Origin of the sequence: Kitasatospora sp. NPDC057692, from assembly GCF_042799475.1 — a bacterium.
Classification (GTDB): Bacteria; Actinomycetota; Actinomycetes; order Streptomycetales; family Streptomycetaceae; genus Kitasatospora.
The window spans coordinates 1-51,948 of the sequence record NZ_JBHVIV010000065.1 but is presented as its reverse complement, the minus strand read 5'-3'; the positions used below and the strand labels follow the sequence as shown (position 1 = coordinate 51,948).

49 protein-coding genes, 1 pseudogene and 2 riboswitches are annotated in these 51,948 nt (G+C 73.5%); of the genes and pseudogenes, 27 read left to right on the top strand and 23 right to left on the bottom strand.

The window, feature by feature from the left end; translation table 11 throughout:
• From ACFVFS_RS29695 to cobU, 6 genes and pseudogenes are all read right to left on the bottom strand, one after another.
• Nucleotides 1-372, bottom strand: a 372-nt coding sequence (locus ACFVFS_RS29695) for a biotin/lipoyl-containing protein (protein ID WP_380627879.1), incomplete at its 3' end; no start/stop codon positions are given.
• A 57-nt stretch (nucleotides 373-429) separates the two neighbouring features.
• Nucleotides 430-1,836, bottom strand: a complete 1,407-nt coding sequence (lpdA, locus tag ACFVFS_RS29690) for a dihydrolipoyl dehydrogenase (RefSeq protein ID WP_376084191.1) — start codon at nucleotides 1,834-1,836, stop codon at nucleotides 430-432.
• Between the two features lie 402 nt (nucleotides 1,837-2,238).
• Nucleotides 2,239-3,747 (bottom strand): leucyl aminopeptidase, encoded by a 1,509-nt coding sequence (locus tag ACFVFS_RS29685; protein WP_380627877.1) that lies wholly within the window; start codon nucleotides 3,745-3,747, stop codon nucleotides 2,239-2,241.
• Nucleotides 3,748-4,046: 299 nt separating this feature from the next.
• On the bottom strand, nucleotides 4,047-4,901 hold the full coding sequence (locus ACFVFS_RS29680; protein WP_380627876.1) for an adenosylcobinamide-GDP ribazoletransferase: 855 nt from the start codon (nucleotides 4,899-4,901) through the stop codon (nucleotides 4,047-4,049).
• Nucleotides 4,902-4,909: 8 nt separating this feature from the next.
• Nucleotides 4,910-6,025, bottom strand: a complete 1,116-nt coding sequence (locus ACFVFS_RS29675) for a nicotinate-nucleotide--dimethylbenzimidazole phosphoribosyltransferase (protein WP_380627874.1) — start codon at nucleotides 6,023-6,025, stop codon at nucleotides 4,910-4,912.
• Nucleotides 6,026-6,105: 80 nt separating this feature from the next.
• Nucleotides 6,106-6,654 (bottom strand): annotated as a pseudogene (gene cobU / locus ACFVFS_RS29670) (bifunctional adenosylcobinamide kinase/adenosylcobinamide-phosphate guanylyltransferase); the annotation flags it as partial.
• Nucleotides 6,655-6,784: 130 nt separating this feature from the next.
• Between cobU and ACFVFS_RS29665 the strand changes: the two are divergent.
• A complete protein-coding gene (locus tag ACFVFS_RS29665) occupies nucleotides 6,785-6,988 on the top strand; it encodes a hypothetical protein (protein WP_380627873.1) in 204 nt (67 codons plus the stop codon).
• Nucleotides 6,989-7,028: 40 nt separating this feature from the next.
• On the opposite strand, the gene ACFVFS_RS29660 is transcribed toward ACFVFS_RS29665, so the two are convergent.
• Together ACFVFS_RS29660 and ACFVFS_RS29655 are read right to left on the bottom strand one after the other, a co-directional pair.
• The gene (locus ACFVFS_RS29660; protein WP_380627884.1) at nucleotides 7,029-7,724 is read right to left on the bottom strand and encodes a class I SAM-dependent methyltransferase; all 696 of its coding nucleotides are present in this window, start codon (nucleotides 7,722-7,724) and stop codon (nucleotides 7,029-7,031) included.
• A 227-nt stretch (nucleotides 7,725-7,951) separates the two neighbouring features.
• Entirely contained in the window at nucleotides 7,952-8,551 is a 600-nt protein-coding gene (locus tag ACFVFS_RS29655) for a DUF3043 domain-containing protein (protein WP_380627871.1), read from the bottom strand.
• A gap of 299 nt (nucleotides 8,552-8,850) precedes the next feature.
• Here ACFVFS_RS29655 and ACFVFS_RS29650 point away from each other — a divergent pair, with 299 nt between their 5' ends.
• Nucleotides 8,851-9,660, top strand: a complete 810-nt coding sequence (locus ACFVFS_RS29650; protein ID WP_380627870.1) for a PspA/IM30 family protein — start codon at nucleotides 8,851-8,853, stop codon at nucleotides 9,658-9,660.
• Between the two features lie 58 nt (nucleotides 9,661-9,718).
• Complete coding sequence (locus ACFVFS_RS29645; protein ID WP_380627869.1) at nucleotides 9,719-10,012, top strand: hypothetical protein; 294 nt, start codon at nucleotides 9,719-9,721, stop codon at nucleotides 10,010-10,012.
• Nucleotides 10,013-10,105: 93 nt separating this feature from the next.
• Here ACFVFS_RS29645 and nadA read toward each other — a convergent pair whose 3' ends face one another.
• Entirely contained in the window at nucleotides 10,106-11,290 is a 1,185-nt protein-coding gene (gene nadA, locus ACFVFS_RS29640) for a quinolinate synthase NadA (RefSeq protein WP_380627867.1), read from the bottom strand.
• A gap of 201 nt (nucleotides 11,291-11,491) precedes the next feature.
• On the opposite strand from nadA, the gene ACFVFS_RS29635 reads away from it, so the two are divergent.
• The 3 genes from ACFVFS_RS29635 to ACFVFS_RS29625 all read left to right on the top strand — a co-directional run bounded on the left by ACFVFS_RS29635 (nucleotide 11,492) and on the right by ACFVFS_RS29625 (nucleotide 14,642).
• A complete protein-coding gene (locus ACFVFS_RS29635) occupies nucleotides 11,492-12,415 on the top strand; it encodes an NADP-dependent oxidoreductase (RefSeq protein WP_380627866.1) in 924 nt (307 codons plus the stop codon).
• A gap of 207 nt (nucleotides 12,416-12,622) precedes the next feature.
• Entirely contained in the window at nucleotides 12,623-13,087 is a 465-nt protein-coding gene (locus tag ACFVFS_RS29630; protein WP_344345500.1) for an Lrp/AsnC family transcriptional regulator, read from the top strand.
• Nucleotides 13,088-13,274: 187 nt separating this feature from the next.
• The gene (locus tag ACFVFS_RS29625; RefSeq protein ID WP_380627865.1) at nucleotides 13,275-14,642 is read left to right on the top strand and encodes a pyridoxal phosphate-dependent decarboxylase family protein; all 1,368 of its coding nucleotides are present in this window, start codon (nucleotides 13,275-13,277) and stop codon (nucleotides 14,640-14,642) included.
• 66 nt (nucleotides 14,643-14,708) lie between these two features.
• Here ACFVFS_RS29625 and ACFVFS_RS29620 read toward each other — a convergent pair whose 3' ends face one another.
• A complete protein-coding gene (locus tag ACFVFS_RS29620) occupies nucleotides 14,709-15,560 on the bottom strand; it encodes a GNAT family N-acetyltransferase (protein ID WP_380627863.1) in 852 nt (283 codons plus the stop codon).
• Nucleotides 15,561-15,804: 244 nt separating this feature from the next.
• Here ACFVFS_RS29620 and ACFVFS_RS29615 point away from each other — a divergent pair, with 244 nt between their 5' ends.
• Nucleotides 15,805-16,158, top strand: coding sequence for a HesB/IscA family protein (locus ACFVFS_RS29615; RefSeq protein ID WP_380437663.1), 354 nt, complete (start codon nucleotides 15,805-15,807; stop codon nucleotides 16,156-16,158).
• Between the two features lie 69 nt (nucleotides 16,159-16,227).
• Here ACFVFS_RS29615 and ACFVFS_RS29610 read toward each other — a convergent pair whose 3' ends face one another.
• Both ACFVFS_RS29610 and ACFVFS_RS29605 read right to left on the bottom strand, forming a co-directional pair.
• Complete coding sequence (locus ACFVFS_RS29610; RefSeq protein ID WP_380627862.1) at nucleotides 16,228-16,950, bottom strand: hypothetical protein; 723 nt, start codon at nucleotides 16,948-16,950, stop codon at nucleotides 16,228-16,230.
• A 127-nt stretch (nucleotides 16,951-17,077) separates the two neighbouring features.
• Nucleotides 17,078-17,296: a hypothetical protein gene (locus ACFVFS_RS29605; RefSeq protein ID WP_380627861.1), complete on the bottom strand. Its 219-nt coding sequence runs from the start codon at nucleotides 17,294-17,296 to the stop codon at nucleotides 17,078-17,080.
• A 262-nt stretch (nucleotides 17,297-17,558) separates the two neighbouring features.
• Between ACFVFS_RS29605 and ACFVFS_RS29600 the strand changes: the two genes are divergently transcribed.
• Nucleotides 17,559-18,536 (top strand): carbohydrate kinase family protein, encoded by a 978-nt coding sequence (locus tag ACFVFS_RS29600; RefSeq protein ID WP_380627860.1) that lies wholly within the window; start codon nucleotides 17,559-17,561, stop codon nucleotides 18,534-18,536.
• On the opposite strand, the gene ACFVFS_RS29595 is transcribed toward ACFVFS_RS29600, so the two are convergent.
• Nucleotides 18,529-19,980: a cysteine desulfurase/sulfurtransferase TusA family protein gene (locus tag ACFVFS_RS29595; protein WP_380627882.1), complete on the bottom strand. Its 1,452-nt coding sequence runs from the start codon at nucleotides 19,978-19,980 to the stop codon at nucleotides 18,529-18,531. The genes ACFVFS_RS29600 and ACFVFS_RS29595 overlap by 8 nt on opposite strands.
• Before the next feature lie 335 nt (nucleotides 19,981-20,315).
• On the opposite strand from ACFVFS_RS29595, the gene coxB reads away from it, so the two are divergent.
• The 4 genes from coxB (at nucleotide 20,316) to ACFVFS_RS29575 (ending at nucleotide 24,792) form a co-directional block, all read left to right on the top strand.
• The gene (gene coxB / locus ACFVFS_RS29590) at nucleotides 20,316-21,170 is read left to right on the top strand and encodes a cytochrome c oxidase subunit II (protein WP_380627858.1); all 855 of its coding nucleotides are present in this window, start codon (nucleotides 20,316-20,318) and stop codon (nucleotides 21,168-21,170) included.
• Nucleotides 21,167-22,942 (top strand): cytochrome c oxidase subunit I, encoded by a 1,776-nt coding sequence (ctaD, locus tag ACFVFS_RS29585; RefSeq protein WP_380627856.1) that lies wholly within the window; start codon nucleotides 21,167-21,169, stop codon nucleotides 22,940-22,942. The genes coxB and ctaD overlap by 4 nt, the downstream gene beginning before the upstream one ends.
• Nucleotides 22,942-23,358: a cytochrome c oxidase subunit 4 gene (locus ACFVFS_RS29580; RefSeq protein WP_380627855.1), complete on the top strand. Its 417-nt coding sequence runs from the start codon at nucleotides 22,942-22,944 to the stop codon at nucleotides 23,356-23,358. The genes ctaD and ACFVFS_RS29580 overlap by 1 nt, the downstream gene beginning before the upstream one ends.
• A gap of 171 nt (nucleotides 23,359-23,529) precedes the next feature.
• Nucleotides 23,530-24,792, top strand: coding sequence for an Ig-like domain-containing protein (locus tag ACFVFS_RS29575; RefSeq protein WP_380627854.1), 1,263 nt, complete (start codon nucleotides 23,530-23,532; stop codon nucleotides 24,790-24,792).
• 21 nt (nucleotides 24,793-24,813) lie between these two features.
• Here ACFVFS_RS29575 and ACFVFS_RS29570 read toward each other — a convergent pair whose 3' ends face one another.
• The 5 genes from ACFVFS_RS29570 to ACFVFS_RS29550 all read right to left on the bottom strand — a co-directional run bounded on the left by ACFVFS_RS29570 (nucleotide 24,814) and on the right by ACFVFS_RS29550 (nucleotide 29,668).
• Entirely contained in the window at nucleotides 24,814-25,209 is a 396-nt protein-coding gene (locus ACFVFS_RS29570; protein ID WP_380627853.1) for a GntR family transcriptional regulator, read from the bottom strand.
• Nucleotides 25,210-25,328: 119 nt separating this feature from the next.
• On the bottom strand, nucleotides 25,329-26,987 hold the full coding sequence (locus tag ACFVFS_RS29565; protein WP_380627851.1) for a cytochrome bc complex cytochrome b subunit: 1,659 nt from the start codon (nucleotides 26,985-26,987) through the stop codon (nucleotides 25,329-25,331).
• Complete coding sequence (locus ACFVFS_RS29560; RefSeq protein WP_380627849.1) at nucleotides 26,984-28,042, bottom strand: Rieske 2Fe-2S domain-containing protein; 1,059 nt, start codon at nucleotides 28,040-28,042, stop codon at nucleotides 26,984-26,986. The genes ACFVFS_RS29565 and ACFVFS_RS29560 overlap by 4 nt, the downstream gene beginning before the upstream one ends.
• An 8-nt stretch (nucleotides 28,043-28,050) precedes the next feature.
• Nucleotides 28,051-28,860 carry a c-type cytochrome gene (locus ACFVFS_RS29555; protein WP_376084146.1) on the bottom strand — a complete coding sequence of 270 codons (810 nt, stop codon included), beginning with the start codon at nucleotides 28,858-28,860 and terminating at the stop codon, nucleotides 28,051-28,053.
• Between the two features lie 187 nt (nucleotides 28,861-29,047).
• Entirely contained in the window at nucleotides 29,048-29,668 is a 621-nt protein-coding gene (locus ACFVFS_RS29550; protein WP_350566761.1) for a heme-copper oxidase subunit III, read from the bottom strand.
• A gap of 392 nt (nucleotides 29,669-30,060) precedes the next feature.
• Here ACFVFS_RS29550 and ACFVFS_RS29545 point away from each other — a divergent pair, with 392 nt between their 5' ends.
• The 3 genes from ACFVFS_RS29545 (at nucleotide 30,061) to ACFVFS_RS29535 (ending at nucleotide 33,343) form a co-directional block, all read left to right on the top strand.
• The gene (locus tag ACFVFS_RS29545) at nucleotides 30,061-30,486 is read left to right on the top strand and encodes a hypothetical protein (protein ID WP_380627847.1); all 426 of its coding nucleotides are present in this window, start codon (nucleotides 30,061-30,063) and stop codon (nucleotides 30,484-30,486) included.
• 138 nt (nucleotides 30,487-30,624) lie between these two features.
• Nucleotides 30,625-31,701: an anthranilate phosphoribosyltransferase gene (trpD, locus tag ACFVFS_RS29540; RefSeq protein ID WP_380627845.1), complete on the top strand. Its 1,077-nt coding sequence runs from the start codon at nucleotides 30,625-30,627 to the stop codon at nucleotides 31,699-31,701.
• A gap of 107 nt (nucleotides 31,702-31,808) precedes the next feature.
• Nucleotides 31,809-31,926: riboswitch (SAM riboswitch) on the top strand.
• A 52-nt stretch (nucleotides 31,927-31,978) separates the two neighbouring features.
• Nucleotides 31,979-33,343, top strand: a complete 1,365-nt coding sequence (locus tag ACFVFS_RS29535; RefSeq protein WP_380627843.1) for an aminotransferase class V-fold PLP-dependent enzyme — start codon at nucleotides 31,979-31,981, stop codon at nucleotides 33,341-33,343.
• A 16-nt stretch (nucleotides 33,344-33,359) separates the two neighbouring features.
• On the opposite strand, the gene ACFVFS_RS29530 is transcribed toward ACFVFS_RS29535, so the two are convergent.
• A complete protein-coding gene (locus tag ACFVFS_RS29530; RefSeq protein ID WP_344335573.1) occupies nucleotides 33,360-33,641 on the bottom strand; it encodes an Lrp/AsnC ligand binding domain-containing protein in 282 nt (93 codons plus the stop codon).
• The gene (locus ACFVFS_RS29525; RefSeq protein WP_380627841.1) at nucleotides 33,638-34,486 is read right to left on the bottom strand and encodes a rhomboid family intramembrane serine protease; all 849 of its coding nucleotides are present in this window, start codon (nucleotides 34,484-34,486) and stop codon (nucleotides 33,638-33,640) included. Before ACFVFS_RS29525 ends, ACFVFS_RS29530 begins: the two co-directional genes overlap by 4 nt.
• A gap of 201 nt (nucleotides 34,487-34,687) precedes the next feature.
• Between ACFVFS_RS29525 and ACFVFS_RS29520 the strand changes: the two genes are divergently transcribed.
• The 6 genes from ACFVFS_RS29520 to ACFVFS_RS29495 all read left to right on the top strand — a co-directional run bounded on the left by ACFVFS_RS29520 (nucleotide 34,688) and on the right by ACFVFS_RS29495 (nucleotide 42,031).
• The gene (locus ACFVFS_RS29520; protein WP_380627839.1) at nucleotides 34,688-34,951 is read left to right on the top strand and encodes a hypothetical protein; all 264 of its coding nucleotides are present in this window, start codon (nucleotides 34,688-34,690) and stop codon (nucleotides 34,949-34,951) included.
• A gap of 136 nt (nucleotides 34,952-35,087) precedes the next feature.
• The gene (locus ACFVFS_RS29515; RefSeq protein ID WP_380627837.1) at nucleotides 35,088-36,599 is read left to right on the top strand and encodes an NYN domain-containing protein; all 1,512 of its coding nucleotides are present in this window, start codon (nucleotides 35,088-35,090) and stop codon (nucleotides 36,597-36,599) included.
• A 210-nt stretch (nucleotides 36,600-36,809) separates the two neighbouring features.
• Nucleotides 36,810-37,853: an NlpC/P60 family protein gene (locus ACFVFS_RS29510; RefSeq protein WP_380627836.1), complete on the top strand. Its 1,044-nt coding sequence runs from the start codon at nucleotides 36,810-36,812 to the stop codon at nucleotides 37,851-37,853.
• 347 nt (nucleotides 37,854-38,200) lie between these two features.
• A riboswitch (cyclic di-AMP (ydaO/yuaA leader) is annotated at nucleotides 38,201-38,353 on the top strand.
• Nucleotides 38,354-38,363: 10 nt separating this feature from the next.
• Nucleotides 38,364-39,542, top strand: coding sequence for an NlpC/P60 family protein (locus ACFVFS_RS29505; RefSeq protein WP_380627834.1), 1,179 nt, complete (start codon nucleotides 38,364-38,366; stop codon nucleotides 39,540-39,542).
• Nucleotides 39,543-39,794: 252 nt separating this feature from the next.
• On the top strand, nucleotides 39,795-40,859 hold the full coding sequence (locus ACFVFS_RS29500; protein ID WP_380627833.1) for an NlpC/P60 family protein: 1,065 nt from the start codon (nucleotides 39,795-39,797) through the stop codon (nucleotides 40,857-40,859).
• A gap of 233 nt (nucleotides 40,860-41,092) precedes the next feature.
• A complete protein-coding gene (locus tag ACFVFS_RS29495; RefSeq protein ID WP_380627831.1) occupies nucleotides 41,093-42,031 on the top strand; it encodes a hypothetical protein in 939 nt (312 codons plus the stop codon).
• A gap of 16 nt (nucleotides 42,032-42,047) precedes the next feature.
• On the opposite strand, the gene ACFVFS_RS29490 is transcribed toward ACFVFS_RS29495, so the two are convergent.
• Nucleotides 42,048-43,484, bottom strand: coding sequence for a glycosyltransferase 87 family protein (locus tag ACFVFS_RS29490; protein ID WP_380627829.1), 1,437 nt, complete (start codon nucleotides 43,482-43,484; stop codon nucleotides 42,048-42,050).
• A gap of 255 nt (nucleotides 43,485-43,739) precedes the next feature.
• Here ACFVFS_RS29490 and ACFVFS_RS29485 point away from each other — a divergent pair, with 255 nt between their 5' ends.
• Nucleotides 43,740-44,876, top strand: coding sequence for a glycosyltransferase family 4 protein (locus ACFVFS_RS29485; RefSeq protein ID WP_380627828.1), 1,137 nt, complete (start codon nucleotides 43,740-43,742; stop codon nucleotides 44,874-44,876).
• 70 nt (nucleotides 44,877-44,946) lie between these two features.
• On the opposite strand, the gene ACFVFS_RS29480 is transcribed toward ACFVFS_RS29485, so the two are convergent.
• The gene (locus tag ACFVFS_RS29480) at nucleotides 44,947-46,740 is read right to left on the bottom strand and encodes an AMP-dependent synthetase/ligase (protein ID WP_380627826.1); all 1,794 of its coding nucleotides are present in this window, start codon (nucleotides 46,738-46,740) and stop codon (nucleotides 44,947-44,949) included.
• Between the two features lie 345 nt (nucleotides 46,741-47,085).
• On the opposite strand from ACFVFS_RS29480, the gene ACFVFS_RS29475 reads away from it, so the two are divergent.
• The 5 genes from ACFVFS_RS29475 to ACFVFS_RS29455 all read left to right on the top strand — a co-directional run bounded on the left by ACFVFS_RS29475 (nucleotide 47,086) and on the right by ACFVFS_RS29455 (nucleotide 51,315).
• On the top strand, nucleotides 47,086-47,541 hold the full coding sequence (locus ACFVFS_RS29475; protein ID WP_380627824.1) for an SRPBCC family protein: 456 nt from the start codon (nucleotides 47,086-47,088) through the stop codon (nucleotides 47,539-47,541).
• A 34-nt stretch (nucleotides 47,542-47,575) separates the two neighbouring features.
• The gene (locus ACFVFS_RS29470; protein ID WP_380627822.1) at nucleotides 47,576-48,751 is read left to right on the top strand and encodes an ArsA family ATPase; all 1,176 of its coding nucleotides are present in this window, start codon (nucleotides 47,576-47,578) and stop codon (nucleotides 48,749-48,751) included.
• 179 nt (nucleotides 48,752-48,930) lie between these two features.
• Nucleotides 48,931-49,305 carry a DUF5304 family protein gene (locus ACFVFS_RS29465; protein WP_380627820.1) on the top strand — a complete coding sequence of 125 codons (375 nt, stop codon included), beginning with the start codon at nucleotides 48,931-48,933 and terminating at the stop codon, nucleotides 49,303-49,305.
• A gap of 192 nt (nucleotides 49,306-49,497) precedes the next feature.
• Nucleotides 49,498-50,442, top strand: coding sequence for an ROK family glucokinase (locus tag ACFVFS_RS29460; RefSeq protein ID WP_380627819.1), 945 nt, complete (start codon nucleotides 49,498-49,500; stop codon nucleotides 50,440-50,442).
• Nucleotides 50,443-50,571: 129 nt separating this feature from the next.
• Entirely contained in the window at nucleotides 50,572-51,315 is a 744-nt protein-coding gene (locus ACFVFS_RS29455; RefSeq protein WP_380627817.1) for an endonuclease/exonuclease/phosphatase family protein, read from the top strand.
• 15 nt (nucleotides 51,316-51,330) lie between these two features.
• Here ACFVFS_RS29455 and ACFVFS_RS29450 read toward each other — a convergent pair.
• The coding region (locus tag ACFVFS_RS29450) for a hypothetical protein (protein ID WP_380627815.1) at nucleotides 51,331-51,948 on the bottom strand (618 nt) is incomplete at its 5' end.

Here is a 51,948-nt window from a genome sequence, read left to right as displayed (position 1 = left end):
GGCCGGAGCCGCGGCGGGGGCGGCCGGGGCCTCGGCGACCGGGGCCGGAGCGGCGGCCGGAGCCTCCGCGACCGGGGCCGGAGCGGCCGGAGCGGCCTCGGCGACCGGGGCCGGCGCGGCGACCGGGGCGCCCGAGCCGTCGTCGATGATCGCCAGCTCGGCGCCGACCTCGACGGTCTCGTCCTCGCCGACCTTGATCGAGGCCAGAATGCCGGAGGCCGGGGCCGGGATCTCGGTGTCGACCTTGTCGGTGGAGACCTCGAGCAGCGGCTCGTCGACCTCCACGCGCTCACCCTCGGCCTTCAGCCAACGGGTGACGGTGCCCTCGGAAACGCTCTCGCCCAGCGCGGGCAGTGTTACTGAGACCGCCATGGTTTCAGCGACTCCTATCAAGTCTTGCGAACTGGAATGGGGGGTGTGGGGGCGCGATCAGTCGTGCGCGTGCAGCGGCTTGCCGGCCAGCGCCAGGTGCGCCTCGCCGAGGGCCTCGGACTGGGTCGGGTGCGCGTGGATGAGCTGCGCGACCTCGGCCGGCAGGGCCTCCCAGTTGTAGATCAGCTGAGCCTCGCCGACCTGCTCGCCCATGCGGGCGCCGACCATGTGGACGCCGACCACGGCGCCGTCCTTGACCTGGACGAGCTTGATCTCGCCGGCGGTCTTCAGGATCTTGCTCTTGCCGTTGCCGGCCAGGTTGTACTTGAGGGTGACGACCTTCTCCTTGCCGTACAGCTCGACGGCCTTGGCCTCGGAGATGCCGACGGAGGCCACCTCGGGGTTGGAGTAGGTCACGCGCGGGACGCCGTCGTAGTCGATCGGCACCGGCTTGAGGCCGGCCAGGCGCTCGGCGACCAGGATGCCCTCGGCGAAGCCGACGTGCGCCAGCTGCAGGGTCGGGGCGAGGTCGCCGACGGCCGAGATGGTCGGCACGTTGGTGCGCATGTACTCGTCGACGAGGACGTAGCCGCGGTCCATCGCGACACCGTTCTCCTCGTAGCCGAGGCCGGCCGAGACCGGGCCGCGGCCGATGGCGACGAGCAGCAGGTCGGCGTCGATCTGCTTGCCGTTCTCGGTGGAGACGCGCACACCGGTCTCGGTGTACTCGACGCCCGAGAAGCGGGCCTTCAGCTCGAACTTGATGCCGCGCTTGCGGAAGGCGCGCTCCAGCAGCTTGGAGGAGTTCTCGTCCTCCAGCGGGACCAGGTGCGGCAGGGCCTCGACGATCGTGACCTCGACGCCGAACGACTTCCAGACCGAGGCGAACTCGACACCGATCACGCCGCCGCCGAGGATGACGGCCGACTTCGGGATGCGGTCGAGCTTGAGGGCGTGGTCCGAGGAGATGACGCGGTTGCCGTCGATCTCCAGGCCCGGGATCGAGCGCGGCACGGAGCCGGTCGCGAGGACGATGTGGCGGCCCTCGATGCGCTGGCCGTTGACGTCCACCGAGGTCTGCGAGGAGAGCTTGCCCTCGCCCTGGATGAAGGTGACCTTGCGGGACGCCACCAGGCCCTGCAGGCCCTTGTACAGGCCGGCGATGACGTCGTCCTTGTACTTGTGGACGCCGTTGATGTCGATGCCCTGGAAGGTGGCCAGCACGCCGAACTCGGCGGCCTCCTTCGTCTCGTCGGCGATCTCGGCCGCGTGCAGCAGGGCCTTGGTCGGGATGCAGCCGCGGTGCAGGCAGGTACCGCCCAGCTCACCCTTCTCGACCAGGGCGACGCTCAGGCCCAGCTGGGCGCCGCGGAGCGCCGCGGCGTAACCGCCGCTTCCGCCTCCGAGAATGACTACGTCGAAAACGGTGCTGGCGTCGTTCGCCACGTCACGTCCTCCAAGCAAGGGGTGTGGATCGCCGGGCCGGTCGCGGTCCGGTGGGTCGGAAGCCTTCGTGAGGCGCCCAGTCGTGCCGGAAATACATCTTCGCACTTGTTCGCGGCGGCTGATGTCCGGGTCCACCCCAGGGGTGTCCCGGAGGGCGGTCGCAGGGGTGGGAACACCCCGAACGGAAGGGCATCGTCGCAGCTCACAGCGGGGTTGACGGGAGGCGGGGCGGGGATGGGCGGCGCTCGCGGCGCCCCCGGTTCCGCACTGCGGAACAAAGTTTCGCCCGCAGCGAACAGGGGTGCGACGGTGCCGTGCGTCCCCTACCCGCAGGTAACCCGCCCCGGGGGAGCCGCCCCGGGAAGCCGGACGGGGTCCGGCGCGTGCGCACCGGACCCCGTCCTTCGGTCGTACCGGCCGTCAGGCCTTGCCGCCCGCCGCCTTCTGCTCGGCGAAGCGGACCAGGGTGCGCACCGCGGAGGCGGTGCCGCCCTTGGGGGTGTAGCCGAACGGCGCGCCCTCGTGGAACGCCGGGCCGGCGATGTCCAGGTGCGCCCAGTCGATGCCCTCGGCCACGAACTCCTTGAGGAACAGGCCGGCCACCAGACCGCCGCCCATCCGCTCGCCCATGTTGGCCAGGTCGGCGACGGTCGACTCGGTCATGCCCTTGCGCAGCTCGGCCGGCAGCGGCATCGGCCAGGACTGCTCGCCCACCTCGCCGGCGGCCGCGTGCAGGGTGTCGCGCAGCTCGTCGGCGTTGGCCATCACGCCGAAGGTGCGGCTGCCCAGCGCCATCATCATCGCGCCGGTCAGGGTGGCGACGTCGACGATCACGTCCGGCTTCTCCTCGCCGGCCCGCACGATGGCGTCGGCCAGCACCAGGCGGCCCTCGGCGTCGGTGTTCAGCACCTCGACGGTCTTGCCGCCGTACATCCGCAGCACGTCGCCCGGGCGGGTGGCCGAGCCGGACGGCATGTTCTCCGCCAGCGCCAGCCAGGCGGTGACGTTGACCTGCAGGCCGAGGCGCTTGGCGGAGACCACGGCGGCGAACACCGCGGCGGCGCCGGCCATGTCGCACTTCATGGTCTCGTTGTGGCCGGCCGGCTTCAGGGAGATGCCGCCCGAGTCGTAGGTGATGCCCTTGCCGACGAACGCCAGGCTGGCCTTGGCCTTCGGGTGGGTGTAGGCCACCTTCACCAGGCGCGGCGGGTTGACCGAGCCGTTGCCGACGCCGAGCAGGCCGCCGAAGCCGCCCTTGAGCAGCGCCTTCTCGTCCAGCACCTCGATCTTGAGGCCGTGCTCCTTGGCGGCGGCCTGGGCGATCGCGGCGAAGGACTTCGGGTTCAGGTCGTTCGGGGCGGTGTTGACCAGGTCGCGGGCGCGGTTCATCTCCTCGCCGACGACCAGGGCGCGCTCGACGGCGGCCTTGGCGTCCTTGCTGCCCTTGCGGGTCGACAGCAGCACCAGCTCGCCGACCGGCTCCTTGCCGCCGTTGCCGTTGCTCTTGTAGGTGCCGAACGCGTAGGTGCCGAGCAGGGCGCCCAGCGCGACCGCCTCGATCTCGTCGGCCGACTCGGCCGGCAGGGCCAGCGCGACCTTCTTGGCGCCGGCCAGGGTGCGGGCGGCGACGCCGGCGGCGCGGCGCAGGGCCTCCAGCTCGTACCCGCCCTCGGCGGCGTCGCCGAGACCGACCGCGAGCACGAGCGCGGCCTTCAGGCCGGCCGGGGCGGGGACCTTGACGGTCTCGCCCTCGGCGCCGGCGGCGCCCAGCGTGCCGAGAACCTCGGCCAGCTTGCCCTCGAACGCCTCGGCCACGGCCTCGGCACCGGGGGCCAGCACGATGCCCTTGGGGCCCTTCGCCACGCCGATCACCAGGGCGTCCGCGCGCAGCGAGGCGGCGGCGGAGGTGCTCACAGACAATGCAGTCACGTAAAACGTCCTGTTCTTTCGCGGTCCACGACCGGTCGCGGCGCGTGTGCCGCACCGGCGCAGCCCGGATCGCCGGCCAGGCCGACCGGCCGGTGTCCGCCGGACCCGGGGCCCCTGGCTGCGCGCGCCCACCGCCGCGGCGGTCGCGCACACCAGAGGCCCCGGCGCCTCAACGTGCGCCGGACGGGCAGGACCTGCGGCGGTGCAGGGCTGCGGTGCTCCCCGCATGGTAGTCCGCATGGTGGGATCACGCGCCGCCCGGTGTACCGCCTTTCGGTGCAGGGGCTTTGGCGTCCTCCTCAGCGCAGCAGCGCGAGTGCCAGCAGCGTCCCGGTCGCGGCGGTCTCCGCCATCGCGCCGAGCACGTCCCCGGTGACCCCGCCGAACCGCCGTACACAGCGCCGCAGCAGCAGCCAGGATCCGCCCGCCCCCAGCACAACGGCCGCGGGGAGCAGCAGGGCTGAGGAGCCGTCAGCGAGTCCGGCGAGGGCGAGCAGGGCCGCGGCGGCACCCGTCGAGGCGACGGCCGCGCCCGGCGCCACCGTGCTCGCCACCATCGCGCCCAGCCCGCCCGGCCGGGCCGCCGGCACCGATCGCAGGCACCCCCAGGCGAGCGCGCACCGCGCGGCCACCGCCGCCGCGAGCACCGCCAGCGCACCGCGCAGCGGGGAGGCGGCGAACTGTCCGGCCAGCGCGGCGACCTGGGCCAGCAGCACGAGGACGAGGGTGAGCACCCCGAACGGGCCGATGTCCGACTGCTTCATGATCCGCAGCGCGTCCTCGGCGGGCTTCCCGCTGCCCAGGCCGTCCGCGACGTCCGCGAGCCCGTCCAGGTGCAGCCCCCGGGTGAGCACCGCGAGCACCCCGACCGCCGCCACCGCCCCGAGCAGTCCGCCCGCGCGCCAGGCGGCCAGCGCCCCGGCACCCGCCGCGACCGCCCCCAGCACGACCCCGACCACCGGCGCGAGCACCATCGCCCGCCCGCCGGCCTCCCGGTCCCACCGCCGCACCCGCACCGGCACCACCGACAGGGTCCCGAACGCGAACCGCGCCCCGTCCCGCACACCGACCACCCACAGCCCACTCAGCGCGCGGGGAGCCCGCGCACAGCCGAAGGGCCCGGACCCGTCGTCACCGACGGGTCCGGGCCCCATTCCTCCTCCTACAGCTTCCCCAGCAGCTCCGCCGCGGTCGGCAGCCGCGCCGGCTGCCGGGGCGCCGCCGGGGCGAGGGGCTCCGGCACCTCCTCGGCCAGCGTGTCCGCCGCGGCCTGGAGCAGCGGCAGCGCCATCAGCGCGCCGACCCCCTCGCCCATGGTGATCCCCTGCTCCTGCAGCGGCGTCAGGGTCAGCCGGTCGTACGCCTTCGCCTGCGCCGGCTCACCGCTGGTCTGCCCGGCGCGCCACCACTCCGGCGCCCGGAACGCGATCCGCTGCGCGACCAGCGCGCAGGCCGCCGAGACCACGCCGTCCAGCACCACCGGCAGCTTGCGGACCGCGGCCTGCAGCAGGAAGCCGGTGATCGCCGCGAAGTCCGCCCCGCCGGTGGCCCCGAGCAGCGCCAGCTGGTCGCCCAGCACCGGCCGGGCCCGCCGCAGCGAGTCCCGCACCGTCGCGCACTTGACCATCCACACCCGGTCGTCGATGCCCGAGCCGCGTCCGGTGACCGCCGCCGCGTCCGTGCCGCAGAGCGCGCCGACCAGCACCGCGGCCACGGTGGTGGAGCCGACCCCGAGGTCGCCCAGCACCACCAGGTCGGTCCCGGCGTCGGCCTCCTCGTCGGCCACCGCCATGCCGGCCCGGAAGGCCTTGGCGGTCTCCTCGGGGCTCAGCGCGTCCTCGACGTCGATCCGTCCGGAGCCGCGCCGCACCCGGTGCTCGGTCACCTCGCCGGGGAACCCGTCGGCGTCGGCGTCGACCCCCACGTCCACCACCCGCACCCCGGCGCCGAAGCGCCGGGCCAGCAGCGCGACCGGAGCGGTGCCGTCGAGCACCGCCCGCACCCGTGCCGCCGTGCCGTCCTGCGCGGGCAGCCGGGACACCCCGAGGCGGGCCACCCCGTGGTCGGCGGCGAACAGCACCACCTTGGGCGCCGACAGCGGCCGCACCGGCGAACGCCCCTGCACGGACGACAGCCAGGCGCCCAGCTCCTCCAGCCTGCCGAGGCCGTTGCGAGGCCGGTCCAGCTCCTGCCACCGCTCCTCGGCGGCGCGCCGGGCGCTCTCGTCGGGGCGCTCGACGAGCGAGGAGAACGTATCGAGATCCACGGTCGTGTCCATCGTCCGGAAGGCTACACGCCGCGGGTGTTCAACCGGAGGGGTGCGCCGGTGCCGAAAGGGAGAAGGGCCGATCGGGCTGTTCAGCCGACGGCGGGCTTGACCGTGAGAACCTGCCCGGCCACCACCAGCAGCACCCGCTCGGAGGCGTCGGCGACCGCCATGTTGAGCCGGCCGAGGGTGTCGCGGAACCGGCGGCCGGCCGCGGTGGCCGGGACGACGCCCATGCCGACCTCGTTGCTGACCGCCACCGCCTGCCGCCGGGTGTCGGCCCAGGCCGCCGCCAGCGCCGCGCAGCGCCGCTGCACCGCGGCCTCGCCGCCGTCCGCCCAGACCGCGTCGTCCCAGGCGCCGCACTCGTCCATCACCGCGGTGAGCCACAGCGCCAGGCAGTCGACCAGCACCGGCGCCGGGTCGGCGGGGTCGCCGAGGACGGTCTCCAGGTCGCAGGTCTCGGCGGTGCGCCAGCTCGCCGGGCGCCGCTCCCGGTGCAGCGCGACCCGCTGCGCCCACTCGGCGTCGCCGTCCCGGGTGCCGCCGGTGGCGACGTACAGCACGTCCTCGTGGCGGGCGAGCAGCTGCTCGGCCCTGGTGGACTTGCCGGACCGGGCGCCGCCGAGGAGGAGGGTGCGGGGGAGCGGGGCGTCAGCTGTCATGCCCCCCATCCTCGCGCACCGCGCATACCGAAGATCGGGCCGGGCAACCTGAGGGCTTAGGGTGCGCACACAGCGCATCGCTGTTCGTCGGCGGGAGGAGCCGGGCATGGTCTGGACGTGGCGGTACGAGAAGGCGGACGGCACCGTGGTGGCCCCGGACAACGGCCAGGTGGAGGAGTTCGCCGGCCAGGGGGACGCGGAGACCTGGGTCGGGGAGAACTGGAAGCAGCTCGTCGAGGACGGCGTGGACCGCGCCGTGCTGCTGGACGACGGCCGCGAGGTCTACACGATGAGCCTGCACGAGGACTGAGCCGCCGGGCGGTGGCCCCGGGGCCGGGCCGGCTCCGGGGCTACTTCATCCCGACGACGTGCAGCAGCGCGGCGACCTGCCGGTACGGGTCGGTGCGCCCGGCCCGCTCCTCGGCCTCCAGCAGCTGGGCGAGCTGCCGGCCGTCGACCGGGGGCGCGTCGTCGGGGGCGTGGTCGGTGAAGACCCGCACGCCGTACCAGTGCCGCAGCGGCACGGACACCTCGGAGAGAGTGACGGCGAGGTCGGCGATCCGGTCGGCGCGGGCCGCCAGCCCGAGCCGGTTGTAGTACCGGTCGCTCTCGAAGGCCTCCAGGGCGGCCCGCCAGTCGCCGGCGGCGGCGGGCCGCAGGGCGAGCGCGTCGCGGTTGCGCACCACCAGTGAGAGCAGCCCGGCGGGGGCGAGCAGCCGGGCCAGCGAGGCGATCATCGGATCGGGGTCCGGCAGGTACATCAGCACGCCGTGGCAGAGCACGACGTCGAAGCTGCGCGCCCCGAACCAGCGCCCGCACTGGTGCCCGTCGCCGATCAGCAGCTGGACCCGCTCCCGCACCGCCCCGGGCTCCTCGGCGAGGGCCTCCTGGGCGGCGCCGAGCGCGGCCGGGTCGGAGTCGATGCCGGTGACGTAGTGGCCGGCCCGGGCCAGCCGCAGCGCCTGGGTGCCCTGGCCGCAGCCGATGTCCAGGACGCGCTGCGCGTCGCGGCCGGCGAGCTGCTCGGCGAGCTGCCGGGCGACCATCTCCTGCCGGACCAGGTTGCGCAGCGAGCCGGCCCGCCCGGGGGACGCGCCGGCGCCGGCGAAGGAGCCGCTGCGCGAGGGCAGCCGCCGCTCGTACCCGGTCAGCCCGTACCCGCCGCGCTCCTGGGCGGCCCGGTCGTGGCCGCCGCCGCCCTGGCCGGGGAGCGCGTACAGGCCGGGCCCGTCCCAGACGGGAGGGGCCCAGCCGGAGTCCACCGGTTCGGCGGTCAGGGCTTCTCCCCGCGCCGCACCTGCGGCTTGGGCAGTCGCAGCCGGCGCATCTGCAGGATGCGCATCAGGCCGTAGGCGACCGCGCCGCGGGTGTTCTCCCCGGCGAAGCGCTCGGTGAGCTGCTTGCGCAGGCCGAAGCCGAGCCGGACGAAGTCCAGGACCACCAGGACGAAGAAGAGCAGGAACAGCAGCGTGGAGAGCAGCTGGAGGGCCGGCACCTTGACGATGCTGAGCACCAGGATGAGCACCGCGGCCGGCAGGAAGAACTCGGCCAGCGACCAGCGGGCGTCGACGTAGTCGCGGGTGAACTTGCGCACGGGGCCCTTGTCGCGGGCCGGAAGGTGGCGCTCGTCGCCCTCCAGCAGCGCGGTGCGCTGCTTCTCGCGCTCGGCCCGCATCCGCTCGCGGGCCTGGCGGGAGGCCTCCTTGCGGTCCTTGGGCACGCTCACCCGGGTCCGCCGGTGGGCCTCGGACTCACTGCGCTTGGGCGTGGGCCGGCCCTTCTTCGCCTGCGGGTCGCGGGGCTGGGTCGTCTCGTCCTGCTTCTCCAGCACGGCGGCGGAGGCAGCGGCATCATCTGAACGGCGTCGGAACACACCACCAGCGTACGGGGTGCGGGGCGGCTTCCTCCGGTCGCCCGGGAACCAAACGCATATCGATCGCGTCCCGGGACCACGCTCCCGGGTTTCCCAGGGGTTCCCCGTAGGGGATCACTCCGCTGAGCGGCGGGTGGAACGAGGGCGGGATCCACCCCGCGGAGGAGGCTTTGCGGGACCGACCTGTAGCAGGCTTGTTGCAGGCAGGTGCACTGCGGCGACGGGCTCGCTGCACATACACTCGTCGTGTCTGGTAACGAGATAGAGACCGCAGGCCGGAGAAGGGGGCACCCAGGCCCATGAGCGACGGAATCATGAAGCGTATGGGGCTGATCTTCCGCTCCAAGGCGAACAAGGCCCTGGACCGGGCGGAAGACCCGCGCGAGACGCTGGATTATTCGTACCAGAAGCAGTTGGAGCTGCTGCAGAAGGTGCGTCGCGGCGTCGCGGACGTGGCCACCTCGCGCAAGCGCCTGGAGCTCCAGCTGACCCAGCTGCAGCAGCAGTCGTCGAAGTACGAGGACCAGGGCCGCAAGGCGCTCTCGCTCGGCCGGGAGGACCTCGCCCGCGAGGCCCTGACCCGCAAGGCGAACATGCAGTCCCAGATCAACGACCTGCAGGTGCAGTACCAGCAGCTCCAGGCCGAGGAGGAGAAGCTCACGCTCGCCTCCCAGCGCCTTCAGGCCAAGGTCGACGCCTTCCGCACCAAGAAGGAGACCATCAAGGCCACCTACACCGCGGCCCAGGCGCAGACCCGGATCGCCGAGTCCTTCTCCGGCATCTCGGAGGAGATGGGCGACGTCGGCCTCGCGATCCAGCGGGCCGAGGACAAGACCGCGCAGATGCAGGCCAGGGCCGGTGCGATCGACGAGCTGCTGGCCTCCGGCGCGCTCGACGACGCCAGCGGTCTCGGCCGCAAGGACGACATCGAGGCCGAGCTGGAGCGGGTGGCCGGCGGCTCCGACGTCGAGCTGGAGCTGGCCCGGATGAAGGCCGAGCTGACCGGCGGCTCCCCGGCCTCCGGTCCGCAGGCGATCGAGCAGGGCCGTCCGCAGGACACCGCGCCCCAGCAGCAGCAGGACACCCCGCGGATCAACTACAACAAGTGATCTGAGCTCCGCCCCGGAGTACGTCCGGGACATCCCGAGGAACAGGGAGACGCACGGCATGATCATGAGGGTCATGGGTGAGGGGCAGTTCGAGGTGGGGGAGTCCCACCTCAACCGGCTCAACGAGCTCGACGAGGAGCTCCTCACCGCACTGGATTCGGGGGACGAGGAACACTTCCGCCGCGCGCTCGGCGAGCTGTTGGGGGCCGTGAAGTCCTTCGGCACCCCGCTGCCGGTCGACTCCCTGGAGCCGTCCGACCTGATCCTGCCCGACGCCGAGGCCACCATCGACCAGGTCCGCGAACTGCTGCGGGCCGAGGGCGACGGCCTCATCCCGGGCGTTCCCGAGTAGCCGCCGTCTCGGCCAGACACAGGGCGGGCCCCCTCCCACCGGGAGGGGGCCCGCCCTTCGTCCGTGCCGCGGCGGCCCGCGCGGCGGGGACCGCTACGGCAGGGCCAGCATCCGGTCCAGCGCCGCCTTGGCGTACTTCTCGGTCTCCGGGTCGACGGTGATCACGTTCGGCACCCGGCCCTCGACCAGCGACTCCAGCGCCCAGACCAGGTGCGGCAGGTCGATCCGGTTCATGGTGGAGCAGAAGCAGACCGCCCGGTCCAGGAAGACGATCTCCTTGTCCGGGTGCGCCTTGGCGAGCCGGCGGACCAGGTTCAGCTCGGTGCCGATGGCCCACGTGGAGCCGGGCTCGGCGGCGTCCAGCGCCTTGATGATGTACTCGGTCGAGCCCACCATGTCGGCGGCCGCGACGACCTCGTGCCGGCACTCCGGGTGCACCAGGACGGTCACGCCGGGGATCCGCTCGCGCACGTCGTTCACCGAGTCCAGGGTGAACCGGCCGTGCACCGAGCAGTGGCCGCGCCAGAGGATCATCTTCGCGTCCCGCAGCTGCTCGGCGGTCAGGCCGCCGTTGGGCTTGTGCGGGTTGTAGACGACGCAGTCGTCCAGCGAGAGGCCCATGTCCCGCACCGCGGTGTTGCGGCCCAGGTGCTGGTCGGGCAGGAAGAGGACCTTCTCGCCCTGCTCGAAGGCCCACTCCAGCGCCCGCCGGGCGTTGGAGGAGGTGCAGATGGTGCCGCCGTGCCGGCCGGTGAAGGCCTTGATGTCGGCGGAGGAGTTCATGTACGACACCGGGACGGTGACGTCGGCTATGCCGGCGTCGGTCAGCACGTCCCAGCACTCGGCGACCTGCTCGGCGGTGGCCATGTCGGCCATCGAACAGCCGGCCGCGAGGTCCGGCAGCACGACCCGCTGGGCGTCGCCGGTGAGGATGTCGGCGGACTCGGCCATGAAGTGCACACCGCAGAAGACGATGTACTCGGCCTCCGGGCGGGCCGCCGCGTCGCGGGCGAGCTTGAAGGAGTCGCCGGTGACGTCGGCGAACTCGATCACCTCGTCGCGCTGGTAGTGGTGGCCCAGGATGAAGACGCGGTCGCCGAGCGCGGCCTTGGCCGCCCGGGCGCGCTCGACGAGGTCCGGGTCGGAGGCCGGGGGGAGGTCACCGGGGCACTCGACGCCGCGCTCGCTGTTCGGGTCGGCCTCGCGGCCGAGCAGCAGCAGAGCGAGCGGCGTCGGGGTGGGGTCGACGCCGTAGGTCTCGGTGATGGTGGTGGTCACGGGCGGGTGCCCTTCTGTGCGGCCGATCAAGCGGTGCAGCCTTTTCGTCTATCTGACGCAATCTATGATAACCGGTTAGCGTCAGAGTGACGATGGCCATCCTGTCGATGTGACGAGAACCGCTCGCCGGTTCGGAGCCTTCCCGGGCGCCTGCGGCGTGGCCGAATCGAGATCCCGGCCCGTCCGGGTTTCGCTGGTGGCATGAAGGCAATCGCGATCCACCGCTACGGCGGCCCCGACGTGGTCGAGTACACCGACCTGCCCGATCCGAAGGTCGGCCCGGACTCGGTCCTGGTGCAGGTCAGGGCGGCCGGGGTGAACCCGGTCGACTGGAAGGTGCGGGAGGGGCGGCTGGACGGCCTGCTCGACGCGCACTTCCCGCTGGTGATGGGCTGGGACGCGGCGGGGGTGGTCCGCGCGGTGGGCGGCGGGGTCACCGAGTTCGCCCCGGGCGACGAGGTCTACGGCTACGTCCGCAAGGACGCCGTCGAGCACGGCACCTACGCCGAGCTGGTCGCCGCGCCGGTGCGCACCCTGGCCCGCAAGCCGGCCGCGCTGGACTGGGCGCAGGCCGGCGGGCTGCCGCTGGCCGGGCTCACCGCCCTCCAGGCGCTGCGCGCGGTGGGCGCGGGCCCGGGGGACACCGTCCTGGTGCACGCCGCCGCCGGCGGGGTCGGCCACCTGGCCGTCCAGCTCGCCAGGGCCTTCGGCGCCCGGGTGATCGGCACCGCCGGCGAGCGCAACCACGACTACCTGCGCTCGCTGGGCGCCGAGCCGGTCCGGCACGGTGAGGGCCTGGCCGACCGGGTCCGGGCGCTCGCCCCGCGGGGCGTGGACGCCGCGGTGGACCTGGTCGGCGGCGAGGCCGTCGAGGTCTCGGCCGGGCTGGTCGCGGATCCGGCGCGGATCGCCTCGGTCGCCGACTTCGGGGTCCGGGCGCGCGGCGGCCGCTACGTCTGGGTCCGTCCGGACGCCGCCGGCCTGGCCGAACTGGCCGCGCTCGCCGACGACGGGCGGCTGACGGTCACCGTCGCCTCCACCTTCCCGCTCGCCCAGGCCGCCTCGGCGCAGGCGCTCAGCGCGGAGGGCCGGACCCGGGGCAAGATCGTCCTGCTCGTGGACTGACCCCGCACCGGCTGCGGACCGACCCGGGCCGGCCGCGGGCCGGCCGCGGACCGACCGCCCGCCGACGGCCGGCGGAGGCGCGGACATCCCGCCTCCGTCATCCGTCAGCGGTGGACTCACTCCTGACATCCGCCAGAATGGGTGCCGAACCGTTTCGGCGGGCCGCCGCCGTTCCCGACGCCGCACGACCCGTGGAGCCCCGCACCGATGAGCAGCAGCCGAGCGCACGAGACGGTCGGGGCCTCCCTGGACGAGACCGACCGCCTCCTCCTCGCCCGGCTGGCCGGGGACGGCCGCGCCTCCTACGCGGAGATCGGCCTCCAGGTGAACCTCTCCGCGACCGCCGTCCGCCGCCGGATCGACCGGCTGCGGGCCCGCGGGGTGGTCCGCGGCTTCACCGTGGTGCTGGACCCCTCGGTGCTCGGCTGGCAGACCGAGGCCTTCGTCGAGGTCTACTGCCGCGAGCGGACCGCCCCCGAGGAGATCCTCGCCAGCCTGCGCCAGTTCCCCGAGGTGGTCGCCGCCTGGACGGTCACCGGCGACCCGGACGCGCTGGTCCACCTGCGGGCCGCCGACATGCGGCACCTGGAGGCGGTCATCGAGCGGATCCGCCGCGAGCCCGGCGTCCAGCGCAGCCGCTCCTCCGTGGTCCTCTCCCAGCTCATCGGCTGACCTCCTCAGGGGCCCGCGCAGGATTCCTGCGCGCGGCCCGCCGAAGACGCCCGAATCCTGCCTGACCAGCCGCGTTCCGACGCGCGGAGCGGGCCGCTCGCTGCCTACGCTGATCACGTCCGGCCGTGCGGTGGCGACCCCCGCACCCCGGACCCTCCCCGACACCCCACAGCCGAGAGGGACCCCCGTGTCCGCAGCCCCCGACCGCATGCACCGGCCCGACAGCGACCTGGTCGACCTGGTTTTCGACTACATGCGCGAGCGGCTGCAGTACGACCCCGTCCCGCTGGACCACCCCGGCGACGGCGAGCACCTGCGCGCCCAGCTGTCCGGCCTGCTCAACCAGGACGGCAACAACCCGGCCGACGTGCTCAAGCTCTACGACCACGAGCTCTCCCGCGCGGTGATCTCCGCCGACAGCCCGCGCTACCTGTCCTTCATCCCGTGCGCCCCGACCAAGGCCGCGCTGCTCTTCGACATGGTCGTCTCCTGCGCCTCCCTCCAGGGCATCTCCTGGCTGGAGGCGGCCGGCGCGATCGCCGCCGAGAACCAGGTGCTGCGCCTGATAGCGGACCGCGCGGGCATGCCCGACTCGGCCGGCGGCACCTTCGTCTCCGGCGGCTCGGCCGGCAACCTCTCCGCGCTGGTGGTCGCCCGCGACACCGCCCGCCGCCGCATGGGCGTCGGCCCGGAGGGCCGGCTGCGGATCGCCGTCGCCGACCAGGTGCACTCCTCGGTCAAGAACACCTTCAACATCATCGGCGTCGAGGCATTCAAGGTGCCGACCGTCGACCGCCGCTTCACCGGTGAGGCACTGCGCGCCGCGCTGGCCGCCGACCCGAACCCGGAGACGGTGATCGCCGTCGTCGGCACCGCCGGCACCACCAACGAGGGCATCGTCGACGACCTCCAGGGCCTGGCCGAGGTCGCCCGCGAGCGCGGGCTCTGGTTCCACGTGGACGGCGCCTACGGCGGCGCGGGCCTCTTCGCCCCCTCCGTCCGGGAGCGCTACAACGGCATCGAGCACGCCGACTCCTTCGTCGTCGACCCGCACAAGTGGCTCTTCGCGCCGTTCGACTGCGCCGCGCTGATCTACCGCAACCCCCAGCTCGCCCGCGCCGTGCACACCCAGGACGCCTCCTACCTGGACGTCCTGCACACCGAGGGCGACGAGTGGAACCCCACCGACTACGCCTACCACCTGACCCGGCGCGCCCGCGGCCTGCCGCTCTGGTTCTCGCTCGCCGTGCACGGCGTCCAGGCGTACACCGACGCCATCGAGGCCGGCCTCACGCTCGCCCGGGAGACCGCGCGGCTGATCCGCGACACCGACCACCTGGAGCTGCTGTTCGACCCGCAGCTCTCCGCGGTCTGCTTCAAGCGCAAGGGCTGGACCAACGACGACTACTACCGCTGGTCGCAGCAGCTGCTCGCGGACCAGATCGGCTTCGTCACCCCCACCGGCTGGGACGGCGAGACGGTCGCCCGCTTCGCCTTCCTGCACCCGGGCACCACCATGGAGATGGTCCGGGAGATCCTCGACACCATGGCGTGACCGCGGCGCGACGCCCGCACCGACGGACCCCCGCCCGGCCCCGGCCCGGCGGGGGTCCGCCGTTCCTCACAGCAGCGCCGGATCCGGCACGTACGGCGCCGGCGGGCGCATCCCGCGCAGGCCCACGAAGCCCCCGCTCCGCGCGGTCAGCCCCACTTCGAGGCCGACGTCCAGCGCCCACTCCTGCTCCGCGGTCAGGTACTCCACCCGGGCCTCGACGCCCTCCGGCACCCGGGCCAGCGCCTCGCGCAGCAGCCGGGTGGCGATCCGCTTCGAGGTGGCCGCCAGCAGCCGCACCTCACCGCCGTCCCGGTAGCAGTAGCCGGTGCCGGCCAGCGCGTCCGCGATCAGCAACTCCTCGCAGTGCGCCAGCAGCAGCCCGTGGTCCGGCCCGTGCGCCGAGCCGCGCAGCCGCCGGTCCACCGAGTCCAGCAGATGGAGCTGGGCGGCGTTGCCCGGGTGCACCGGGATGTCCCCGGGATCGACCAGTCCGGCCCGGTCCACCCGCCCGGTCAGCCGCATCGCCGGGTGCAGCGTGAACCCGGCGAGCCGGAAGCGGCGCACGGCCGCCGGGGAGGACGGCGCGCGCAGCATCCCGCGCAGGCAGCCGCGCCCGTAGGCGGCGGCCCGCTCCAGCAGCAGCCGGCCCAGGCCCTTGCCCTGCGCCTGCGGGGCCACCGCCAACAGCGCCAGCACCCAGAGGCCCTCGCGGCGCAGCGAGAGCACCGCGCCGACCGGCTCGCCGTCCTGTTCGGCCAGCCAGCAGCCCTGCGGATCGGTGCGCGCCAGGTGTCTCGTCCGGGCCCGCTGGTGGACCGGCGGCCGGTCCGCGGCGGCCGGGGGGCCGGAGGCGGCGCGGGCGAGGTGCTGGACGGCCTCCGCGTCGGCGGCGGTGTCCTGGACCGGGCGCAGGATCATGCCCACCATCCTGGCCGCCGGGGCGCCGCCGCGTGGCCGGTTCACTCCGATCGGTGCGCTCGGGCGGTGACCGGGGTGCGCCGGTGTGCGAGCATGGGGAGCGTAGAGGGAGCGGGTGCACGCCCGGCCCACGGAAACGCTCCGCCGCGAGGCCTCCGAGAACAACACGCCGTCCGGGAAATGAAACCGGGCGGTCGTCGGTTGGCACTGGCGGTAGACCGTCGTCAAGACCGGGAGAAAGCAGATGACCGTCCAGGACGAGACCACTGTCGAGAGTGGCATCCTCCTCACCGATGCCGCCGCGGGCAAGGTCAAGGCCCTGCTGGAGCAGGAAGGCCGGGACGACCTCGCGCTGCGGGTCGCCGTCCAGCCCGGCGGCTGCTCCGGCCTGCGTTACCAGCTGTTCTTCGACGAGCGCTCGCTCGACGGCGATGTGGTCAAGGACTTCGGTGGCGTCAAGGTCGTCACCGACCGGATGAGCGCCCCGTACCTGGGCGGCGCGACCGTCGACTTCGTCGACACCATCGAGAAGCAGGGCTTCACGATCGACAACCCGAACGCCACCGGCTCCTGCGCCTGCGGCGACTCGTTCAGCTAATGGCCTGACGCGAAGGCGGCCCCGGATCCCCGGGGCCGCCTTCGTCGTGTCCGGGCGCCGGTCAGGGCGTCACGGGGCGCCCGGGATGTCCGGGGCCGCCGGGTCCGGGCCGACCTTCGGGTCCGCCTCCAGCGGCACCTCCTGCCCGGTCGCCAGGTCGGTCACCGCCCGGCCCTGCAACGGCTGCTTCAGGTCGGCCGCCACCGTCTGCCGCTTGGCCACCGCGACGCAGTCCTGTCCGGCCGGCACCGGCGACGTCGTCACCCGGACGTCCACCCGGCCCGGCTTGGACTCGTCCGCCTTGAGCGCGTACCGATCGCAGACCCCGCCGTAGAACCAGACCGTCAGCCGGTTGCCGTCCACCCGGTAGGTCATCGCCGGGTGCACCTGCGAGCCGTTTCCGGCCCCGTTCGGCGGCGGCTCGCCCACCGCGATGCCGTTGCCGCCGGCGCCCGGGGGCGTGGGCGCCGGGGTCGGGGTCAGGGCCGGGTGCGGGGTGCTGGTGGTCGCGTCGGGGTTCGCCGGCCGCGGGTCCGGCGCGGTGGCCGAGGGGTCGGACGGCGGCGGGGTCACCGGAACCGGGGCGGACGGGACGGACGAGCCGGCCGGGTCGGCCGTAGCGGACGCCGGGGCCGGCTCGGGCGTGGCCGCCGCGCCGGCCTTCGCCGCGTCCGACCCCGCCGCCGTCCCGCTGCCGCACCCGGCCAGGACGGCCACCGCCGCCAGCGCCAGGCCCGCCAGGGCCGTCGCGCGCGCCCGGCCGGAACGCCGGGGCATGGTCTCCAGATCCATCTGCACATCCTCCCGAGGGCTCAGCGGCGCGCCGTGCCGGCCGCACCGCGCGGATGTGACGTGCGCCGGACGATTCCGGTTCCCGTCCACCCGCCGCACCCCCGGGCCCGGCGCCGGGGGCCCCGGCTCAGGGGCCGTACTCGGGCATCGCCGCGACCAGCCGCTGCGCCCCGGAGGGGACGCGGAACCCGGTCCTCACCGGAGCGCTGTCCGGCTGGCCGGTCGCCAGCAGCGGCCAGAACCGCCGCAGCCGGCGCGAGGAGTCCACCAGCGAGTCCAGGGACTCGCCGTCCGCGTCGCCGAGCAGGGCGGGCGGAACCCGCAGAGGGTGGTGACTGGGCATCATCGGCCATCAACTCCGATCCACCGGTGCCGTGGCAGCGGCGCCACGGGCCTGGGCGGGCCCGGAAGGGCCCTCCCTGCGACCCTAGGCCGGGCGCCCCGGAGCCCACCAGGGCTACCCCTTGGTAGTACACGTTCGGGGCCGACGGGTGACAGCGGACGGAGGATGGCGCCCCGCTGTCTTGCTGGCGCCCCGCCCCCGCCGGGTACCGTGGGTGGGTTCCACCCGTTGTCCCATGGCCCCGCCGCCATCCTGAGGAGACCCCGTGCGTATCGCCGTCGCCGGCTCGATCGCGACCGACCACCTGATGACCTTCCCCGGCCGGTTCGCCGACCAGCTGGTCGCCGAGCAGCTGCACACCGTGTCGCTGTCCTTCCTGGTCGACACCCTCGACATCCGCCGCGGCGGCGTCGCCCCGAACATCGCCTTCGGCATGGGCGTGCTGGGCCTGCGCCCGATCCTGGTCGGTGCGGCCGGCGCGGACTTCGCGGAGTACCGCAGCTGGCTGGAGCGCAACAACGTGGACTGCCGCTCGGTCCACATCTCCGAGACCCGGCACACCGCGCGCTTCATGTGCACCACGGACGAGGACCACAACCAGATCGCCTCGTTCTACACCGGTGCCATGGCCGAGGCCCGCAACATCGAGCTGGAGCCGATCGCCGACCGCGTCGGCGGCCTCGACCTGGTGCTGATCGGCGCCGACGACCCGCAGGCGATGGTCCGCCACACCCAGGAGTGCCGCACCCGCGGCTACGCCTTCGCCGCGGACCCGTCCCAGCAGCTGGCCCGCCTCGACGGCCACGACATCCGCCAGATCGTCGACGGCGCCGCGTACCTCTTCACCAACGAGTACGAGGCCGCGCTGATCGAGTCCAAGACCGGCTGGGACTCCGAGGAGATCCTCACCCGGGTCGGCACCCGGATCACCACCCTGGGCAGCAAGGGCGTCCGGATCGACCGCAAGGGCGAGGCCCCGGTGCTGGTCGGCTGCGCCCCCGAGAACGCCAAGGTGGACCCGACCGGTGTCGGCGACGCCTTCCGGGCCGGCTTCCTGGCCGGCCTCTCCTGGGACCTGGAGCTGGAGCGTTCCGCCCAGCTCGGCTGCATGCTCGCCACCCTGGTGATCGAGACCGTCGGCACCCAGGAGTACGAGCTGCGCCCGCACGACTTCCTGCAGCGCTTCGTCGCCGCCTACGGCGACGAGGCCGGCGCCGAGGTCCGCGCGCACCTGGTCAACTGACCCGCCGCACCAGATAGGCCGAACCCCGGTCGCCGCCGTACTCGGCGGCCGGGGCCTCGCCCAGGTACTCCTGGCCGCGCATCCCGCACCAGGCCGGTACGTCCAGCCGGGCCGCCTCGTCGTCGGCCAGCACCGCGACCGTCCCGCCCACCGGCACCTCGCCGATCCGCCTGGCCAGCTCGATCACCGGCAGCGGGCAGCGCTTGCCGAGGGCGTCCAGGACGAGGAGCCGGTCGGAACCCGCCGCGGCGGCCGGCGGCAGCGCCAGGTCCAGCCCCAGCGGGGCGCGGACCCCGGCCACCACCTCCGGCAGGACGGCCAGGAACCGCTCGACGTCCTCCTCGGCGGTGCCGAAGGGCAGCGAGACCCGGACGTTGCCCTCGGTGAGCACGCCCATCGCGGCCAGCACATGGCTCGGGGTCAGCGTGGACGAGGTGCAGGAGGAGCCGGAGGAGACGGCGAACCCGGCCCGGTCCAACTCGCCCAGCAGCACCTCGCCGTCGACGTAGAGACAGGAGAAGGTGACGAGGTGCGGCAGCCGCCGCACCGGGTCGCCGACCACCTCGACCTCGGGCACCAGCCGCGGCACCCGGGCCCGGATCCGCTCGACCAGCTCGTGCAACCGGGCGTTCTCCCGCTCCGCCTCGGCCCGCACCGCCCGCAGCGAGGCCGCCGCCGCGACGATCGCCGGGACGTTGACGTAGCCCGGCACCCGGCCGCCCTCGCGCTCGTCGGCGGGCAGCGGCGAGGAGTAGCGCACGCCCTTGCGCACCGCGAGCACCCCCACCCCGGCCGGCCCGCCCCACTTGTGCGCGCTGGCGGCCAGCAGCGACCAGCCGGCCGGCACGTCCACCCGTCCGGCGCTCTGCGCGGCGTCCACCAGCAGCGGCACCTCCCCGCAGTGCGCGGCCGTCTCGGCGACCGGCTGCACCGTGCCCACCTCGTGGTTGGCGGACTGCAGCACGGCGAGCGCGGTGTCCGGCCGCAGCGCCGCCGCGAACCCGGCCGGGTCGACCCGGCCGAGCCGGTCCACCGGCACCGCGGTGACCTCGCCGCCCGCGTCCTGTCCCCCGGCCTCCGGCCGGGGGGACCCCCACCGCTCGGCGGTGTGCAGCACGCTGGAGTGCTCGACGGCGGAGTGCACCAGGTGCCGGCCGCGCCGCCGGTTGCCGTGCAGCGCGCCCAGCATCCCGAGCTGGACGGCCTGGGTCCCGCTGGTGGTGAAGGAGAGCTCGTCGGCCCGGCAGCCGAGCACCTCGGCCACGGTCTCCCGGGCCGCGTCGAGCAGCATCCGGGCCTGCCGTCCGGAGCGGTAGAGCCGGGCCGGGTCGGCCCATCCCTCGTCGAGGGCGGCGGTCAGCGCCTGCCGGGCGACGGGGTGGAGTGGTGCGGTGGAGGCCACATCGAAGTACACGGTCACATTTAACGACACTCCCGGGTGCATTCCGGGCTCCGGCGGCGGCTCACCGGCCGTCAGTCGATCACCCCGAATGTCCGGATCGTCCGCGTCCGACGGGGCGTCACACGGGTTGTCCGAGGTCATCCCCCGATCGGGCGTACGGACCCCGAATGCCTAGGATGACCTGCGGCGCAGCCCCTGCCGGGCCTGATCGGGTGCTCGGGCGGCGCGTTACCGGGACCTGCCCGTCAGCAGCGCATAAGGCTGGAGTAGGGTTTGGCCCGCATAAGCATTCAAACCGTGCCCGTGGACGGGTCGCCGAGGAGGGGAAGCCTCCCCGGGGCGACGCGAAGGCGGGCGAGACTTCGGGAAGGCGCTACGTGAGTCCCAACGGCTCCGACCGCTCGCCGCGGCGCACGATGCGGCGGAAGCTGCCTCAGGCGCTGGCACTGGGCCTCGTCATCGCGACCGCCACCGGCTGCTCGGCCAACGACCTCCCCAGGCTTGGCCTCCCGAGCCCCGTCACCAAGGAAGGGCCGATGGTCCTCCACATGTGGCAGGGCTCCTGGATCGCGGCGCTGGTGGTCGGCGTACTGATGTGGGGTCTGATCATCTGGAGCGTGATCTTCCACCGGCGCAGCCGCACCGGTGTGCAGATCCCCCCGCAGACCCGGTACAACGTGCCCATCGAGGCGCTCTACACCGCGGTCCCGATCATCATCGTGTCGGTCCTCTTCTACTTCGTCGCCCGCGACGAGTCGAAGCTGACCGCCGTCTCCGAGAAGCCGCAGCACACCGTCAACGTGGTGGGCTTCCAGTGGAGCTGGGCGTTCAACTACGAGAACACCGAGAACCCGGACCCGGCCAACCAGGAGGCCGCGTACGAGGTGGGTACCCCCGGCGAGCCGCCGACCCTGTACCTGCCGGTCGACGAGACGGTCCAGTTCCGCCTCACCTCTCGTGACGTGATCCACGACTTCTGGCCCATCAACTTCATGATGAAGATGGACGTCGTGCCGGGCGTGGTCAACAAGTTCGAGGTCACCCCGACCGTCAAGGGTGAGTACATGGGCAAGTGCGCCGAGCTCTGCGGCGTCGACCACTCGCGCATGCTGTTCAACGTGAAGGTCGTCGACCGTGCCGAGTACGACCAGCACCTGAAGGACCTGCGGGCCAAGGGTCAGACCGGCGCGGTGCCCTCCGGCATCACGACCATGGGAAGTGAAGAGAAGTGACCATCCTCAACGAGCCCGCCGCGGCCGGCGGGGGCGCCGGGGCCGTCACGGTCGGGGCGCAGCGGACCCGGAAGCCGGGTTCCACCATCATCAAGTGGCTGACCACCACTGACCACAAGACGATCGGCACGCTCTACCTGGCGACGTCGTTCGCGTTCTTCCTGATCGGCGGCATCCTCGCGCTGGTCATGCGTGCCGAGCTGGCTCGTCCCGGGACCCAGATCCTGTCGAACGAGCAGTTCAACCAGGCGTTCACGATGCACGGCACGGTCATGCTGCTGATGTTCGCGACGCCGCTGTTCGCCGGTTTCGCGAACTGGATCATGCCGCTGCAGATCGGCGCGCCGGACGTCGCGTTCCCGCGTCTGAACATGTTCGCCTACTGGCTGTACCTGTTCGGCTCGCTGATCGCCGTCGCCGGCTTCCTCACCCCGCAGGGCGCCGCCGACTTCGGCTGGTTCGCCTACGCGCCGCTGTCGGACGCGGTCCGCTCGCCGGGCATCGGCGCCGACATGTGGATCATGGGTCTGGCCTTCTCCGGCTTCGGCACCATCCTCGGTGCGGTCAACTTCATCACCACGATCATCTGCATGCGGGCCCCCGGCCTGACGATGTTCCGGATGTCGATCTTCACCTGGAACGTCCTGCTGACCGCGGTGCTGGTCCTGCTGGCCTTCCCGGTGCTGGCCGCCGCGCTGTTCGCCCTGGAGGCGGACCGCAAGTTCGGGGCGCACGTCTTCGACCCGGCCAACGGCGGGGCGCTGCTCTGGCAGCACCTGTTCTGGTTCTTCGGCCACCCCGAGGTGTACATCATCGCGCTGCCGTTCTTCGGCATCGTGTCGGAGATCATCCCGGTCTTCAGCCGCAAGCCGATGTTCGGCTACTCCGGCCTGATCGCGGCCACCATCGCGATCGCCGGCCTGTCCGTGACGGTGTGGGCCCACCACATGTACGTCACCGGCCAGGTGCTGCTGCCGTTCTTCTCCTTCATGACCTTCCTCATCGCCGTCCCGACCGGTGTGAAGTTCTTCAACTGGGTCGGCACCATGTGGAAGGGCTCGCTCAGCTTCGAGACCCCGATGCTGTGGACCGTCGGCTTCCTGGTGACCTTCCTCTTCGGTGGTCTGACCGGTGTCCTGCTGGCCTCCCCGCCGATCGACTTCCACGTCTCGGACTCGTACTTCGTCGTCGCCCACTTCCACTACGTGGTCTTCGGCACCGTCGTCTTCGCCATGTTCGCCGGCTTCCACTTCTGGTGGCCGAAGATGACCGGCAAGATGCTGGACGAGCGCCTCGGCAAGATCACCTTCTGGACGCTGTTCTTCGGCTTCCACACCACCTTCCTGGTGCAGCACTGGCTCGGCGCGGAGGGCATGCCCCGCCGCTACGCCGACTACCTGGCCGCCGACGGGTTCACCACCCTGAACACCGTCTCGACCATCGGCTCGTTCCTGCTCGGCCTGTCGATCCTGCCGTTCCTCTACAACGTCTGGAAGACCGCCAAGTACGGCGAGAAGGTCGAGGTCGACGACCCGTGGGGCTACGGCCGCTCGCTGGAGTGGGCGACCTCCTGCCCGCCGCCGCGCCACAACTTCCTCACCCTGCCCCGGATCCGCTCCGAATCCCCGGCCTTCGACCTCCACTACCCGGAGATCGCCGCGCTGGACTACCTGGAGAACCACGGTGAGCCGGCCAAGCACCTCGCCGGCGTGACGCCCGCGAAGTACGACGCCCCGCAGCTGGGCAAGGGCAAGAAGGAGGGCGACGCCTGATGAAGGAACAGGGAAAGATCTTCCTGGGCCTCTCGGTCTTCGTGCTGGCCATGGCGATCACCTACGGCCTGTGGACCAACGGCTCCGAGCACGGCATCGAGGCCGCCGGTACCACCGCGCTGTTCCTCGCCTTCGCGCTCTGCGCGTTCATCGGGTACTACCTCGCCTTCACCGCCCGCCGGGTGGACAGCGGCGCGGGTGACAACCCCGAGGCCGAGGTCGCGGACGACTCCGGGGAGCTGGGCTTCTTCGCCCCGCACAGCTGGCAGCCGCTCTCGCTCGCGGTCGGCGGCGCGCTCGCCTTCCTCGGTGTGATCTTCGGCTGGTGGCTGATGTTCTGGTCGCTCCCGATCATCCTGATCGGCCTGTTCGGCTGGGTCTTCGAGTTCTACCGGGGCGAGAACCAGAACCAGTAGGCACTGGCTCCCTCGCACAGGGCCGGGCATCCCACAAGGGAGGCCCGGCCCTGTTGCATCCCCGGAGTGACGGCCTCACCCTGCCGGCCCAACGCCGCCCCGCTCGGTTGTCGCTCCGCCGGACGCGGTTCCTACGATCTGACCAATCGTGCGAAACCCCGGGAGGCGGTCATGGCCGACAGGCGCGGAATCGCGGGTCTCGGCGGCATCACGCTGGCCCTCGTCGTACTGGTCCCGCTGGCGGGCTGCACCTCCGGCGGCGGCGAGGAGGGCGCAGGGACGGTCCGCAAGGTCGACGCCGCCGAGCTGGTGCACCTGTCCGCCACCGAGCAGGCGGACCCGTCCCAGCCGCTCACGGTGACCGCCGAGCCGGGCAGCCGGCTGACCGACGTCACCGTGGTCGGCCCGGACGGCCGGGTGGTCGCCGGACGGCTCTCGGACGACCAGCTCAGCTGGCGGACCACCGGCCGGCTCAAGGCCGCCACCGCCTACACCGTGCGGATCGCCGCCGACGACGGCCACGGCGGCCGCGGTGAGACGACCGCCGGCTTCTCCACCCTGGCCGCCCAGCACCTGCTGACCGCCAAGCTCGGCCCGGACTCCTCCGGCAGCGGCGTCTACGGCGTGGGCCAGCCGCTCACCGTCCAGCTCTCCGAGGCCGTCAAGGACCCGCAGGCCCGCCAGGAGGTGGAGCACGCGCTGACGGTCACCTCGCAGCCCGCCGTCACCGGCGGCTGGTACTGGGTGGACGACCGGAACCTGCACTTCCGCCCCCAGGAGTACTGGCCCAACGGCACCACCGTCAGCCTGGCCTTCGAGGCCACCGGCAGCCGGATCTCCGACGGCCTGTACGGCGGCGACCGGGCCGCCCTGGCCCTGCGGATCGGCCAGCGTGTCGAGACGGTGGTGGACGCGGCCGCGCACGAGCTGACCCTCAAGCGCGACGGCCGGGTGGTCCGCACGATGCCGGTGACCACCGGCAAGCCCGGCTTCGACACCCGCAACGGCGTCAAGGTGGTGCTGGGCCAGGAGCGCAAGGTCCGGATGAGCGGCGAGACGATCGGCATAGCGGCCGGCAGCCAGGAGGCCTACGACCTCGACGTCGAGTGGGCCACCCGGGTCACCTGGAGCGGCGAGTACGTGCACGCCGCGCCCTGGTCGGTGGGCTCCCAGGGCGTGGAGAACGTCAGCCACGGCTGTACCGGGATGAGTACCGAGAACGCCCGCTGGTTCTACCAGAACACCCGGGTGGGGGACCTGGTGACGGTGGTGAACAGCCTCGGCAGGTCCATGGAGCCGTTCGGCAACGGATTCGGCGACTGGAACATCGCCTGGAGCGACTGGATCGGGCACAGCGCCCTCGGCGCCCCCGTCGACACGACCGCCCCCGCCACCCGGGCGCCCGCCAGCGGGATGATCGCCCCGCAGCTCTGAGCGGCCCGCCCAGAGATCCGCTCAGCCCTCCGTCCGGTCCTCCGCGGCTCCGTCCCGGTACGCCACCCGCAGCGCGCCGTCCACGGCCGCCAGGGCGTCCGCCAACGGGACGCCGAGCCGCCGGGCCCGCTCGGCGTACTCGGCGGCGGCCGCGGCGGCCAGCCGGTGCGCGGAGTCGCCGACCGCGGCGATCAGGGTGCCGCGCCGGCCGTGCGTCTCCACCACCCCGTCCGCCTCCAGCTCCCGGTAGGCGCGGGCGACGGTCCCGGCGGCCAGCCCGAGCCGCTCGGCCAGCGCGCGGACGGTGGGCAGCCGCAGCCCGGTGGCCAGCTCGCCGGTGCGGGCCTGCTCGGCGATCTGGGCGCGGATCTGCTCGTACGGGGGAGTGGCGGAGGCCGGGTCGACGGACAGCTGCACGGTGGGCTCCTGGCGGTTCGCTGCGGACGGGGGACGCGGGTACGGCAAAGCCCGAGGGCCGCCGACCAGATGAACTCTGGTCAGCGGCCCTCGGGTGCGACGCGGGGGCGCGTACGGGATCAGTGGTGGCCGTGGCCGCTGGTGATCTCGTGGTGCTCCTCGGAGGTCGGCTTGGGGATCTGGCTGCCCTCGCCGTAGAAGCCGCGGGAGAGCTTCGCCCGGGTCCGGGTGAGGACGCCGGCCTTGCGGGCCACGCCGTTCTCGTCCGTCTCGGCCGGCAGCTCGAACGGCTGCGGCTGCTCGTGCGCGGTGAGCTTGTGCAGGTCCTTCTGCGGCAGCTGGGCGTGCACCTCGATGAACTCGCCGTGTGGCAGGCGCTTGATGACGCCGGTCTCGCGGCCGTGCAGCACCTTCTCCTTGTCACGGCGCTGGAGGCCGAGGCACCAGCGCTTGGTGACGATGAAGGTGACGACCGGGACGACGAAGAAGCCGACGCGGACGAAGTACGTGACCGAGTTGATCGACAGGTGCAGGTGGGTGGCGAACAGGTCGTTGCCGCCGGCCACCAGCAGGAGCAGGTACAGGCTGATCCAGGCGGCGCCCAGGGCCGTGCGGACCGGGGCGTTGCGCGGGCGGTCCAGGATGTGGTGCTCGCGCTTGTCGCCGGTGATCCAGCCCTCGATGAACGGGTAGACCGCGATCGAGACCAGGACCAGCGGGAAGATCGCCAGCGGAACCATGACACCCAGGTTCAGGGTGTGGCCCCACAGGCCGATCTCCCAGCCCGGCATGACGCGGATCAGACCCTCGGAGAAGCCCATGTACCAGTCGGGCTGGGCGTCCGTGGACACCTGGTCCGGGCGGTACGGGCCGACCGACCAGATCGGGTTGATCGTGGCGATCGCCGAGATGACGGCGATGAGGCCGAACACCAGGAAGAAGAAGCCGCCGGCCTTGGCCATGTAGACCGGCATCAGCGGCATGCCGACGACGTTCTTCTCGGTCTTGCCCGGGCCCGCCCACTGGGTGTGCTTGTGGTAGAAGACCAGGATCAGGTGCGCCACCAGCAGGCCGAGCATGATGCCCGGGATCAGCAGCACGTGGATGGTGAAGAACCGCGGCACGATGTCGTGGCCGGGGAACTCGCCACCGAACAGGAACATCTGGACGTAGGTGCCGATCAGCGGGACGGCGAGGATCGCGCCTTCCATGAACCGGATACCGGTGCCGGAGAGCAGGTCGTCCGGCAGCGAGTAGCCGAAGAAGCCGTCGAACATGCCCAGGACCAGCAGCAGGAAGCCGAAGACCCAGTTGATCTCGCGCGGCTTGCGGAACGCGCCGGTGAAGAAGACGCGCAGCATGTGCACGAGCATCGCCGCGACGAAGACCAGGGCGGCCCAGTGGTGGATCTGGCGGACCAGCAGACCGCCGCGCACCTCGAAGCTGATGTCGACCGTCGAGGCGTAGGCCTCGGACATCGGGAGGCCCTTGAGCGGCACGTAGGAGCCGTCGTAGATGACCTCGCCCATCGAGGGCTTGAAGAACAGCGTCAGGTAGACGCCGGTCAGGATGATGATGATGAAGGTGTAGAGGCAGATCTCGCCCAGCATGAAGGACCAGTGGTCCGGGAAGATCTTGCGCAGGTTGGCCTTGGCGAGGGAGTAGATCCCCAGCCGGCCGTCCGTCCAGTCCGCGGCCTGTTCCCACTTGTTCGCGGGCTTGGCACGCGTGCTGGCGGGCTTGGCGGCGCCGGAGGTGGTGCTGCTCGCACTGCTCATCGAGCACGCTCCCAGAAGCTCGGGCCGACGGCTTCGTCGAAGTCGCCGTGGGCGACCAGGAAGCCCTTCTCGTCAGTGGTGATCTTCAGCTGCGGCAGCGGGTGGCCGGCCGGGCCGAAGATGACGCGCGCGCCGTCCGCCAGGTCGAAGGTCGACTGGTGGCAGGGGCAGAGCGCGTGGTGCGTCTGCTGCTCGTACAGGCTGATCGGGCAGCCGACGTGGGTGCAGATCTTGGAGTAGGCGAGGATGCCCTCGAAGCCCTTCTCCTTGGACTTCTCGTCCTTGATGTCCTCCGGCGCGATGCGCACCAGCATGAGGGCGTCCTTCGCGATGCGAACCTGGAAGTCCTCGGAGTGCGTGGTCAGACCCTCGGGCATCGCGAAGACCAGGGACCCCTGGATGATGTCCTCGGCCTTCATCGGCAGGTTGGTGTTCATGTTGATCAGCTGCAGCGGCTTGGCGTCGGTGGCCTCGTCCCAGCCGGTGTGCTGCAGCTTGTCCTCGGGCAGCGGGCCCAGGTCGCGGAGCAGGACCACGCCGGAGAGCGGGACCAGCGCCATCGAACCGATGAGGGTGTTGCGGATCATCTTGCGGCGGCCGAAGCCGGACTCCGCGGCACCGGTCTTGAACTGCTCGATGACGTCGGCGCGGACCTCGTCGTCGGCCTCGATCGGGTGGCGCTCGGCCGGGATCTCGTGGTCCGACATCAGGGTGCGGGCCCAGTGGACCGCGCCCGCGCCGATGAGGAACAGCGCCAGGCCCAGGGTCATGCCGAGCGCGAAGTTCAGCGCGCTGACGTGGCCCAGCGGCCAGATGTAGACGATCTTGTCCGGGTCGATGGCCACGTACGAGGCGATGAAGCCGATGGTGGCGATCATCGACACGACGAACATCAGCGACACCTGGCGCTCGGCGCGCTTGGCGGCCCGCTCGTCGATGTCGGTGCGGCGCGGCTCGTGGGCCGGCAGACCGGGGTCGGCGAACGGATCGCCGTGGGCAGCCACCTCGTGGTGCCCGGCGGAGCCGTGCGACTCCGGGAGCTTCTCTTCTGACATGTCGTGGCTCATGACTTCTTGGCCTTGGTGGTGTGGGCGGCGACCCAGATCGCGACCGCGATGAGCGCGCCGAGACCGAAGATCCAGCCGAACAGGCCCTCGGTCACCGGACCGAGGCTGCCGAGCGTGAGACCGCCGGGGTTGGGCTCATCGTTGGTGGTGTGGCGGACGAAGGCCACGATCTGCTTCTTCTGCTCCTCGGGCATGATGCTGTCCGGGAACGACGGCATGTTCTGCGGGCCGGTCTGCATGGCCTCGTAGATGTGCTTGGCGTCCACGCCCTCCAGCGACGGGGCGTACTTGCCCTGGGTCAGGGCACCGCCCTGGCCGGCGAAGTTGTGGCACTGGGCGCAGTTGGTGCGGAACAGCTCGCCGCCCTTGGACAGGTCCTCGGGGTTGGTCGAGGTGAACTGCTCCTCGGTCGGCGTCACCGGACCGGGGCCGAGCGAGGCGACGAAGGCGGCGAGCTGGTCGATCTCCGCCTGCGAGTAGATGTTCGGCTTGCGCGGCACCTGGGCGCCGGGCTGCTGGGCCGGCATGCGGCCGGTGCCCACCTGGAAGTCGACCGCGGCGGAACCGACGCCGACCAGGCTCGGGCCGTCGCTGCTGCCCTGGCCGTTCAGGCCGTGGCAGGAGGAGCAGCCGACGGCGAAGAGCTTCTTGCCCTCGTCGATCGCGAGCGACTGCGCGGCGACGTCGGCCTGCGCCTTGTCGGCGGGCGCGAACGCGGCGTACAGCCCCCCGGTTGCCGCCAGGGCGAGAAGTAGGACGACCAGCGCCGCCAGTGGGTGGCGCCGTCGTGCGGAGAGCTTTTTCACGGAATAACCCCGGTGTCAGGATCTGGTCGACTGGTGGGTGCACCCGGCGGCCGGTCTGGCCGGCACGAGGCTGCCCGTCTAGGGCTGCGCGCGCGGTCGGTCGGTGGGAGCGTCGGCACCGGCGAAATCGGGCCGTCGCCGGTGAGGGCGGGACCCGAGGCCGGTGGCCAGCGACCTGATCAGCTGGTTACTTGATCAGGTAGATGGTCGCGAACAGGCCGATCCACACGACATCGACGAAGTGCCAGTAGTACGACACCACGATCGCGGCGGTGGCCTGCTCGTGAGTGAACCGCTTGGCTGCGTAGGTCCGTCCCAGGACCAGCAGGAAGGCGATCAGACCACCCGTCACGTGCAGACCGTGGAAGCCGGTGGTCAGGTAGAACACCGTGCCGTACGGGTCGGAGGACAGCGAGAGGCCGTCCTTCTTGACCAGCTCGGTGTACTCGAAGATCTGGCCGCCGATGAAGATCGCGCCCATCACGAAGGTGATGATGAACCACGAGCGGAGCTTCTTCACGTCCCCGCGCTCGGCGGCGAAGACGCCGAGCTGGCAGGTGAGCGAGGAGAGCACCAGGATCGTGGTGTTGACCGAGGAGAACGGCACGTTGAGGGCGTGCGCCTTCTCGGTCCAGAACTCCGGCCCCTTGACGGAGCGGAGCGTGAAGTACATCGCGAAGAGGGCCGCGAAGAACATCAACTCGGAACTGAGCCAGACGATCGTTCCGACGCTGACCATGTTCGGCCGGTTGACCGATCCGTGCGCGTGCCCGGTTTCTACTGCTGTTGCTGTCGCCACGACGGACATTATGTCGGTCCCTTATTCCGTCTTCACGTCGGGGGGTGTCCCTCGGAGTGTCCGGTGCGTGCGGTATGCCCCCCTGGCGCCCGACCGGCCGTCCCCACCCTTGTTGAGCAGCGGCGTGTCCCTTTTCTGACGGTTCCTCGAAGGCCTTCCGGGAGGGCCCGGCGGCGTGTCGGGCCGGGCCCGCGGGGCCGTCCGTAGTAAGGGGAGAGACCACCCGTCCGCCGTACGGGTGGTCCGTGCGGCCGGGGGTGACGCGCCGTGCTCCGCCCGGACCAGTCGCGGGCGGAGCGGCGCGAGAGGGATCTCCCGGGAAGGGCTCGGCGGCGGGTGATCGGGAGTAGCATCCGGGGAGAGGCGAACGTGGTCCGGATCACACGTGAGGGAGCAGGCCCATGGCGAGCACGACCGACGAGACGTTGACCGTTCTGGTCTACAGCCACGACCGCACCACCCGGGAGCAGGTGCTGACCGCTCTCGGCCGGCGGCCCGCGGAGGACCTGCCGGAGCTGTCCTACCTGGAGTGCGCGACCACCCCCGCGGTGCTCAAGGCGCTGGAGAAGGGCGGTGTCGACCTCTGCGTGCTGGACGGCGAGGCGGTGCCGGCCGGCGGGCTCGGGCTCGCCCGGCAGCTGAAGGACGAGATCTACGGGTGCCCGCCGCTGCTGGCGCTGATCGGCCGGCCGCAGGACTCCTGGCTGGCGGCCTGGAGCCGGGCGGACGCGGCGATCTCCCGGCCGGTGGACCCGGTGGCGCTGGCCGAGGCCGTCGCCACGCTGCTGCGGGCCCGGCTGGCGAAGCGGACGCCGGCCGCGGGCTAGCGGTCCCGGCGTCTCACCCCGCGTCTCAGTACAAGAGAAGAAGGGTGAACGGCGGAGCCCCGGGACCCCGCCGCTCGATAGGCTGACTCCGTCCCTACGTCCTTCCCCGTCCGCGGGGAGCGAGAGCTGGAGTCGGCCATGGTGAACGTGCACCCTGCGAACGGCGGTAACGAGCCCGCGCAGGTGGTCCGCACCTGGCCGGACATCCTGTCGACGCTACTGAGGGGGGAGGACCTCGACCGCTCGGCCACCGCCTGGGCGATGGACCGGATCATGAGCGGGGAGGCCTCCCCGGTGCAGATCGCCGGCTTCATGGTGGCGCTGCGGGCCAAGGGCGAGACGGTCGACGAGATCTCGGGCCTGGTGGACTCGATGTACTCGCACGCCGAGCCGCTCTCCATCCCCGGCCCGGCGGTGGACATCGTCGGCACCGGCGGCGACCGGGCCAAGACCGTGAACATCTCCACGATGTCGGCGATCGTCGCCGCGGCGGCCGGCGCCAAGGTGGTCAAGCACGGCAACCGGGCCGCCTCCTCGGCGAGCGGTTCCTCGGACGTGCTGGAGAAGCTGGGCATCCGCCTGGACCTGGCGCCCCGCCGGGTCGCCGAGGTCGCCGAGGAGGTCGGGCTGACCTTCTGCTTCGCGGCCAGGTTCCACCCGTCGATGCGGCACGCCGGTCCGGCCCGCAGCGAGCTCGGGGTGCCCACCGCGTTCAACATCCTCGGCCCGCTCACCAACCCGGCCCGGGTGACCTCGCACGCCATCGGCTGCTTCGACACCCGCCTCGCCGGGCTGATCGCCGGGGTGCTGGCGCGGCGCGGCGCCAGTGCGCTGGTCTTCCGGGGCGACGACGGGCTGGACGAGCTGACCATCACCACCACCTCGCGGGTCTGGGTGGTCCGGGACGGCGCGGTCACCGAGACCTCCTTCGACCCGCGCGAGGTCGGCATCGAGCCGGTCGGCATCGAGGCGCTGCGCGGCGGGGACCCGGCGTACAACGCGGAGGTCGCGCGCCGGCTGCTGGCCGGGGAGCACGGGCCGGTGCGGGACGCGGTGCTGCTGAACTCCGCGGCCGCGCTGGTGGCGCTGGACCTGACCGGCGCGCCGCTCGCCGAGCAGCTCGGGGCGGCCATGCGGCGCACCGCCGCGGCCATCGACTCGGGGGCCGCGCGCGATCTGCTGAAGCACTGGTCGGAGGCCACCGCCCGGGCGTGACGCCACAGTTGGGGCCCATCGGGAATCCTCCCGGTGGGCCCCGACGCATGTCCGGGATGCGGACGGCTGTTTGACCGCGGGGCGGACGCGACCTAGAGTCTTCGCCAGGTCATGAGCGACAGCGTCAAGCCCCAGCTGGCTGTCCGGCAACCCTCCGTCCGTGGCGGGGTGCCCTGGGTGAGGACCGGGTCACGCGGCGCGCCGTCCGTGTGGCAAGCGCGGACGCCGGACGAATCGCACTCCCGGGGTCCCTCGACCCGTACAGGAGTGCATCCTCATGTCCCTCTCGACCTCCCTCTGCGCCCCCCTCGCCGTCCTCGGCCACGACGTCCAGGTCCCGCTCGCCAACGGTGACAAGGTCGGCTACGCGGCGCTCGACTACGCCGCCAGCTCCCCGGCGCTCCAGCGGGTCTGGGACGACGTCGCCGCCTACGCCCCCTACTACGGCAGCGTGCACCGCGGCGCCGGCTACCTGTCGCAGCTCTCCACCGACCTGTTCGAGCAGAGCCGCCGCACCGTCACCGAGTTCCTCGACCTGCGCGAGGGCGACCAGGTGGTCTTCACCCGCGCCACCACCGACTCGCTCAACCTGCTGGCCGGCGCCGTCCCGGCCGGGACGCAGGTGTTCGCCTTCGAGACCGAGCACCACGCCTCGCTGCTGCCCTGGGCGCACGCCGGCCTGCCGGTCACCTACCTGCGCGCCCCGCGCTCGCACGCCGAGGCGGTCGCCGCCTTCGACGCCGCGCTCGCCGGGGCGCCCGAGGGCCCGAAGCTGCTCTGCGTCACCGGCGCCTCGAACGTCACCGGTGAGCTGTGGCCGGTCGCCGAGCTGACCCGGACCGCCCACCGGCACGGCGCCCGGGTGGTGCTGGACGCCGCGCAGCTGGCCCCGCACCACCGGGTCTCGGTGCGCGAGCTGGACGTCGACTGGATCGCCTTCTCCGGCCACAAGCTGTACGCGCCGTTCGGCGCCGGGGTGCTGGCCGGCCGGGCCGACTGGCTGGACGAGGCCGACCCGTACCTGGCCGGCGGCGGCGCCACCCGCACGGTGGCCCGCGAGGCCGACGGCTCGGTGGCCGTGCAGTGGCACACCGGCCCGGCCCGGCACGAGGCCGGCTCGCCCAACGTCATCGGCGCCTACGCGATCGCCTCGGCCTGCCGGGCGCTCACCGAGGCCGGGTTCGACGCGCTGGAGGCCCGCGAGCGGGCGCTGGTCGCGCGGCTGAAGGCCGGACTGGCCGAGATCCCCGAGGTCCGGGTGCTGAACCTGTTCGGCTCCGACTCGGACCGGGTGGGCGTGCTCTCCTTCGTCGTCCGCGGCTGGAACAGCTCGCACTTCTCGGCCGCGCTGTCCGCCGAGTACGGCATCGGGGTCCGCGACGGCCTGTTCTGCGCCCACCCGCTGGTGCGCACCCTGCTCGGCGACGAGGAGGCCGCGCCCTCGGAGTGCGGTGCGCCGGAGCCCTCGCTGCCCGGCGAGCGCAGCCTGAACGCGATCCGGGTGAGCTTCGGCGCGGGCACCCCGGACGAGCACGTGGACCGGTTCCTGAGCGCCGTCCGGGAGCTGGTCACGGACGGCGCGGCCTGGACCTACCGCAACGAGGGCGGCCGCTGCGTCGCCGACACCCGCCGGGAGGGCTGAGCGGCCCCGCCCGGTCCTACTCGTCCAGGCCGATCGAGAAGGCGGCCTCCAGGTCGTGCTGGGAGTACGTGCGGAAGGCGATCTGGGTCTCGGTGTGCGCCACGCCAGGGATCTTGTTGAGCCGGCCGGGGATCACCTCGGCGAGGTCGTCGTGCCGCCGCACCCGCACCATCGCGACCAGGTCGTAGCCGCCGGTCACCGAGTAGACCTCGCTGACGCCCTCGATGGCGGCGATCGCCTCCGCGATCTCCGGGATGCGGTCGACGCTGGTCTTGATCAGGACGATGGCGGTGATCACGGTGGCGTACTCCTTTGTGAGGTGCCGCCAGCGTATCGGGCGTCGGCGGCACCGTCGCGGGGGCGGGTGGCCCGCGGCCGGCGCCCGATCGGGGTGCAGGCGCAGAGGAAGCCCGCCGCGAAGCCGATCACGTGCACCAGGTACGCCACGCCGGGTCCGGCGGAGTGCACGGACCACCACTGGAGCGCGAACCACAGGCCCAGCACCAGCCAGGCGGGGAAGCGCAGCGGCAGGAAGAGCAGCAGCGGGACGAGCGTGGTGACCCGGGCCCGCGGATGGAACCGCAGGTACGCGCCGAGGACGGCGGAGATCGCCCCGGACGCGCCGATCAGCACCCGGGTGGCGTCCGCCGAGTGCGCCTCGGCCAGGGCGAAGCCGTAGGTGGTCAGCGCCCCGGACGCCAGATAGAAGAGGAGGAACCGGGAGCGCCCCAGCCGCTGCTCCACGGTCGGGCCGAAAACGTGCAGGAAGAGCAGGTTGCCGAGCAGGTGCAGCCAGCCGCCGTGCAGGAAGAGCGCGCTGAGCACGGAGAGCGCCGGGTGCTTGCCCGGGGTGGGCGAGGCCGGGCAGCCGGGTACCGGGTCGGGGGCCTCGGCGAGCCGGTCGGCGGTCAGCGGGCGACCGGTCAGCAGCTCGGCGGGGACCGCCCCCCAGCGCTGCTCGTAGCGCTGCTCGGCGCAGACCCGGGCCTGGCCCCGGCCGTAGTACGGGTTGACCCCGGCGGCCGGTCCGAGCAGGAAGACCGCGGTGTTGAGCGCGATCAGCGCGTAGCAGGCGGCCGGGGCGGTGGCGGCCGGCCGGCCGCGGCGCGCGCCGGTGCGGGCGGGGAGGGCCGGGATCGCCATGGGCCCCAGCATCCCCCCGGCGCCGGGCGGCCACCGCGCGGTTACGGCAGGTGGGCTACCGGCGGGGGTCGGTCGGCCGGTGGCCGTGAAGGTTGCCCCAGGCAATAGGCTTGGGGCGGGCAATCCCGCCTCCCGCCGCCGACGCCGGGGCTCCGGGGGGAGCGCCTGAGCCCGTTCCGGGACCACCCGAGAGGACCCCCGATGACCATCCCCGCCCTGACCGCCGAGACGCGCTGGCGCTGCACGCTCTGCGGCAACCTGACCCGCTTCGACGTGACCCGGACCGCCCGGGTCACCGAGTTCCTCCACTTCGACCTGGCCGGCGAGTCGAAGATCGAGGAGACCCAGGTGCTCAGCGAGACCGTCGAGTCGGTGCGCTGCCGCTGGTGCAACGCGGTCGACCAGGTCGAGCTGGTCGCCCGCCCGGGCGCGGCCGACGGCGCCGGGGCTCCCGAGCAGGCCTGACCGCCTGATGCGTGCGGTGGGCGGTGCAGGGCACGGCCGCCCGCCGCACGGGACAATGCAGAGAGAATCGCGCGGAGTGTGACGGGGGTGGCGGCCGGGGGCCGTACTCCGCTGGACCAGGATCGGAGCCGAGGACGTGGTGGACGCAGCGAGGGAGCCCGCGGGGCCGCAGGGGCGGCAGCCCGCTGTGGACGCGCCGGCGCCGGACGCGGCCGGGGCCGCCCCCTCCGGCACCGACACCCCGGCCGAGGCGGCCGCGGGGGAGGAGTCCGGCGGCGGTGACGAGCCGGCGGCAGCCGTCGACGGATCGGCGCGGGGCGCCGGGGCCGACGGCGGCGCCGAGGCGCTGGACCGCCCGCTGCCCGAGGGCGTGCGCCGGCGCGTGGTGGGGCTCGCCTCCGACGCGCTCGGCGGGCTGCCGCTCGCGGAGCTGCCCCAGTCGCTGCGCCAGTACGCCAAGTTCACCCCCGCACGCCGGGCCAAGTACGCGGGGACCGCGCTGGCGGCGGCACTGGAGGCCGAGCCGGCCTTCCGCTCGCGGATAGCGGAGCGGCTGCGGCTGGGCCAGCCGGACCTGGTCAGGGCGCTGGAGTCGGGCACCGTGCCGGGCGCCGCCGACCCGATGGACGTGGCGGCCGCCGCCTACCTGGTGCGTTCCGCCGGGTGGAGCCGGCTGGTCACCGAGGCCGGCGAGGAGGCCGAGCGGGCGGGCGCCGAGGGCGCGGCGGCCGAGGCGGCCCGGCTGGTGGAGAAGCTGCAGGCCGAGCTGGCCGAGGTGCGCTCCACGGCGCGCTCCGACCTGGATCGGCAGCGGGCCGAGTCGGAGGACGTCCGCCGGGAGGCCGACTCGCTGCGCCGCAGGCTGCGGTCGCTGGAGAGCGACACCCGCCGGGCGCAGGCCGAGACCCGCAAGGTGGCCGCCGAGCTGGAGGCGGCCAGGGCGCAGGCGGCGGCCGAGCGGAGCGCGGCGGAGAGCGAGGCGCGCCGGCTGCGGCACCGCGTCACGGAGCTGGAGACCGCCGCCGAGCAGGGCCGCCGGTCGGCCCGCGAGGGGCGCAGCGTCGAGGACATGCGGCTGCGGCTGCTGCTGGACACCGTCCTGCAGTCGGCGCAGGGACTGCAGCGGGAGCTGGCGCTGCCGGTGTCCCAGATCCGCCCGGCGGACCTGGTGGAGGCGGTGGAGCCGGGTTCGGCCTCGCCGCACGACGTGGCGCGGCGGGGCCTGGCCGACGACGATCCGGCGCTGTTGGACCAGCTGCTGGCGATCCCGCAGGTCCATCTGGTGGTGGACGGCTACAACGTGACCAAGACCGGCTATCCGACGCTGCCGCTGGAGCAGCAGCGGATCCGGCTGCTGGGCGGGCTGGCGATGCTGGCGCAGCGCACCCAGGCGGAGGTCACCTGCGTGTTCGACGGCCAGGACCTGGACGTGCCGGTGATCATGGCGCCGCCGCGCGGGGTGCGGGTGCGGTTCAGCCGGACCGGGGAGACGGCGGACGAGCTGATCCGCCGGCTGGTGCGGGCCGAGCCGCAGGGGCGCCCGGTGGTGGTGGTCTCCACCGACCGGGAGGTCGCGGAGGGCGTGCGGAAGGCCGGCGCGCGCCCCGTCGCGTCGGTGCTGCTGCTGAACCGGCTGGCCCGCCCGTAACCGCTCCCGGGCGCCCGCGGGCCGGTATGACGGCTGGTCAGCGCCTGGATTGCGGTGTTGTGCGAGTTTTGTGAAGTCAGATGGGCGGTCGGGGTTCACGCGATCGGGGGAGTGGCGCGAAACGTGGATCTTCACTAGGGTCTGGCGTCAAACCTATTTTCCGGATTCTCACCCGTTCGGGTGAGGCCATTGGAAGAAGGAGCCGGTCCCTTGGCCTCCCACCGCCGTCCCAAGCAGCCGAGCCGCGCGCGGGTCTCCGTGCTCACCGCTGCCGCTGCGACCGCGGTCGCTCTCTCCGCCCAGGTCGCCGCACACGCCGCGCCCAGCCCGTCGCCCAAGAAGGATGACGTCAAGGCGCAGATCGACCAGCTGCAGGAAGAGGCCGAGCAGGCCACCGAGAAGTACAACGGCGCCAAGGAGCGTGCCGACCAGCTGCGCAAGCAGGCGGACCAGCTCCAGGACCAGGTCGCCCGCGGCCAGGAGCAGATGACCCAGCTTCAGGCCGGCCTGGCCGAGGTGGCGGGCGAGCAGTACCGCACCGGCGGCATCGACCCGTCCGTCCAGCTGATGCTCACCTCCGACCCGTCCGGCTACCTGGACAAGGCCTCCAGCGTGCAGCAGGCCAGCTCCAGCCAGGCCGAGGCGCTCAAGGGCCTCCAGGACCAGCAGCGCCGGCTCGACCAGCAGAAGGTCGAGGCGGCCGCCGTGCTGGCCTCGCTGGACAGCACCACCAAGGACCTCAACCAGACCAAGGCCGAGGTCAACAAGAAGCTCCGGGAGGCCCAGGAGCTGCTGAACTCGCTCAGCGCAGCCGACCGGGCCGCCCTGAAGGCGGCTCAGCAGCAGGCCGACCGCGCCTCGCGCGGCAGCGAGCGCACCGACCTGGGCAGCCTGCCGCAGGCGAGCGGCAAGGCCGGTGCGGCGGTCTCCCTCGCGATGAGCAAGCAGGGCTCGCCCTACGGCTGGGGCGACACCGGCCCGAACACCTTCGACTGCTCCGGCCTGATGGTCTGGGCCTACGGGAAGGCCGGCGTCTCGCTGCCGCGCACCTCGCAGGCGCAGGGCAACTACGGCACCCGGGTGCCCTCGCTGGCCGAGGCCCAGCCGGGCGACCTGATCATCTACCGCGACGACCGCAGCCACGTCGGCATGTACATCGGCAACGGCATGGTGGTGCACGCGCCGCGCACCGGTGACGTGGTGAAGGTGATGAAGGCCGACGCCATGAAGATCAACACGATCCGCCGGGTCTGACGGACCGGCACGACACGCCCGAGGGGGCCGTCGAGGCCCCTGTGATCAGCGCCACTCCCGGACGGGGGTGGCGCAGGGCGTTTCCGGCAGGGGTTCGACCACCTGACGGAGAATGATCAGCCCGACGTGGGGATTTGATCACGCTCGGTCATATTCACAAAAGAACTTGGGTATTCTTCCGACTTTTTTCTGACAAGGATTTGAACGGATCACGGATCTGTTACTAGGGTCGTGCCTCGAACCACGCACAGTCGATCACCCAGCCTGGGTGGCGGCGGGGTTCGCCGCCGAGTTCGCGAAGCAGCGGGGCGGGGCCACGAGTGGCCCGTCCGAGTGAGGACCCAGCAGTCGGGGGTCCGCTGTGGAGCGGAGCCGGGGAACCACGTTCCTCCGGGGTGAATCGGCGCCAGGCCGGCCGCGAGAGCGGCGGGTGAGGCGTCGTAGGGCACGCTTCCGCCCGAACCCGTCAGCTCACCCGGTAGGCGGATGAGGAAGAAGGAGTCCGCCTTCGTGGCGTCCCATCGTCGTCCCAAGCCCGCCGGCCGCGCCCGTGTCTCGATCCTGACCGGTGTCGCCGCCGCTGCCGTTGCCCTGTCCGCGCAGTCCGGCGCCCACGCCGACCCGGCGCCGACCAAGGACCAGGTCAAGGAGCAGGTCGACCAGCTCAACCTGCAGGCCGAGGTCGCCACCGAGAAGTACAACGGCGCCCAGGCCAAGCAGCAGGAGCTGCAGAAGCAGGTCGCCGAGCTGCAGGACAAGGTGGCCCGCCAGCAGGCCACGGTGACGGAGGCCCAGGGCGGCCTCGCCGAGATCGCCGGCGAGCAGTACCGCACGGGCGGCATATCGCAGACCGTCCAGCTGATGCTCTCCGCCAGCCCGGACAACTTCCTCAACCAGGCCGACGCCCTGAACCAGGCCGGCTCCACCCAGTCCGGCGCGCTGAAGGAGCTCCAGGAGCAGCAGCGCAGGCTGGACCAGGACCGCACCGAGACCCAGGCCAAGCTCGCCGAGCTGGAGGCCACCACCCAGCAGCTGAAGACGTCCAAGGAGGACGTCCAGGGCAAGCTGCAGAAGGCCCAGGACCTCCTCAACACGCTCACCGAGCAGGAGCGCCAGGCCCTCCGCGCGGCCGAGGAGAAGGCCGCCGCCGAGGCCAAGGCGAAGGCGGACGCCGCCAAGGCCGAGGCCGCCAAGGCCAAGGCCGAGGCCGAGCGGGCCTCCCGCGACACCAACCGCAGCAACCTGAGCGCACCGTCCTCGGCCTCCTCGGCCCCGGCCGCCGAGGCCGCCAAGCCGACCGCCGAGGCCGCCAAGCCGGCCGCGCCCGCCGCCAACGGCTCGCGCGCCGCCGCGGCGATCGCCGCCGCCGAGAGCAAGCTCGGCTCGCCGTACGTCTACGGCGCCACCGGCCCGAACTCCTTCGACTGCTCGGGCCTCACCGGCTGGGCGTACGCCCAGGCGGGTGTGTCGCTGCCGCGCACCTCGCAGGCGCAGGCCAACGCCGGCACCCAGATCGGCTCGGACATCTCCAAGGCCCAGCCCGGCGACCTGGTGATCTTCTACGGCGACCGCCACCACGTGGGCATCTACGTCGGCGGCGGCCAGGTCATCCACGCCCCGAAGCCGGGCGCGTCGGTCCGCTACGAGGCGGCCTCCAACATGCCGGTCAACACCATCGTGCGCCTCTGACCGACGGTCGGCAGGCTCTGCCGGGCCCGGTCCCCCCGCGCGGGGGGACCGGGCCCGCGGCTTTTCCCGGGGCCGCCGGGACGCTCGGTCCGCGAACCGATCTGACGTCCGATCGGTGTCCGAATATTCGGGTTCGGAGGGGTTTGGAATCGGTTGCCCTGACTCGCTAACGTCTGCCAGCGGAAGCCCGCTTTCGACAGCCGCCCGCCCCGGTGCGGTGGCGGGCCGGCCCAGGATCGGAGCCGAGGTCGCATGGCCGTGCACCGCCGTTCCCCGCTGTCAGGTGCGCACACGCTCGCCCGGGCGCTGGTGCTCACCGCGGCGGCCACCGCCGCGCTGGGCGTGGCGACCTGCGGCAGCGCCCGAGCCGTTCCCGGCGCGCCGGACGCCCCGGTCGACCGCAAGGACGTCAAGGCACAGGTGGAGCAGCTCTACGACGAGGCCGAGCAGGCCTCCGAGCGGTTCAACGCCGCCCAGGAGGCCCAGCAGCGGCTCCAGTACGAGACCGGCACGCTCCAGCAGCAGATCGCCCTCGCCCAGGAGGAGCTCAACCGGCTGCGCGGCGACCTCGCCACCGTGGCCGGCGCCGAGTACCGCGGCGGCGGGATGACCCGGACCGTCCAGCTGATGCTCTCCACGGACCCGGAGGGCTACCTCTCCCGGGCCCGCACCCTCGACCAGGCCGCCGAGCGGCAGAACGAGACCCTGCACGAACTGCTGGGCCGTCAGCGGGTGCTCGACCAGCGCCGGGCCGAGGCCACCGCCAAGCTCGCCGAGCTGGAGCAGATCCGCAAGGCGCTGGCCGAGAGCAAGCAGCAGATCCAGCAGCGGCTCGCCAAGGCGCAGCGGCTGCTGAACAGCCTCGGCACCGCCGAGCGCGCCCGGCTCGCCGCCCAGGACGCCCGTGACGCGGAGCAGCGCGCCACCCGCGGCACCGACCGGCTGGACTTCGGCAGCACCCCGCCCGCCTCCGAGCGCGGCGCCGCCGCGCTGGCCGCCGCGGTGCGGATGATCGGCTCGCCCTACGTGTACGGGTCGACCGGGCCCAGGGCGTTCGACTGCTCCGGTCTGATGTACTGGAGCTGGCGGCAGGCCGGAGTGACCCTGCCGCGCACCTCGCAGGCCCAGGCGTACGCCGGGCAGCGGGTCAGCCTCTCCGAAGCGCGGCCGGGAGACCTGGTGATCTTCTACCGGGACATGCACCACGTCGGGATGTACGCCGGCGGCGGGGTGATCGTGCACGCCCCCTACCCGGGCGCCAAGGTCCGCTACGAGAGCGTCACCACGATGCCCGTCTCGGGGGTGATCCGGCTCTGAGCCGCCCGGAGCACGCCGGGCGGCGTCCGTCCCGGCGCACCGCCCTGCTGCTCGCGGCCGGCGGGCTGGCCCAGCTGTCGCTGCCCGGGGCCGCCCCGGCGCGTCCCGCCGCCGCGGCCTCGGACGAGCACGCCGCCGTCCTGGCCCTGCTGGACGGGCGGGCCGCGGCGCTGACCGCCGGGCCGCCCGCGCTGCCGCTGCGGGCCGGGTACCGGAACCTGCTGCTCGGCCCGGTGGACGGGGCCGGTCGGTGCACCGCCACCGCCGAGCTGACCGTCGCGGTGACCGGGTACGACCGGCAGCCGGTGGTCCACCCGCGCCGGCTGGCGCTGGCCCGCTCCGCCGCCGGCTGGCGGGTCGAGCGCGAGGAGGCCGCGGGCGGGCTGCCGCCGCTGTGGGACCTCGGCGCCGTCCGGGCCGAGGCCGGCGCGCGCTGCCTGGTGCTCGCGGTGGACGCCGCGGACACCCCCGCGCCCGCCGGGCTCGCGGCCGTCGGCGATCGGGCGGTGGCCGCCGTCGAGGCCCTCTGGGGCAGCGCCTGGGCCGGCCGGCTGCTGTTCGAACTGCCCGCCACGGGGGAGTGGTTCTCCCGGCTGCTGGCGGAGGAGCGGCCCGGCTGGTCCGGCATGGCGGCCGTCACGGTGGCCGCGCCCGGCGCACCGCTGAACGCCCCGGCCGACCGGATCCTGGTCAATCCGGAGACCTACGCGGGCCTGAGCGACTTCGGCCGGCAGGTGGTGGTCACCCACGAGGCGGTGCACGTGGCGACCCGGGCCGACACCCGCGCCTGGACGCCGCTCTGGCTCTCCGAGGGCGTCGCCGACTGGACCGGCTACCGCGACACCGGCCGGACGGCCCGGCAGATCGCCCCGGAGCTGGCCCGGGACGTCGCCGCAGGGCGGCTGCCCGCCGCCCTGCCCGAGGACGCCGCCTTCACGGCCGGCGGGGAGGGCCTGGCCCAGGTCTACGAGCAGGCCTGGCTGGCCTGTGACCTGATCGCCCGCCGGTACGGGCCGGAGCGGCTGGTGGCCCTCTACCGGGCGGTCGGCGCGGCGGCCCCGGGCGCGGACCGGCAGGCCTGGCTGGACGGGCTGCTGCGGGACCGGCTGGGCCTCGGCCTGACCGAGTTCACCGGCCTCTGGCTGGCCGGGCTCCGGACGCTGGCGCCGTAGCGGCCCGTCCGGCCTTCTAGGGCCGGGCGCGCTGGCGCTGCTCGGGCGAGGTCCGCGGCCGCTCGATGCCGTCCAGCAGGTCCTGCTCGTAGGCGATGCCCGGCCGCACCGAGAAGGCCGCCGCAGGCACCGGCTCGGGGCGGGTCAGCACCACGGTCTCCGGCAGCCGTTCGGCGCGCCGGGTGGAGCGCCAGAGCCGGACGCAGGACATCCCGGTGGCGGCCAGCAGCAGCAGGTTGCGCAGGGTCAGCACGGCGATCGCGGCCGGCTTGCTGGCGACCACGTCGCCGAAGACCAGCGGGAACTCCACCAGGGTCAGCGGGGTCGCGGCCAGGATCAGCAGCGCCACCGGCCGCTGGCTGGTGCCGCGCACGGTCAGGCAGACCGCCGCCGCGCCGACCAGCCAGACCAGGTACTGCGGGCTGATCACCCGGCTGGTCACGGTGAAGATCAGCAGCGCGGCCAGCGCCGCGTCGTACATGGTGGCCGCGTTGCGCCGCCGGGCGGTGAAGCGCCACAGCAGCAGCCAGCCGAAGCCGAGCACGGTGCCGGCCAGCATCACCTTGCTGACCACGTCCACCCACGGCCCGAGCATCTCGACCGAGCCGTAGTTCATCATCACCTTGCCGTCCCAGGTCCCGGCGATCCGGGCGAAGTGGATCGGCAGCGCGCCGACCGACTCCACCTCGATGCCGCGGTCCTTCTGGAACGTCAGGAACTCGAACGCGCCGTTCATGCCGGCGGCCAGCAGGAAGCCGATCGCGGCGGTCGAGGCGGCCGCGGCGGTCCAGGAGCGGCGGGTGCGCCGGCCGGAGGGGGTGCCGATGAGGCCGAGCAGCGGCCAGATCTTGACGATGCCGCCGAGGCCCAGCAGCACGCCGCCGATCGCCGGGCGGCGGATCAGCGCGAGCAGGCCGGCCACCGCGATCGCGGTGACGATCACGTCGTAGCGGTTGTAGATCATCGGGCCGAGCAGCGGGACGCCCGCCACCCAGACCCAGGCGCCGGTCAGCGCCCGGCCCTTGCGCAGCCCGGTGCGCACCAGCAGGGCCATCGCGGCCGCGTCGGCGATCCCGCAGATCACCCAGAACGACACCAGGTACGACCAGGGCAGCAGGCCCGGCAGCAGGATCACCAGGGCGGCGCCGGGCGGGTACTGCCAGGTGACGTCGTCCAGCGGGAAGGTGCCGGTCTGCAGTACGCCGTACCAGCCGTGGTAGATCAGCCAGACGTCGGCGGTGATGTCCCCGCCGGGCATCCGCAGCACGCCGGTGACCAGCAGCACCAGGAGCGTCCGGGTGGCCACCCAGCTCGCGCCGAGCGCCAGGAGCGCACCCGAGCGGCCCGAGGGGCGCGCGGTGCTCTGCGCCGGCTCGCGGCGGACGGCGAGCGCCGTGCCGGAGCCCTCGGCGCCGCTGGATGTACCGGACTCGGTGGCCGGGGCCAACTCCACTGCGCTCCCTCGTTCGTCTCGGACGTCCCGCCGGCGGCGCCGTGCGACGGGCGCCCGGGCGGTCCGGGCGGGTCGGCGCCGGGCCGCCGCCACGGGGCCGGACCGGCCTCACCGACCACCCGGGTACTAGGACAGACCCGGGGGTGGAACGGTTGCCGTCCGTGGATCCGTTCCCGGCGGGTCGTGGTGTTGACCTATCGTACGGATCACCCAGCGGTACACCGAGCACCCCCCGACCGAGCGAGCCGTGGCCTGATGCACAAGACCTTGATCGTGACCAACGACTTCCCGCCGAGGCCCGGCGGCATCCAGGCCTTCGTGCACAACATGGCCGTCCGTCAGCCCGCAGGAAGCGTCGTGGTGTACGCCTCCACCTGGCGCGACGGCACCGAGGTGGCGCGCTTCGACGCCGAGCAGCCGTTCCCGGTGATCCGCGACCGGACGAAGGTGATGGTTCCCACACCGCGGGTCACCCGGCGGGCCGCCGAGATCCTGCGGGCCGAGGGCTGCGACTCGGTCTGGTTCGGCGCCGCCGCACCGCTCGGGCTGATGGCCCCCGCGCTGCGCCGGGCCGGCGCCGGGCGGCTGCTGGGCATGACCCACGGCCACGAGGCCGCCTGGGCCCAGCTCCCGGCGGCCCGGCAGCTGCTGCGCCGGATCGGCACCGGCACCGACGTGCTCACCTACCTCGGCGAGTACACCCGCTCCCGGATCGCCGCCGCCGTCGGCCCGGAGGCGGCCGCCCGGATGGTGCAGCTGCCGCCCGGCGTGGACGAGCGGAGCTTCCACCCGGACTCCGGCGGCGCCGCTGTCCGCGAGCGGCTCGGGCTGGCCGACCGGCCGGTGGTGGTCTGCGTCTCCCGGCTGGTGCCGCGCAAGGGCCAGGACACCCTCATCGAGGCGATGCCGCAGATCCTCACCGACGTCCCGGACGCCGTGCTGCTGATCGTCGGCGGCGGCCCCCACCGGGCGGAGCTGGAGAAGCTGGTGGACGCCCGGGGCGTGCGCTCCGCCGTCCGGTTCACCGGCTCGGTGCCGTGGGAGGAACTGCCCGCGCACTACGGCGCCGGGGACGTCTTCGCCATGCCCTGCCGCACCCGGCGCGGCGGGCTGGACGTCGAGGGGCTCGGCATCGTCTACCTGGAGGCCTCGGCGACCGGCCTGCCGGTGGTGGCCGGGGACTCCGGCGGTGCGCCGGACGCGGTGCTGGAGGGGGAGACCGGCTACGTGGTGCCGGGCGGCACGCCTGCGGCGGCGGCCGAGCGGATCGTGCGGCTGCTGAAGGACGAGGAGCTGCGCCGGCGGATGGGCGAGGCCGGGCGGCGCTGGGTGGACCGCTCCTGGCGCTGGGACCTGCTGGCCGGGCGGCTGACCTCGCTGCTGGCGGGCTGAGCGGGGTGTGTGCCGGTACGGCCCGCCCCACCGTTCAGGGAGCGGGCCGCACCGGCGGCTCGGGGGAGGGCTACCTCCGGTAGATCGCCTCGACGTCGGCCGCGAAGTCCTTCAGCACGACGTTGCGCTTGAGCTTGAGCGAGGGCGTCAGGTGGCCGCTCTCCTCGGAGAAGACGGTGTCGAGCAGGCGGAACTTCTTCACCGCCTCGGCGTGCGAGACCGCCGCGTTGCCGTCGTCCACCGCCGTCTGCAGGGCGGCCAGCAGGTCGGGGTCCTCGCGCAGGTCGGCCACCGTGGCGCCGGCCGGCTTGCCGTTCAGCTCCTTCCACTTGGGGAAGAAGTCCTCGTCGACCGTGAGCAGGCAGGCGACGAAGGGCTTGCGGTCGCCGACCACCATGACCTCGCCGACCAGGGCGTGCGCCCGGATCCGGTCCTCGATCACCGCCGGGGCGACGTTCTTGCCGCCCGCCGTGACGATGATCTCCTTCTTGCGGCCGGTGATGGTGAGGTAGCCGTCGTCGTCCAGCGAGCCGAGGTCGCCGGTGGCGATCCAGCCGTCCTTGAGCGTGTCGGCGGTGGCCTGCGGGTTGTTCCAGTAGCCGGTGAAGACGTGCGGGCCCTTGAAGAAGACCTCGCCGTCCTCGGCGATCCGCACGGAGGCGCCGGGCACCGGCTGGCCGACCGTGCCGATCTTCGGCTTGTCCCACGGGTTGAAGGCGGTGGCCGCGCAGGTCTCGGTCAGGCCGTAGCCCTCCAGCACGGTGAAGCCGATGCCCCGGTAGAAGTGGCCGAGCCGCTCGCCGAGCGGGGCGCCGCCGGAGATCGCGTGGGTGGCCCGGCCGCCGAGCGCGGCCCGCAGCTTGCTGTAGACCAGCTTGTCGAAGACGGCGTGCTTGAGCTTGAGCAGCAGTCCGGCGCCGCCCGCGTCCAGCGCCCGGCTGTAGGCGATCGCGGTGTCGGCGGCCTTGTCGAAGATCTTGCCCTTGCCGTCGGCCTGCGCCTTGGCCCGCGCCGTGTTGTAGACCTTCTCGAACACCCGGGGCACGCCCAGGATCAGGGTCGGCCTGAACGCGGCCAGCTCGGCGGTGACGTCCCGGATGTCGGAGACGTGGCCGAGCTTGATCGGGGCCATCGCCGGGGCGATCTCGGCGATCCGGGCGAGCACGTGGGCCAGCGGCAGGAAGAGCAGGACGGAGCTCTCGCCGGTGCGGAACAGCGGGGCCAGGCGCTCCACCACGTTGCCGCACTCGGCCAGGAAGTTGCCGTGGGTCAGCTGACAGCCCTTCGGGCGGCCGGTGGTGCCCGAGGTGTAGACGATGGTGGCGATCGAGTCCGGGCCGGCCGTCGAGCGGCGCTCGGCGACGGTGGCGTCGGCGACCTCGCGGCCCGACTCGGTCAGCGCGGCGAGTGCGCCGCCCTCGATCTGCCAGGCGTGCTCCAGCTCCGGCAGGCGGCCCCGGACCTCGGCGACCACCGCGCTGTGCGTCGCGGTCTCGGTGAACACGGCGACCGCCCCGGAGTCGCCGAGGATCCACTCGACCTGCTCGGCGGAGGAGGTCTCGTAGACCGGCACGGTGATCGCGCCGGCCGTCCAGATCGCGAAGTCCAGCAGCGTCCACTCGTACCGGGTGCGGGACATGATGCCCACCCGGTCGCCCGGCCCGACCCCCGCGGCGATCAGCCCCTTCGCGGCGGCGTGCACCTCCACCAGGAACTGGGCGGCGGTCAACTCCTGCCACCGGCCGTCCACCTTGCGGCTGAGCACCGCGACGTCGGGGTGCCGCTCGGCGTTCTGGACCACGAGGTCGGAGAGGTTACCGCCGCTCGGTACCTGGTAGAGGGCCGGAAGGCTGAAGTCGAGCAAGACTGCTCCTCGTTCGCGACGCTGCGGGACGGCAGGACGTTACTGCCCGGTAGGCAGCTTCGACCAGGGGGGTCGGCTCCGGTGTTCGAAGTGTCACACCTTGGCCCGTCCGACCAGGTCGGGACCGGGTCGTTCGATTGGCACCCTACGGCAGCCCGCTTGTGACCGGCCGGTAGCCGACGGGCCCTTCCCCCGCGGGCCCGTCGCGGCGGTGTACCGGGCCCGCTCCGGGGGGTGCACCGAAGGACGGGGCGGATCCCGGGGCGCGATAGCCTGCTCCGGGCGCACCCGGCCGAGCAGGCTCGGCGGGGAACAGCAGCACGGGACGACGCGGAGGGCCATTCCATGGCGGAGCACACCAGGTCGAGCATCACCATCGACGCGACCCCGGCGACGGTCATGGCCGTGATCGCCGACTTCGCCGCCTACCCGGCCTGGACCGGTGAGGTCAAGGAGATCGAGGTCCTGGAGACCGCGCAGAACGGCCGCGCCGCCGAGGTCCGGCTGGTGCTGGACGCCGGCGCGATCCGCGACGAGCACGTGCTCGCCTACACCTGGGACGGCGACCGCGAGTGCGCCTGGACCCTGGTGCGCAGCCAGATGCTCCGCTCGCTCGACGGCTCCTACACCCTGGCCCCGCTCGGCGCCGACCGCACCGAGGTCACCTACCAGCTCGCCGTCGACGTCAAGATCCCGATGCTCGGCATGATCAAGCGCAAGGCCGAGAAGGTCATCATCGACCGGGCCCTGGCCGGCCTGAAGAAGCGCGTCGAGGACACCGCCGCCGACAAGGCGCTCTGAGCACGGCGGCACGGACGAACGGGGGCGGCACGGCATGACGGCGACACGCACCATCCTGGTCAGCGGCGACCACGCGGCGCCCGCGGTGGCCGCCGCCACCGCCCTGCACGCCGCCGGACGGGGCCGGCGCACCCTGCTGCTGGCCGCCGACGACCCGCACCGCACCCTGGACGCCGCCCTCGGCGTCCGGCTGGAGGCCGCGCCGACCGCGTACGCGCCCGGCCTGGCCGTGGCCCGGACCGACGAGCAGGCCGCCTTCCGGCACGCCCTCGACGAGATCGGCGGCCGGCTCAAGCCCGCCCTCGACCTGCTCGGCGCCGACCCGCTCGACCCCGAGGAGCTCACCGCCCTCCCCGGCACCGCCCGGCTCGCCCTGCTGCGCGCGCTGCCCGCGGCCGACGCCGACGTCCTGGTGGTGCTCGCCCCGCCGCCCGCCGAGCTCATCGCCACCCTCGCGCTGCCCGAACAGCTGGAGCGCTACCTGGCCCGGCTCGTCCCCGAGCAGCGCCAGGCCGCCCGGGCGCTGCGCCCGCTGCTGGCCGGCCTCGCCGGGGTGCCGATGCCCGCCGACTGGCTGTACGAGACGCGCGCCAGGGCCGCCGGCGCGCTCGCCGCCGCCCGCGCCGCGATCACCGCGCCCGGCACCAGCGTCAGGCTGGTCGCCGCGGCCGACGCCCACCCCTTCGACGAACTGCGCCGGATCCGCACCGGACTGGCCCTGCACGGCCACCGCCCGGACGCCGTGGTGGTGCACGGCGTGCTGCCGGACGCCGCGGCCGACTCGTCCGACCCGTGGCTGGCCGCCCTGGCCCGCCGCCGCCGGGACGAGCTGGCCGAGCTGGCCGCCGGCTGCGAGGACGTCCCGGTGCTCACCGCCGGGCCCGCCGAGGCCACCCTGGAGGCCGTCGCCGACCGCCTCTACGGCGCGGGCCCCGGCCCGGAGCCGCGCCCGGCCGGGCCGTGGGCGGTCGAGGACCGGCTGGCGGCGGACGGTCTGCTGGTCTGGCACCTCGCCCTGCCCGGTGCCGACCGCGCCGACCTCGACCTCGTGCGGCGCGGCGACGAACTGGTGGTCGGCCTCGGCGCCCACCGGCGGGTGCTCGCCCTGCCCTCGGCGCTGCGCCGCTGCACGGTCGCCGGCGCGGGCCTGAACGACGGCGTCCTCGCCGTCCGCTTCGCCCCCGATCCGGGCCTCTGGCCGCGGGGCTGAGGGCGCTTCGCCCGCTCGCCGCTCCTGGGGCCGCCGGGGCGGGTTGTGTTGTCGTCCGCTCGCCTCCGGGGCCGCCGGGGCGGGGGCGCCCGTTCGCCGTCCGGGCGGTGGTGTGCGGTCCGGTAGCGTCGGGGCGGGTGACCGCGGGCGCGGTCGCCGCTGCTGAGGAGGCCTGCGCGATGACCACCACCGACCGGACCGAGCCCACCGCCGAGCAGGACGGGAGCGCGCACCCGTTCGGCCCGGAGCTGGGCCCGCTGGTGGACGAGGTGCGCAGGTTCGCCGCCGCCGTCGGGGAGAAGGCCCAGGAGGCGAGCGCCGAGACCCTGCTCTCGCTGGCCGGGCTGGCCGACCGCCTGCGCGACAAGCAGCCCGAGGTGTACGGCCACCTCGCCGCCGCCGGCACCGGCCTGGCCGCCGCGGGTTCCGAACTGCTGGCCGCCTACCGGGCCGCGGTGGCCGGCCACGAGCACCGCTGGACCGCCGGCACTCCGGCCCGCACCGAGCGGGTGGACCTGGACGACACGCCTGAAGGCCCGTCCGACAAACAGTGAACCCCTGATGCCCTCCGGGTCACTTTCCGGCTTCACCCTGTGATGCGACCGGGGAAAATGTACGACTTTTGAATGGAGTCGGCCGGGTTGGCGACAGATTGTCTTCGGTTAATGTAGGCGGCGGTGTGTACGGGGGCATGGTTGGGCGGTAGCGTTCCGTCCAGCGGGAACGAGTGAATAGCTGAGGGACACATGGCTCTGACCATCGGCGTCGACGTCGGCGGGACCAAGATCGCGGCCGGTGTGGTCGACGAGGCCGGCGAGATCCTGGCCCGGACCAGGGTGCCCACCCCGGCCGACCCGCAGTGGGCGGTCGACGCGATCGCGCAGGCCGTGCGCGAGCTCAAGGAGCAGTACCCCGAGGTGACCGCGGCCGGCGTCGGCGCCCCCGGCTTCGTCGACCGCGACCGCTCGACGGTGATCTTCGCCCCCAACATCGACTGGGAGGACGAGCCACTGCGCGGCCGGATCGAGGAACTCACCGGCCTGCCCGCGGTCATCGAGAACGACGCCAACTGCGCCGCCTGGGCCGAGTACCGGTTCGGCGCCGGCGCCGGGCACACCGACATGGTGCTGATCACCGTCGGCACCGGCATCGGCGGCGGCCTCGTCCTCGACGGCCGGCTGCACCGCGGCCGGTTCGGCGTGGCCGGCGAGATCGGCCACCTCAACATGGTCCCGGACGGCCTGCCCTGCGGCTGCGGCGGCAAGGGCTGCTGGGAGCAGTACGGCTCCGGCCGGGCGCTGCGCCGCTACGGCCGTGAGCGCGCCGCCGCCGACCCGCTGCGCGGCAAGCGGATGCTGGAGCTCAACGACGGTGTCGCCGAGACGATCCGCGGCATCCACATCACCCAGGCCGCCGAGGAGGGCGACCCGCTCGCCCTGGAGTGCTACGCCGAGCTGGCCGACTGGCTGGGCCGGGGGATGGCCGACCTCGCGGCGCTCTTCGACCCGGGCGTCTTCGTGCTCGGCGGCGGGGTCTCCGACTCCGGCCGGCTGCTGCTCGACCCGGTCGCCAAGGCGTTCGAGCACTACCTGACCGGCGGGGTGCACCGTCCGCGCGCCGAGGTGGTGCTCGCCTCGACCGGCTCGGCCGCCGGCATCGCCGGTGCGGCGGACCTGGCCCGCACGGTCTGACCCGCCCGACCCGACCCGCGCACCGCGGCCCGTCCCTCCGCCCGGAGGGGCGGGCCGCGCCGTGTTCCCCCGCACCGGCCCCGTCCTGCCGTACGGTCGTCACCGAGGACGTCCAGGGGAGGAACCGCGATGACCACCGCACCGGCCGAACTGCCGCCGCCCGCGCCCGGCCGACTGCGGCTGCTCGGCTACAACGTCCGCTCGCTGCGCGACGACCGGCGCGCGCTGGTCCGGGTGATCCGGGCCTGCGCCCCCGACCTGGTCTGCGTCCAGGAGTCGCCGCGCTACTGGCGCCCCGAGGGGCAGGCCCGCCGGCTGGCCCGGCGGACCGGCACCGTGGTCCTGGCCGGCGGCGGCCGGGCCGCCGCCGGGCCGCTGCTGCTCGGCCGCCCCGGCGTCCGGGTGCGGGCCGTCCACGACCGGCTGCTGCCGAAGACCCGCGGCCTGCACGCGCGGGGCTTCGCCACGGCGCTGGTCGACCTCCCGGGCGCGGCGCCGTTCACCGTCACCAGCTGCCACCTGAGCCTGGACGCGGACGAGCGCCGACGGCAGTTCGACCTGCTGGCCGGGCAGCTGCGCTACGCCGAACTCGGTGTGATCGCGGGGGACTTCAACGAGCACCCGGACGGGCCGGGCTGGCGCTCGCTGGCCGGACGGCTGCAGGACGGGCACGTGGTGGCGCCCTGGGGCGGCGAGATGACGTCCGTCCCGGAGAACCCCTACCAGCGGCTGGACGCCGTCTTCGCCACACCGGGCATCGAGGTGCTCGCCTGTGGCGTCCCGCACGGGCTGCCCGGTGTCACCGACGAAGACCTGCGGGCCGCCACCGACCACCTCCCGGTGCTCGCCGTCCTCCAACTGCCCCCGGGGTAGCCGGCGGGGCGGCCGTCAGACGACCGCGCCGCCGTGCGGGTCCTCCGGCTCGTCCTCGTCGTGGTCCTTCATCCGGACCACCAGCGTGGCGAAGCCGCCCAGGAAGGCGGCCACCCCGACCCAGGCGGGCCAGCCGGAGACCTCGCGCCAGACGACCGCGTCGAAGAGCAGCAGCGCGGGCCCGCCGAGCACCGCCAGCCAGGCGAACTTGGCGGTGGTGTCGGCCTCCGGCAGCGGCGGCGGCTCCGGCGGCTCGAAGTGGCCCTCGTCGGTCTCCTCGGCCAGCTCGAAGTCGCGCGGGCCGGAGCCGGCGGCCGGCATCACCGGCCGGCCGGAGCGCGGGCGGGGCTGGGGCGCCAGGTCGGAGAGGTCGCCGGCCTCGCCCGGGAGGCCCTCGCCGGGGTCCTTGAAGCCCTTGAGTTCGCCGCGCGCCCGGAGGTTCTCGATCTCCGGCCAGTTCGGGTTGTTGAGGTCGACCGGGTCGTCGAACTGGGCGATCAGCGCGGCGAAGATCTCGTCCTGCTCGGCCTGGCTGCGCTCGGGCGTGCGCCGGGCCCGGGCCTGGCCGGCCGCCGTGCCCGCGCCGCCCTCGCCCGGCGTGCTCCCGCCCGCCGCCGGGGCGTCGCTCGCCGC

Excerpts from the sequence above, each read along its gene's own strand:
- trpD (WP_380627845.1), top strand. The coding sequence starts at position 30,625 with ATGGTGAACGTGCACCCTGCGAACGGCGGTAACGAGCCCGCGCAGGTG.
- ACFVFS_RS29545 (WP_380627847.1), top strand. The coding sequence starts at position 30,061 with ATGGCGAGCACGACCGACGAGACGTTGACCGTTCTGGTCTACAGCCAC.
- ACFVFS_RS29645 (WP_380627869.1), top strand. The coding sequence starts at position 9,719 with ATGATCATGAGGGTCATGGGTGAGGGGCAGTTCGAGGTGGGGGAGTCC.
- ACFVFS_RS29610 (WP_380627862.1), bottom strand. The coding sequence starts at position 16,950 with ATGGATCTGGAGACCATGCCCCGGCGTTCCGGCCGGGCGCGCGCGACG.
- ACFVFS_RS29565 (WP_380627851.1), bottom strand. The coding sequence starts at position 26,987 with ATGAGCAGTGCGAGCAGCACCACCTCCGGCGCCGCCAAGCCCGCCAGC.
- ACFVFS_RS29680 (WP_380627876.1), bottom strand. The coding sequence starts at position 4,901 with ATGGGGCCCGGACCCGTCGGTGACGACGGGTCCGGGCCCTTCGGCTGT.
- ACFVFS_RS29500 (WP_380627833.1), top strand. The coding sequence starts at position 39,795 with ATGGCCGTGCACCGCCGTTCCCCGCTGTCAGGTGCGCACACGCTCGCC.
- ACFVFS_RS29485 (WP_380627828.1), top strand. The coding sequence starts at position 43,740 with ATGCACAAGACCTTGATCGTGACCAACGACTTCCCGCCGAGGCCCGGC.
- ACFVFS_RS29575 (WP_380627854.1), top strand. The coding sequence starts at position 23,530 with ATGGCCGACAGGCGCGGAATCGCGGGTCTCGGCGGCATCACGCTGGCC.
- ACFVFS_RS29465 (WP_380627820.1), top strand. The coding sequence starts at position 48,931 with ATGACCACCACCGACCGGACCGAGCCCACCGCCGAGCAGGACGGGAGC.
- ACFVFS_RS29650 (WP_380627870.1), top strand. The coding sequence starts at position 8,851 with ATGAGCGACGGAATCATGAAGCGTATGGGGCTGATCTTCCGCTCCAAG.
- ACFVFS_RS29580 (WP_380627855.1), top strand. The coding sequence starts at position 22,942 with ATGAAGGAACAGGGAAAGATCTTCCTGGGCCTCTCGGTCTTCGTGCTG.
- ACFVFS_RS29595 (WP_380627882.1), bottom strand. The coding sequence starts at position 19,980 with ATGCACCCGGGAGTGTCGTTAAATGTGACCGTGTACTTCGATGTGGCC.
- ACFVFS_RS29520 (WP_380627839.1), top strand. The coding sequence starts at position 34,688 with ATGACCATCCCCGCCCTGACCGCCGAGACGCGCTGGCGCTGCACGCTC.
- ACFVFS_RS29550 (WP_350566761.1), bottom strand. The coding sequence starts at position 29,668 with ATGTCCGTCGTGGCGACAGCAACAGCAGTAGAAACCGGGCACGCGCAC.
- ACFVFS_RS29460 (WP_380627819.1), top strand. The coding sequence starts at position 49,498 with ATGGCTCTGACCATCGGCGTCGACGTCGGCGGGACCAAGATCGCGGCC.
- ACFVFS_RS29660 (WP_380627884.1), bottom strand. The coding sequence starts at position 7,724 with ATGGTCGCCCGGCAGCTCGCCGAGCAGCTCGCCGGCCGCGACGCGCAG.
- ACFVFS_RS29470 (WP_380627822.1), top strand. The coding sequence starts at position 47,576 with ATGACGGCGACACGCACCATCCTGGTCAGCGGCGACCACGCGGCGCCC.
- ACFVFS_RS29665 (WP_380627873.1), top strand. The coding sequence starts at position 6,785 with ATGGTCTGGACGTGGCGGTACGAGAAGGCGGACGGCACCGTGGTGGCC.
- ACFVFS_RS29620 (WP_380627863.1), bottom strand. The coding sequence starts at position 15,560 with ATGATCCTGCGCCCGGTCCAGGACACCGCCGCCGACGCGGAGGCCGTC.
- ACFVFS_RS29675 (WP_380627874.1), bottom strand. The coding sequence starts at position 6,025 with ATGGACACGACCGTGGATCTCGATACGTTCTCCTCGCTCGTCGAGCGC.
- ACFVFS_RS29455 (WP_380627817.1), top strand. The coding sequence starts at position 50,572 with ATGACCACCGCACCGGCCGAACTGCCGCCGCCCGCGCCCGGCCGACTG.
- ACFVFS_RS29615 (WP_380437663.1), top strand. The coding sequence starts at position 15,805 with ATGACCGTCCAGGACGAGACCACTGTCGAGAGTGGCATCCTCCTCACC.
- ACFVFS_RS29605 (WP_380627861.1), bottom strand. The coding sequence starts at position 17,296 with ATGATGCCCAGTCACCACCCTCTGCGGGTTCCGCCCGCCCTGCTCGGC.
- ACFVFS_RS29475 (WP_380627824.1), top strand. The coding sequence starts at position 47,086 with ATGGCGGAGCACACCAGGTCGAGCATCACCATCGACGCGACCCCGGCG.
- ACFVFS_RS29525 (WP_380627841.1), bottom strand. The coding sequence starts at position 34,486 with ATGGCGATCCCGGCCCTCCCCGCCCGCACCGGCGCGCGCCGCGGCCGG.
- ACFVFS_RS29560 (WP_380627849.1), bottom strand. The coding sequence starts at position 28,042 with ATGTCAGAAGAGAAGCTCCCGGAGTCGCACGGCTCCGCCGGGCACCAC.
- ACFVFS_RS29535 (WP_380627843.1), top strand. The coding sequence starts at position 31,979 with ATGTCCCTCTCGACCTCCCTCTGCGCCCCCCTCGCCGTCCTCGGCCAC.
- ACFVFS_RS29635 (WP_380627866.1), top strand. The coding sequence starts at position 11,492 with ATGAAGGCAATCGCGATCCACCGCTACGGCGGCCCCGACGTGGTCGAG.
- ACFVFS_RS29630 (WP_344345500.1), top strand. The coding sequence starts at position 12,623 with ATGAGCAGCAGCCGAGCGCACGAGACGGTCGGGGCCTCCCTGGACGAG.